This is a genomic window from Scandinavium lactucae, from assembly GCF_033843265.1.
Lineage (GTDB): Bacteria > Pseudomonadota > Gammaproteobacteria > Enterobacterales > Enterobacteriaceae > Scandinavium > Scandinavium lactucae.
Genome location: NZ_JAWXRD010000001.1, coordinates 171,801 through 228,753 on the forward strand (window position 1 = coordinate 171,801; position 56,953 = coordinate 228,753).

The 56,953-nt window shown below is 54.2% G+C and carries 54 protein-coding genes, 3 tRNA genes and 1 other annotated feature (2 of these 58 only partly in view); of the genes, 37 read left to right on the plus strand and 20 right to left on the minus strand.

Annotated elements, in window-relative coordinates:
• Nucleotides 1-589, plus strand: partial view of a helix-turn-helix domain-containing protein gene (locus SIK69_RS00800; protein WP_319628302.1) — the 3' portion only. It extends 146 nt beyond the left edge of the window; 589 of the gene's 735 nt are visible here — the last part of the coding sequence; its start codon lies off the left edge, out of view; its stop codon occupies nucleotides 587-589.
• The gene (bglJ, locus tag SIK69_RS00805; RefSeq protein ID WP_319628301.1) at nucleotides 589-1,206 is read left to right on the plus strand and encodes a DNA-binding transcriptional activator BglJ; all 618 of its coding nucleotides are present in this window, start codon (nucleotides 589-591) and stop codon (nucleotides 1,204-1,206) included. The genes SIK69_RS00800 and bglJ overlap by 1 nt, the downstream gene beginning before the upstream one ends.
• Nucleotides 1,207-1,225: 19 nt before the next feature.
• On the opposite strand, the gene SIK69_RS00810 is transcribed toward bglJ, so the two are convergent.
• Nucleotides 1,226-1,684, minus strand: a complete 459-nt coding sequence (locus tag SIK69_RS00810; RefSeq protein ID WP_319785187.1) for a YbaK/EbsC family protein — start codon at nucleotides 1,682-1,684, stop codon at nucleotides 1,226-1,228.
• 341 nt (nucleotides 1,685-2,025) lie between these two features.
• Here SIK69_RS00810 and SIK69_RS00815 point away from each other — a divergent pair, with 341 nt between their 5' ends.
• Nucleotides 2,026-3,369: a PTS sugar transporter subunit IIC gene (locus tag SIK69_RS00815; RefSeq protein ID WP_319628299.1), complete on the plus strand. Its 1,344-nt coding sequence runs from the start codon at nucleotides 2,026-2,028 to the stop codon at nucleotides 3,367-3,369.
• A gap of 75 nt (nucleotides 3,370-3,444) precedes the next feature.
• Here the strand turns inward: SIK69_RS00815 and fhuF are convergent, their stop codons facing one another.
• Nucleotides 3,445-4,233, minus strand: coding sequence for a siderophore-iron reductase FhuF (gene fhuF, locus SIK69_RS00820; RefSeq protein WP_319785188.1), 789 nt, complete (start codon nucleotides 4,231-4,233; stop codon nucleotides 3,445-3,447).
• Nucleotides 4,234-4,338: 105 nt separating this feature from the next.
• A complete protein-coding gene (locus SIK69_RS00825) occupies nucleotides 4,339-5,403 on the minus strand; it encodes a GGDEF domain-containing protein (RefSeq protein ID WP_319628297.1) in 1,065 nt (354 codons plus the stop codon).
• 253 nt (nucleotides 5,404-5,656) lie between these two features.
• On the opposite strand from SIK69_RS00825, the gene SIK69_RS00830 reads away from it, so the two are divergent.
• Nucleotides 5,657-5,896, plus strand: a complete 240-nt coding sequence (locus SIK69_RS00830) for a DUF1435 domain-containing protein (protein WP_319628296.1) — start codon at nucleotides 5,657-5,659, stop codon at nucleotides 5,894-5,896.
• A 37-nt stretch (nucleotides 5,897-5,933) separates the two neighbouring features.
• Here SIK69_RS00830 and SIK69_RS00835 read toward each other — a convergent pair.
• The 4 genes from SIK69_RS00835 to rsmC all read right to left on the minus strand — a co-directional run bounded on the left by SIK69_RS00835 (nucleotide 5,934) and on the right by rsmC (nucleotide 7,460).
• Nucleotides 5,934-6,020 (minus strand) — tRNA-Leu (locus SIK69_RS00835).
• Between the two features lie 28 nt (nucleotides 6,021-6,048).
• Nucleotides 6,049-6,135 (minus strand) — tRNA-Leu (locus tag SIK69_RS00840).
• A 29-nt stretch (nucleotides 6,136-6,164) separates the two neighbouring features.
• A tRNA-Leu gene (locus tag SIK69_RS00845) sits at nucleotides 6,165-6,251 on the minus strand.
• A gap of 180 nt (nucleotides 6,252-6,431) precedes the next feature.
• Nucleotides 6,432-7,460 carry a 16S rRNA (guanine(1207)-N(2))-methyltransferase RsmC gene (gene rsmC, locus SIK69_RS00850; RefSeq protein ID WP_319628295.1) on the minus strand — a complete coding sequence of 343 codons (1,029 nt, stop codon included), beginning with the start codon at nucleotides 7,458-7,460 and terminating at the stop codon, nucleotides 6,432-6,434.
• A 138-nt stretch (nucleotides 7,461-7,598) separates the two neighbouring features.
• Between rsmC and SIK69_RS00855 the strand changes: the two genes are divergently transcribed.
• The 9 genes from SIK69_RS00855 (at nucleotide 7,599) to SIK69_RS00895 (ending at nucleotide 15,447) form a co-directional block, all read left to right on the plus strand.
• Nucleotides 7,599-8,012 (plus strand): DNA polymerase III subunit psi, encoded by a 414-nt coding sequence (locus SIK69_RS00855; protein ID WP_319628294.1) that lies wholly within the window; start codon nucleotides 7,599-7,601, stop codon nucleotides 8,010-8,012.
• On the plus strand, nucleotides 7,981-8,427 hold the full coding sequence (rimI, locus tag SIK69_RS00860; RefSeq protein WP_319628293.1) for a ribosomal protein S18-alanine N-acetyltransferase: 447 nt from the start codon (nucleotides 7,981-7,983) through the stop codon (nucleotides 8,425-8,427). Before SIK69_RS00855 ends, rimI begins: the two co-directional genes overlap by 32 nt.
• A 20-nt stretch (nucleotides 8,428-8,447) precedes the next feature.
• Nucleotides 8,448-9,122, plus strand: a complete 675-nt coding sequence (gene yjjG / locus SIK69_RS00865) for a pyrimidine 5'-nucleotidase (protein ID WP_374941353.1) — start codon at nucleotides 8,448-8,450, stop codon at nucleotides 9,120-9,122.
• Nucleotides 9,123-9,213: 91 nt separating this feature from the next.
• Nucleotides 9,214-10,803 carry a peptide chain release factor 3 gene (gene prfC / locus SIK69_RS00870; RefSeq protein ID WP_319628291.1) on the plus strand — a complete coding sequence of 530 codons (1,590 nt, stop codon included), beginning with the start codon at nucleotides 9,214-9,216 and terminating at the stop codon, nucleotides 10,801-10,803.
• Nucleotides 10,804-11,138: 335 nt separating this feature from the next.
• The gene (gene osmY / locus SIK69_RS00875; protein ID WP_319628290.1) at nucleotides 11,139-11,750 is read left to right on the plus strand and encodes a molecular chaperone OsmY; all 612 of its coding nucleotides are present in this window, start codon (nucleotides 11,139-11,141) and stop codon (nucleotides 11,748-11,750) included.
• A 109-nt stretch (nucleotides 11,751-11,859) separates the two neighbouring features.
• A complete protein-coding gene (locus SIK69_RS00880) occupies nucleotides 11,860-12,021 on the plus strand; it encodes a DUF1328 domain-containing protein (protein WP_007373037.1) in 162 nt (53 codons plus the stop codon).
• A gap of 128 nt (nucleotides 12,022-12,149) precedes the next feature.
• On the plus strand, nucleotides 12,150-13,223 hold the full coding sequence (locus SIK69_RS00885) for a patatin-like phospholipase family protein (protein WP_319785190.1): 1,074 nt from the start codon (nucleotides 12,150-12,152) through the stop codon (nucleotides 13,221-13,223).
• Nucleotides 13,220-13,999: a TatD family hydrolase gene (locus SIK69_RS00890; protein ID WP_319785191.1), complete on the plus strand. Its 780-nt coding sequence runs from the start codon at nucleotides 13,220-13,222 to the stop codon at nucleotides 13,997-13,999. The genes SIK69_RS00885 and SIK69_RS00890 overlap by 4 nt, the downstream gene beginning before the upstream one ends.
• A 170-nt stretch (nucleotides 14,000-14,169) precedes the next feature.
• Nucleotides 14,170-15,447 carry a NupC/NupG family nucleoside CNT transporter gene (locus SIK69_RS00895; RefSeq protein ID WP_319785192.1) on the plus strand — a complete coding sequence of 426 codons (1,278 nt, stop codon included), beginning with the start codon at nucleotides 14,170-14,172 and terminating at the stop codon, nucleotides 15,445-15,447.
• 1 nt (nucleotide 15,448) lies between these two features.
• On the opposite strand, the gene SIK69_RS00900 is transcribed toward SIK69_RS00895, so the two are convergent.
• A complete protein-coding gene (locus SIK69_RS00900) occupies nucleotides 15,449-16,312 on the minus strand; it encodes a YjjW family glycine radical enzyme activase (protein ID WP_319628286.1) in 864 nt (287 codons plus the stop codon).
• A complete protein-coding gene (locus tag SIK69_RS00905; RefSeq protein WP_319785193.1) occupies nucleotides 16,284-17,822 on the minus strand; it encodes a YjjI family glycine radical enzyme in 1,539 nt (512 codons plus the stop codon). Before SIK69_RS00905 ends, SIK69_RS00900 begins: the two co-directional genes overlap by 29 nt.
• Nucleotides 17,823-18,050: 228 nt before the next feature.
• On the opposite strand from SIK69_RS00905, the gene deoC reads away from it, so the two are divergent.
• The 4 genes from deoC to deoD all read left to right on the plus strand — a co-directional run bounded on the left by deoC (nucleotide 18,051) and on the right by deoD (nucleotide 22,424).
• Entirely contained in the window at nucleotides 18,051-18,830 is a 780-nt protein-coding gene (gene deoC / locus SIK69_RS00910; protein WP_319785194.1) for a deoxyribose-phosphate aldolase, read from the plus strand.
• 182 nt (nucleotides 18,831-19,012) lie between these two features.
• The gene (gene deoA / locus SIK69_RS00915; RefSeq protein WP_319628283.1) at nucleotides 19,013-20,335 is read left to right on the plus strand and encodes a thymidine phosphorylase; all 1,323 of its coding nucleotides are present in this window, start codon (nucleotides 19,013-19,015) and stop codon (nucleotides 20,333-20,335) included.
• A 51-nt stretch (nucleotides 20,336-20,386) separates the two neighbouring features.
• On the plus strand, nucleotides 20,387-21,610 hold the full coding sequence (gene deoB, locus SIK69_RS00920; RefSeq protein WP_319628282.1) for a phosphopentomutase: 1,224 nt from the start codon (nucleotides 20,387-20,389) through the stop codon (nucleotides 21,608-21,610).
• 91 nt (nucleotides 21,611-21,701) lie between these two features.
• Nucleotides 21,702-22,424, plus strand: a complete 723-nt coding sequence (gene deoD, locus SIK69_RS00925; RefSeq protein ID WP_095280675.1) for a purine-nucleoside phosphorylase — start codon at nucleotides 21,702-21,704, stop codon at nucleotides 22,422-22,424.
• Between the two features lie 49 nt (nucleotides 22,425-22,473).
• Here deoD and lplA read toward each other — a convergent pair whose 3' ends face one another.
• A complete protein-coding gene (gene lplA / locus SIK69_RS00930) occupies nucleotides 22,474-23,490 on the minus strand; it encodes a lipoate--protein ligase (RefSeq protein WP_319785195.1) in 1,017 nt (338 codons plus the stop codon).
• 16 nt (nucleotides 23,491-23,506) lie between these two features.
• A complete protein-coding gene (locus SIK69_RS00935) occupies nucleotides 23,507-24,157 on the minus strand; it encodes a YtjB family periplasmic protein (RefSeq protein ID WP_319628280.1) in 651 nt (216 codons plus the stop codon).
• Between the two features lie 104 nt (nucleotides 24,158-24,261).
• Between SIK69_RS00935 and serB the strand changes: the two genes are divergently transcribed.
• Genes serB through nadR form a run of 3 tightly spaced genes read left to right on the plus strand, consistent with a single transcriptional unit; the run spans nucleotide 24,262 to nucleotide 27,890 of the window.
• Complete coding sequence (serB, locus tag SIK69_RS00940) at nucleotides 24,262-25,233, plus strand: phosphoserine phosphatase (protein ID WP_319628279.1); 972 nt, start codon at nucleotides 24,262-24,264, stop codon at nucleotides 25,231-25,233.
• 9 nt (nucleotides 25,234-25,242) lie between these two features.
• Nucleotides 25,243-26,625 carry a DNA repair protein RadA gene (gene radA / locus SIK69_RS00945; RefSeq protein WP_319628278.1) on the plus strand — a complete coding sequence of 461 codons (1,383 nt, stop codon included), beginning with the start codon at nucleotides 25,243-25,245 and terminating at the stop codon, nucleotides 26,623-26,625.
• A gap of 32 nt (nucleotides 26,626-26,657) precedes the next feature.
• Nucleotides 26,658-27,890 (plus strand): multifunctional transcriptional regulator/nicotinamide-nucleotide adenylyltransferase/ribosylnicotinamide kinase NadR, encoded by a 1,233-nt coding sequence (nadR, locus tag SIK69_RS00950; RefSeq protein ID WP_319628277.1) that lies wholly within the window; start codon nucleotides 26,658-26,660, stop codon nucleotides 27,888-27,890.
• Nucleotides 27,891-27,958: 68 nt separating this feature from the next.
• Here nadR and ettA read toward each other — a convergent pair whose 3' ends face one another.
• On the minus strand, nucleotides 27,959-29,626 hold the full coding sequence (gene ettA, locus SIK69_RS00955) for an energy-dependent translational throttle protein EttA (protein WP_319628276.1): 1,668 nt from the start codon (nucleotides 29,624-29,626) through the stop codon (nucleotides 27,959-27,961).
• A gap of 200 nt (nucleotides 29,627-29,826) precedes the next feature.
• Between ettA and sltY the strand changes: the two genes are divergently transcribed.
• Nucleotides 29,827-31,764: a murein transglycosylase gene (gene sltY / locus SIK69_RS00960; protein ID WP_319785196.1), complete on the plus strand. Its 1,938-nt coding sequence runs from the start codon at nucleotides 29,827-29,829 to the stop codon at nucleotides 31,762-31,764.
• An 88-nt stretch (nucleotides 31,765-31,852) separates the two neighbouring features.
• The gene (trpR, locus tag SIK69_RS00965; RefSeq protein WP_319628274.1) at nucleotides 31,853-32,182 is read left to right on the plus strand and encodes a trp operon repressor; all 330 of its coding nucleotides are present in this window, start codon (nucleotides 31,853-31,855) and stop codon (nucleotides 32,180-32,182) included.
• On the opposite strand, the gene yjjX is transcribed toward trpR, so the two are convergent.
• Nucleotides 32,173-32,688, minus strand: coding sequence for an inosine/xanthosine triphosphatase (gene yjjX, locus SIK69_RS00970; protein WP_319785197.1), 516 nt, complete (start codon nucleotides 32,686-32,688; stop codon nucleotides 32,173-32,175). The genes trpR and yjjX overlap by 10 nt on opposite strands.
• Nucleotides 32,689-32,740: 52 nt before the next feature.
• Between yjjX and gpmB the strand changes: the two genes are divergently transcribed.
• Complete coding sequence (gene gpmB, locus SIK69_RS00975) at nucleotides 32,741-33,388, plus strand: 2,3-diphosphoglycerate-dependent phosphoglycerate mutase GpmB (RefSeq protein WP_319785198.1); 648 nt, start codon at nucleotides 32,741-32,743, stop codon at nucleotides 33,386-33,388.
• Here gpmB and robA read toward each other — a convergent pair.
• Nucleotides 33,385-34,254, minus strand: coding sequence for an MDR efflux pump AcrAB transcriptional activator RobA (robA, locus tag SIK69_RS00980; RefSeq protein WP_319628271.1), 870 nt, complete (start codon nucleotides 34,252-34,254; stop codon nucleotides 33,385-33,387). The genes gpmB and robA overlap by 4 nt on opposite strands.
• A 207-nt stretch (nucleotides 34,255-34,461) precedes the next feature.
• Here robA and creA point away from each other — a divergent pair, with 207 nt between their 5' ends.
• Nucleotides 34,462-34,935 (plus strand): protein CreA, encoded by a 474-nt coding sequence (creA, locus tag SIK69_RS00985; RefSeq protein ID WP_319785199.1) that lies wholly within the window; start codon nucleotides 34,462-34,464, stop codon nucleotides 34,933-34,935.
• Nucleotides 34,936-34,988: 53 nt separating this feature from the next.
• Here the strand turns inward: creA and arcA are convergent, their stop codons facing one another.
• On the minus strand, nucleotides 34,989-35,705 hold the full coding sequence (arcA, locus tag SIK69_RS00990) for a two-component system response regulator ArcA (protein WP_097162790.1): 717 nt from the start codon (nucleotides 35,703-35,705) through the stop codon (nucleotides 34,989-34,991).
• A gap of 96 nt (nucleotides 35,706-35,801) precedes the next feature.
• Here arcA and yjjY point away from each other — a divergent pair, with 96 nt between their 5' ends.
• From yjjY to SIK69_RS01020, 6 genes are all read left to right on the plus strand, one after another.
• Entirely contained in the window at nucleotides 35,802-35,942 is a 141-nt protein-coding gene (yjjY, locus tag SIK69_RS00995) for a YjjY family protein (RefSeq protein WP_001541509.1), read from the plus strand.
• 399 nt (nucleotides 35,943-36,341) lie between these two features.
• Nucleotides 36,342-37,028: a tRNA/rRNA methyltransferase gene (locus SIK69_RS01000; RefSeq protein WP_319628269.1), complete on the plus strand. Its 687-nt coding sequence runs from the start codon at nucleotides 36,342-36,344 to the stop codon at nucleotides 37,026-37,028.
• Between the two features lie 216 nt (nucleotides 37,029-37,244).
• Nucleotides 37,245-37,362 (plus strand) — a sequence feature (Thr leader region).
• A gap of 25 nt (nucleotides 37,363-37,387) precedes the next feature.
• Nucleotides 37,388-39,850: a bifunctional aspartate kinase/homoserine dehydrogenase I gene (gene thrA, locus SIK69_RS01005; RefSeq protein WP_319628268.1), complete on the plus strand. Its 2,463-nt coding sequence runs from the start codon at nucleotides 37,388-37,390 to the stop codon at nucleotides 39,848-39,850.
• Between the two features lies 1 nt (nucleotide 39,851).
• Nucleotides 39,852-40,781 carry a homoserine kinase gene (gene thrB / locus SIK69_RS01010; RefSeq protein WP_319628267.1) on the plus strand — a complete coding sequence of 310 codons (930 nt, stop codon included), beginning with the start codon at nucleotides 39,852-39,854 and terminating at the stop codon, nucleotides 40,779-40,781.
• Nucleotides 40,782-40,784: 3 nt separating this feature from the next.
• Entirely contained in the window at nucleotides 40,785-42,071 is a 1,287-nt protein-coding gene (thrC, locus tag SIK69_RS01015) for a threonine synthase (RefSeq protein WP_319628266.1), read from the plus strand.
• Between the two features lie 223 nt (nucleotides 42,072-42,294).
• Nucleotides 42,295-42,591, plus strand: coding sequence for a DUF2502 domain-containing protein (locus SIK69_RS01020; RefSeq protein ID WP_319785200.1), 297 nt, complete (start codon nucleotides 42,295-42,297; stop codon nucleotides 42,589-42,591).
• 32 nt (nucleotides 42,592-42,623) lie between these two features.
• On the opposite strand, the gene yaaA is transcribed toward SIK69_RS01020, so the two are convergent.
• Nucleotides 42,624-43,397, minus strand: a complete 774-nt coding sequence (yaaA, locus tag SIK69_RS01025; RefSeq protein WP_319628264.1) for a peroxide stress protein YaaA — start codon at nucleotides 43,395-43,397, stop codon at nucleotides 42,624-42,626.
• A gap of 66 nt (nucleotides 43,398-43,463) precedes the next feature.
• Entirely contained in the window at nucleotides 43,464-44,894 is a 1,431-nt protein-coding gene (locus SIK69_RS01030) for an alanine/glycine:cation symporter family protein (RefSeq protein ID WP_319628263.1), read from the minus strand.
• Nucleotides 44,895-45,096: 202 nt separating this feature from the next.
• On the opposite strand from SIK69_RS01030, the gene tal reads away from it, so the two are divergent.
• The 3 genes from tal to SIK69_RS01045 all read left to right on the plus strand — a co-directional run bounded on the left by tal (nucleotide 45,097) and on the right by SIK69_RS01045 (nucleotide 48,157).
• The gene (gene tal, locus SIK69_RS01035) at nucleotides 45,097-46,050 is read left to right on the plus strand and encodes a transaldolase (RefSeq protein ID WP_319628262.1); all 954 of its coding nucleotides are present in this window, start codon (nucleotides 45,097-45,099) and stop codon (nucleotides 46,048-46,050) included.
• Between the two features lie 108 nt (nucleotides 46,051-46,158).
• Nucleotides 46,159-46,746 (plus strand): molybdopterin adenylyltransferase, encoded by a 588-nt coding sequence (mog, locus tag SIK69_RS01040; protein WP_319628261.1) that lies wholly within the window; start codon nucleotides 46,159-46,161, stop codon nucleotides 46,744-46,746.
• A 112-nt stretch (nucleotides 46,747-46,858) separates the two neighbouring features.
• A complete protein-coding gene (locus SIK69_RS01045) occupies nucleotides 46,859-48,157 on the plus strand; it encodes an MFS transporter (protein WP_319785201.1) in 1,299 nt (432 codons plus the stop codon).
• Nucleotides 48,158-48,199: 42 nt separating this feature from the next.
• Here SIK69_RS01045 and satP read toward each other — a convergent pair whose 3' ends face one another.
• Nucleotides 48,200-48,766: an acetate uptake transporter gene (satP, locus tag SIK69_RS01050; protein ID WP_319785202.1), complete on the minus strand. Its 567-nt coding sequence runs from the start codon at nucleotides 48,764-48,766 to the stop codon at nucleotides 48,200-48,202.
• Between the two features lie 295 nt (nucleotides 48,767-49,061).
• Between satP and dnaK the strand changes: the two genes are divergently transcribed.
• The 3 genes from dnaK (at nucleotide 49,062) to SIK69_RS01065 (ending at nucleotide 53,399) form a co-directional block, all read left to right on the plus strand.
• Nucleotides 49,062-50,978, plus strand: coding sequence for a molecular chaperone DnaK (gene dnaK, locus SIK69_RS01055; RefSeq protein WP_319628258.1), 1,917 nt, complete (start codon nucleotides 49,062-49,064; stop codon nucleotides 50,976-50,978).
• Between the two features lie 87 nt (nucleotides 50,979-51,065).
• Complete coding sequence (gene dnaJ / locus SIK69_RS01060; RefSeq protein WP_319785203.1) at nucleotides 51,066-52,205, plus strand: molecular chaperone DnaJ; 1,140 nt, start codon at nucleotides 51,066-51,068, stop codon at nucleotides 52,203-52,205.
• A gap of 255 nt (nucleotides 52,206-52,460) precedes the next feature.
• Nucleotides 52,461-53,399, plus strand: coding sequence for a LysR family transcriptional regulator (locus tag SIK69_RS01065; protein WP_319785204.1), 939 nt, complete (start codon nucleotides 52,461-52,463; stop codon nucleotides 53,397-53,399).
• Nucleotides 53,400-53,522: 123 nt separating this feature from the next.
• Here the strand turns inward: SIK69_RS01065 and SIK69_RS01070 are convergent, their stop codons facing one another.
• Both SIK69_RS01070 and SIK69_RS01075 read right to left on the minus strand, forming a co-directional pair.
• Nucleotides 53,523-54,062, minus strand: a complete 540-nt coding sequence (locus SIK69_RS01070) for a glycoside hydrolase family 108 protein (protein ID WP_319785205.1) — start codon at nucleotides 54,060-54,062, stop codon at nucleotides 53,523-53,525.
• 20 nt (nucleotides 54,063-54,082) lie between these two features.
• Nucleotides 54,083-54,538, minus strand: coding sequence for a winged helix-turn-helix domain-containing protein (locus SIK69_RS01075; RefSeq protein WP_319628254.1), 456 nt, complete (start codon nucleotides 54,536-54,538; stop codon nucleotides 54,083-54,085).
• 361 nt (nucleotides 54,539-54,899) lie between these two features.
• On the opposite strand from SIK69_RS01075, the gene SIK69_RS01080 reads away from it, so the two are divergent.
• On the plus strand, nucleotides 54,900-56,953 hold the 5' portion of the coding sequence (locus SIK69_RS01080) for a glycoside hydrolase family 18 protein (protein WP_319785206.1). Its footprint extends 31 nt past the window's final position; 2,054 of the gene's 2,085 nt are visible here — the first part of the coding sequence; it begins with the start codon at nucleotides 54,900-54,902; its stop codon lies beyond the right edge, outside the window.

Below are 56,953 nucleotides of genomic sequence, written 5' to 3' on the forward strand. Positions count from 1 at the left end.
ACGCCGTGCCAATCTGATTGTTAGCGATCTCTTTGGCGATCGTTCACACGGTAAGGCGCTTTGCGAGCAATATTATTCATTAATGACGCAGCATAAAGAGGTGCGTTGGATATTTATGGTCAGCCAGGCGAATTACGCGCTGGCCGTTGAGTATTTATTACGCCCTGAAAGCACATTACTTTCCGATGCGGAACCTATCCCTCAGGTTATTGCCGCTATTCGCGATCAGGGGAAAGAGGCGAATCGCATCAGCGCGTCGCTTACCACGCCCGATACCGATGTATTCCTTTTGCCGCCAGGTATTAAAACGTCCTTATCTCTCTCTGAACGTCAGGTATTGCGATTACTGGCCAAAGGCTGGGGTGTGAACCAAATTGCCATGCTGCTGCGCAAAAGTAATAAAACCATCAGTGCGCAGAAAAATAGTGCTATGCGCCGCCTGATGCTGCGGGGTAATGCGGAGCTGTACGCCTGGCTCAATAGCGCTCAGGGAATGAAAGAGTTGAATCTCCAACCTGTATGGGGAGAGCCGATACAATGGAAAAGTGCACCGCAAATAGACACGTTGCAGTCGTTGAAAACTGTCTAATGACGAAGCTGGGCCTGCGCCAGCTCTTTTCCTGCTGTAGCGGTACGCCGTATCAGCTCGATGCCTTTAAGGACAGTGGGGATTGGTTTGCCCGGCGTGCGCATCGCCGCCCTTACGACATTGTGATTTACTCTGTGGCGGTGACCCGGCAATCACGCCAGCACAGTATTTATTTCCTTACTCATCTCGCGCGAAAACAGCCTGATGCCGTCAGGGTGCTGCTTGCAGATGATGAAGTACAGGGTAAATTAATTCATCATCTGCTGCCGGTTCCCTTACATGCCGTGTTATGTAAGTCTTCTTCGGTTGAGAAACTGCGCCTGCAATTAAACGCGTTAATGCTACAGAAAGAGTCGTTATGCAGACCCTATAAAACACTCAGCTGTCGCTCTGGCTCCGGGGGACTGAGTCCAACCGAGCGTACCATTCTCGATTATATGGGCAAAGGGTTGTCCATTCCTGAGATTGCTATTCGGATGGCACGCAACGCGAAAACAATTCGCACGCATAAGTTTAATGCGATGAATAAGCTGGGCGTGAGAACGGATACAGGTCTGCTCTGTGCAGCAGATATCTTGCGCTATCTGCCGCGAGAGTCCATGCGCGCGGGATGTTGAGGCGAGCGTCTGGCTGAACTCAGAGGCAGACGTCAATCCAGGTGGCGTCTGTCAGTTCGGCTAAACGTTCCGGGGAGATGCGCACCGCGCTGTGGGTCGCTCCGGCTGCCGGTAATACCTCATCAAAGCCCCTCAGCGAAACGTCGCAATATACGGTTAGCGGGTTTTCCAGGCCAAACGGGCAGACGCCACCAACCGGATGTCCCGTCCAGGTCACCACTTCATCACAGCTCAGCATTCTGGCTTTGGCCCCGAAAGCTGATTTCAGCTTTTTGTTATCCAGACGCGCATCGCCTTTCGCCACCACCAGAATGACTTCATCTTTTACCTTCAAGGACAGCGTTTTCGCAATCTGTCCCGGCGCAACATTATGTGCCGCAGCGGCCAATGCAACCGTCGCAGTACTCTGATTTAGTTCTATAATTTCGATATCGGGGGCGCGGTCAGCCAAAAATTGCCGCACGGTTTGCAAACTCATAGTTCTCTCCTGATATAAACGAAATTAATCTGTCACAAGCGATTGATGCTGTAAATAAGAGGATGAGTATTCCCCGCATTTGATGGATTTCTCGATCCCCTTCACATTCACTGCAACCGGTTACAGTAACCGGTTGCAGAAGTCCGTTACCGCGATTAATACTGAATGCGTAACTTCCTCTGTATCGCTAAAAAAATAAGAGCCGTGTATGAAATGTATCTTTATCTGCTGTAGGACGGGCCAACCCCCCGGCGTGGTAGTCAACACACAGTTCGAGATTGCACATCGCGGCACACTAACCGTTGCTGTGCTTACGTCTATCGCCCGTCAGGAGAGCTGCTATGTCTGCTAACCATGCTGCGTTTAATTTGATATTCCGATTCGTAGAAAACTATGTCAGTCCTGTCGCCGGGCGTATTTCGTCCCAGCGTCACGTGATGGCAATTCGTGATGGTTTTATCTCTGCAATGCCATTCATGATTGTTGGCTCGTTCCTGTTGGTATTTGCCTACCCGCCATTCTCTCCGGATACCACCTGGGGTTTTGCCCGCGCGTGGCTGGACATGGCGAAACAATTTGAAGGCCGTATTCTCACGCCGTTCGATATGACCATGGGCGTCATGTCCATTTATATCTGTGCAGCGATTGCCTATAACCTGGGCCGACATTACGAAAAGAGCGTGCAGCTTGACCCGTTCATGGCCGCAATGCTCTCCATTATGGCGTTTCTGCTGGTCGCGGCCCCGAAAACCGACGGTACGCTGCCGGTGCACAGCCTGGGCGGGACCGGTATTTTCACCGCCATTTTGGTCGCCGTGTACTGTGTGGAAATGATGCGTTTCCTGAAGGCCCATAACATCGGTATTCGCCTGCCCGATCAGGTGCCACCGATGATCAAAAACTCTTTTGACCTGCTCATTCCGGTGCTGGTGGTGGTACTGACGCTGTATCCGCTGAGCCTGTTCATCCAGAGTCAGTTCGACATGCTGATCCCGCAGGCGATCATGTCCATCTTCAAACCGTTGGTGTCGGCGGCGGATTCCCTGCCAGCTATTTTACTGGCGGTGTTGATTGGCCACCTGCTGTGGTTCGCGGGCATTCATGGGGCGGCGATTGTCTCCGGGATGCTGCAAATGTTCTGGCTGACCAACCTGGGCCTCAACCAGACGGCGTTGGCGCAGAGTGCTCCCTTGCCGCATATTTTTATGGAAGCATTCTGGACCTTCTTTATCGTCATCGGCGGTTCCGGGGCGACGATGGGGCTGGTGTTCTGCTATCTGCGCAGTAAGTCTGCGCACCTGCGTTCTATCGGACGTCTGGGCGTGGTGCCGAGCATCTTTAACATCAACGAACCGGTTATTTTCGGTACGCCGATTGTGATGAACCCGGTGTTCTTCATTCCATTCCTGCTGGCACCGATGGTTAATGCCACGCTGGCGTGGGGGGCTATGAAGCTGGATCTTATCGGACGCGTTATCTCTGTCGTACCCTGGACCGCGCCGGCACCGGTCGGTGCTGCATGGGCTTTAGGCTGGGATTTCCGGGCAGTTATCCTTGTGGTTCTGCTGGCCTGCGTGTCCGCTATCATCTATTACCCGTTCTTTAAGGTGTACGAGAAGCAACTGCTGGAGCAGGAAGCGGAAGAAGCACAGCGCACTGAACAAGAGGCGCAACAGGTGGCTTAACCTCTGCGTTTAGCCCAACAAAAAAGACCCGGGAGCATGACGTTACCGGGTCTTTTTGTCTTCAGGGGAAAACCATTATTTCAGCGTACAGTCACCGCACTGTTGCACCTCTGGCAGGCGATAGCGCTGACAGCAGGTACGTCGCACCAATACGCCATCACGCATCACCACGGTGCGCCACAACGGGTTATCCCGCCCGTCAGAGAAGCGTTGGGCAAAGAAGAGATGCTGGCGGAGCACGTTCACCTGTTCATCACCCAGCAACGTCCGCATTTCGCCCAGATACCAGTTGATCAGATACCCGGTGTTGCTCCAGATGAGTTTACCGTTAATCTCTCCGGTCGCTTCCAGCGCCTCGACGACGGGCACCAGGTTCTGGATGACCAGCTGTTCCATGCGCTCAAGCGAGGACTGACGCGTCAACTCTGCGTCCTGATGCACATCGATCCAGAATTTCGCGGCACGTCCGGTTTCATGGAACTCAACGTGAAAATGCTGCGGGGAAAGGCTGAGGGCGCGTGTTTCGGTCAGCAGCGCCAGCATCAACGGGGGCACCTGTAGACCGATATACCACTGGGCCCAGAGAGAAAGCAGCGGCTTGTTCTCACGTTCCTGAGCGGGATTGTTGCGGTAGATATGGTCGGAATACTGCGCCAGCAGGGACGTGAATTCGCTGCTGCGGCTCCAGTCAGCGAGCGTCATGGCCTTTTGCGGATGCGGTTCATCGAGACCGATGAAATCCAACAGGTGAGGGCGCTGCTCTGCAATGGTGTGGCGTAACGCGTCCGCCAGCCCGGGCTCGCGCTCATAGAGCGGAGTACGCCAGATAAGATCCTCAGTAATCGGTGCAGAGCGATAGGCCATGAGCGTAGATTGGATACAAATCTAAATGATAATGATTGCCAATCCTAGCTATAGAAAAAAGCATTCGCAACCCTTTTCATACTTTTCACTGCTCAATTATTTTCTTCAGGCCTTTTGCAGCGCCTCGCTGGTCAGAATATTATTGCGGCCCAAATGCTTGGCCTCGTACAGCGCTTTGTCCGCCTGCTCCAGCGCACCTTCCATATCTTCGCCGAGCAAGGGCGCTAACCCGATGCTTACCGTCACGTTGGTGGCGACACTGTGATTAAACATGTGGGAAATTTTTAGGTCGTAAACGCGTTGGCGAATGCGTTCTGCCGTTTCCAGCGCCATCTCCGGCGTGGTGGATGTCAGCACCACCATAAATTCTTCACCGCCATAGCGGGTGACGATATCTCTTGATCGCACGGCATTGCGTATCGCCGCCGAAACCTGAATCAGCGCCTGGTCGCCCATCATATGGCCGTAGTGATCGTTATAAGCTTTGAAGTAGTCGATATCGAGCAGTAATACATAATGGCCGCTGGCGTCCAGCGACAGCAATGTCTCAAGGCGATTTTGCAGGCCGCGGCGGTTATACAGGCCGGTAAGGGGGTCAAGCATGCTCAGATCGTTCAGCGTCTGTCGCTCTTCGAGCAGCTTATACATCAGCCCGTGCGCGAAGTTATCGTAACGTTTTTGGATAACACTCTGAATGGTTATTCCGATAACAGGCAGCGCAAAGCAGTAGAGCATTCGCAGCCATTGATCGCCGTCACTTAATAACAGACAGGTGACCAGCACCGGCAACGAGTGGAGGGTAAAGGCGATGATATTATTCGAAAAAGCAATTGCGCCGACAAACAGCACGCTTAATAAGGCAATCACCAGATAGCTAAAATTCGGCTGATGCATTAACGGTGTTTTGGTGGCGACATGCCAGGCCCAGAGGCAACCAAATAATATGGAGATCGCCGGAATATTAATTTTTCTCTCCGCCCACGCCCAGTGACCAAGCAGCAATCCCGCGCTGATGACGGTTATCATCACCAGCGGGACGGTAATCGCTAAAATGTGATGCATCGGACTCAGCATCGAAAAAAGCGATGAAGCTAAATTAAGGAATAGAAAGAGACGCAGTGAAAATTGATATTTTTTAACGCGCAGGGCACGCCAGGATTGTGATGTCATGTCAGGAAGTCGTTATTAATTATGAGATTATAGAAACACTAACCATCAGGAATGACAAAATTCACGCGGGAACGAGCCGCGCGAAAATATCAGGAACATTAATCATTTCGGTTAATCCGCACAATTTATCACCTTACTGCAACACTGTCATCAGCGTGACCGTAAAGAGCGCGCTGGGGACAGGCACGATCTTGCAAATGATAAAAATTATCATATGATATTGGTTATCATTATCGATTTGAGAGTTATAACCATGTTGCAACGGGCGTTAGGCAGTGGATGGGGCGTGTTAATCCCGGGCGTGCTTTTAGTCGGATTGGGTTTTGTCGGGCTGTCGGTTGACGTTTGGCGAAGTTTAATCGCGCTGGGGCTGTTGCTGACGGGCGTGATGATCTGGCATCGTCAGTTGCGTCACTTTGTGCTGCTGCCATCGGCGTTCGCATTGATAAGCGGGATGATGATGGTGCTAATGAGTTTGAAGCAAATGGGATGAAATAGAACAGGGAGAGAGAAGAGAGAGATAAGAATGCTGGTGCGAGGGGGGGGACTTGAACCCCCACGTCCTTACGAACACTAACACCTGAAGCTAGCGCGTCTACCAATTCCGCCACCTTCGCACAGAAATCTTATCTTGATATTACTCGTTGGTGCGAGGGGGGGGACTTGAACCCCCACGTCCTTACGAACACTAACACCTGAAGCTAGCGCGTCTACCAATTCCGCCACCTTCGCCCAGTGCGAGCAACATCTTACGTGGTATATGGTGCGAGGGGGGGGACTTGAACCCCCACGTCCGTTAGGACACTAACACCTGAAGCTAGCGCGTCTACCAATTCCGCCACCGTCGCATACCATCGACTCTTAAAAAGAATCGTTACCACGGAGGCGCATTCTAGTGGTTTTCGGATTTTCGTCAACAGTTAATTGCAGCAGAATTTTCCGATCGCTGTAAAAGTGGGCGCATTAGCGACCTGGGAGAGCGGGAAGGGAGAACGCCCACAGGTTAAAGCCTGCGGGCGGGAGAGCATTTACTTTTTCGCCTGACGGGTCAGCACCGTACGATAGACTTTAAAGCGGCCGGTCTGGGCAAGCACTTCGTGGAAACCAAAGATTTCATCCAGCACTTTCGGATACGGCAGGAAGGCGTTGGCCACAATACGCAGTTCACCGCCAGTGCCCAGATGGCGCACTGCGCCACGGATAAGCTGTTGCGTGGCTTCGAGGCTGGTTTGCAGCCCGTCATGGAACGGCGGATTGGAGATAATCATGTCGAAGCGACCGGTCACCTCAGAGAAGACGTTGCTGGCAAGGACTTCACCTTCCAGGCCGTTAGCCGCCAGGGTGGCGCGGCTGGCTTCTACCGCCGCGGCGTTGACATCACACAGGGTCAGACGCACTTTCGGTGAGTGGCTTGCCAGGACGGTGGCCAGCACGCCAGCGCCGCAGCCGACATCCAACACTTTACCTTTGGTGTGCGGGGTTAGGGTGGAGAGCAGCAACTTACTGCCAACATCCAGGCCATCGCGGCTGAAGACGCCCGGCAGCGTTTTGATGGTCAGGCCATCCAACTGATACTCGGACCAGTTATCTTCTGCGCTGAACGACGGCTGTTTTTCCAGGCGACCGTGGTACAGGCCACAGCGACGCGCGCTGTCGATTTTGTTCAGCGGCGCGAATTCCGCCAACATCTGTTCGGCGCTGCGCACGCCACTGCGGTTCTCACCGACCACAAAAATATCGGTGCCAATCGGCATCATCGATAAAATATTGGTCAGTTGATACAACGCTTCAGGCTTGTTCTTCGGCCAGTAGTAAATCAACGTATCACAATCAGCCACATCGGCCGCTTCTGCGGTCAGGCTGAAGCGAACGTTCTCACCCATTTGGGCACTCAGAACCTGCCAGTGGTGAAATTGTTGAGTGTGGGCACGGCTAAATGCGGTGTCCAGACGAGCGGGCAGGTCATCCTGCAGATCACCGGCAAACAGAATGCGGCTTTGTTCGAAATCATCACTGTGGCGCAGCAAGACTTCACTTGCCGGGGTCAATGCAGACATAAAAAGGAATCCTCTATAAACGACGGGCGCGATTATACACATTATCTGTATGAACCGCGCGTGCGGCACCTTGCTTTATTGGCGCACGTTCGTCGAATTTGCTATATTTGCGCGCCTGACAGACAGGAGAAACCCGCGATGACATCCCGACGAGACTGGCAACTACAGCAACTGGGCATTACCCAGTGGGCTTTGCGCCGCCCCTCGGTTTTGCAGGGCGAAATCGCCATCTCGCTGCCTGAACATATTCGTCTGGTGATGGTGGCGCAAACGCTGCCGCCGCTGACCGATCCGCTGGTCAATGACATCCTGCGCGCGCTCGCCGTCACGCCGGATCAGGTCTTACAGCTGACGCCGGAGCGCGTTGCGATGCTGCCCGAGGGTGGCCGCTGTAATAGCTGGCGTCTTGGCGACGCTGAACCGGTCGCGCTGGAAGGTGCTCAGCTCGCCAGCCCGACATTCGAACAACTGCAGTCCAGCGCGGCGGACCGGGCTGAACTCTGGCGACAAATTTGCGCTCATGAACACGATTTCTTCCCTAAGCCAGACTGATTTACCGCGCGCTCTACAGATTGAGCAGCGCGCCCACGCCTTCCCGTGGAGCGAGCAGACGCTCGCCAGCAATCAGGGTGAGCGCTATCTCAACCTGCAGCTGACGGTGGACGGCGAGATGGCGGCCTTCGCCATTACGCAAATCGTGCTCGATGAAGCCACGCTGTTTAATATCGCCGTCGATCCGGCGTATCAGCGTCGGGGTCTGGGCCGGGAATTGCTCGAACAGGTTATCGACGAAGTGGAAAAACGCGGCGTCGTCACGCTGTGGCTGGAAGTCCGTGCCTCGAACGCTGCCGCCATCGCACTGTATGAAAGCCTGGGCTTCAACGAGGCGACGATTCGACGCAACTACTATCCGACCGCTGACGGGCGTGAGGACGCAATCATAATGGCACTGCCAATCAGTATGTAAGACAAGGGTTTACGATGAAGATGTGGGACTGGATTTTCTTTGATGCCGACGAAACGCTGTTTACCTTCGATTCGTTCAGTGGCTTACAGCGGATGTTTCTTGATTATAGCGTGACCTTCACCGCTGAAGATTTCCAGGACTATCAGGCGGTTAACAAGCCGCTGTGGGTTGATTACCAGAACGGGGCTATCTCCTCGTTACAGCTTCAGCATCAGCGTTTCGAAAGCTGGGCGGCGCGTCTGAACGTGAACGCCGGTGAACTGAACAATGCCTTTATGAACGCGATGGCGGAGATTTGCGCCCCGCTGCCGGGGGCCGTTTCACTGCTCAATTCGCTGCAGGGAAAAGTGAAGATGGGGATCATCACCAACGGCTTTACCTCCCTGCAACAGATTCGCCTTGAGCGTACGGGTCTGCGTGAACACTTTGATTTAGTGATTATTTCTGAAGAAGTCGGCGTCGCCAAACCGGATCCGCGTATTTTCGATTATGCGCTGGATCAGGCGGGCAATCCGAGTCGCTCGCGGGTACTGATGGTCGGCGATACCGCCGAGTCGGACATTCGCGGTGGCGTCAATGCCGGGCTCTCGACCTGCTGGCTGAATGCGCACCAGCAAACGCTGCCTGCGGATCTTACGCCGACCTGGACTGTGACATCACTTGCCGAGCTGGAGCAACTCCTGTGTAAACATTGATTGTCAGTCCCCGGCTTACGGGTAAAATAGCCGCATTTTTCGTATTCAACATGCGCGGCCTGCGGTCGCGTTTACTTAAGAAGAACTGACTATGACGTTGTCTCCTTATCTGCAAGAGGTGGCGAAACGCCGCACTTTTGCCATCATCTCGCACCCGGATGCCGGTAAAACGACCATCACTGAAAAGGTGTTGTTGTTTGGGCAGGCTATCCAGACTGCCGGTACCGTTAAAGGCCGTGGCTCAAGCCAGCATGCAAAATCTGACTGGATGGAGATGGAAAAACAGCGTGGGATTTCCATTACTACCTCGGTAATGCAGTTCCCGTATCACGACTGCCTGGTAAACCTGCTGGACACCCCGGGTCACGAAGACTTCTCTGAAGATACCTATCGTACCCTGACCGCCGTCGACTGCTGTCTGATGGTTATCGATGCCGCGAAAGGCGTCGAGGATCGGACGCGCAAGCTGATGGAAGTCACCCGTCTGCGCGACACGCCGATCCTGACCTTCATGAACAAACTTGACCGTGACATCCGCGATCCCATGGAAGTGCTGGATGAAGTCGAGAGCGAGCTGAAAATTGCCTGTGCGCCAATCACCTGGCCTATCGGCTGCGGTAAGCTGTTCAAAGGCGTTTATCATCTCTATAAAGATGAAACCTACCTGTATCAGACCGGTAAAGGCCACACCATTCAGGATGTCCGCATTGTGAAGGGGCTGAACAACCCGGAACTGGATACCGCCGTGGGTGAAGATCTCGCGGCCCAGCTGCGTGACGAGCTGGAGCTGGTGCAGGGCGCATCGCACGAGTTCGACCAGGAGCTGTTCCTCGCCGGGGAAATCACCCCGGTCTTCTTCGGGACCGCGCTGGGTAACTTCGGCGTCGACCACATGCTCGACGGTCTGGTGGAATGGGCTCCAGCGCCGATGCCGCGTAAAACCGACACCCGTGAAGTGGAAGCCAAAGAAGAGAAGTTCAGCGGCTTCGTGTTTAAAATTCAGGCCAACATGGACCCGAAACACCGTGACCGCGTGGCATTCATGCGTGTGGTGTCCGGCAAATATGAAAAAGGCATGAAGCTGCGCCAGGTGCGTACCGGTAAAGACGTGGTGATTTCCGACGCGCTGACCTTCATGGCGGGCGATCGTTCGCACGTTGAAGAAGCGTTCCCGGGCGACATCATCGGTCTGCATAACCACGGCACTATCCAGATTGGCGACACCTTCACCCAGGGCGAAATGATGAAGTTCACCGGCATTCCTAACTTTGCCCCTGAGCTGTTCCGTCGTATTCGCCTCAAGGATCCGTTGAAGCAGAAGCAGTTGCTCAAAGGGCTGGTTCAGCTGTCGGAAGAGGGCGCGGTGCAGGTCTTCCGTCCGATTGCCAACAACGACCTGATCGTCGGCGCGGTGGGTGTGCTGCAGTTCGACGTGGTGGTTGCGCGTCTGAAGAGTGAGTACAACGTCGAAGCGATTTATGAATCGGTGAACGTCGCGACCGCCCGCTGGGTTGAAAGCAATGACGTGAAGAAGTTCGAAGAGTTCAAGCGTAAGAACGAAGTTCAGCTGGCGCTGGATGGCGGCGATAACCTGACGTACATCGCCCCAACCATGGTTAACCTCAACCTGACCCAGGAACGTTACCCTGACGTCCAGTTCCGCAAGACCCGCGAACACTAATCCCCTCCAGAGCACGGCCCACGCCGTGCTCTGTCATTTTCCCTCCCTGTTGATTCCCTTGCAGAAAGTTCTTAATTGAAGCCGTTTTCGCTGTAAAAGACTACTTTTTAGCCGTTTGGCCGAGCGCGTTCAAAATTGTTGGCTATATTTAACAAAGTGATGACAAGTTTGCTGGCTTAAACCGCTAATCAATGCGTGTTTATCGGCGCGATAAACCAGCAGATTTGCCATTCGCGATATTAATAACTGTGAGATTGTGGTGATGTTCACCCCTACAGCAATGCGATCATGAAGATCGCCTGAGCTCAAATTCTGAGCAAACTACAGGAATCGAGATGATGACAACCCAAAAGATGTCCAAAACGCTGCTGGCGATGATGCTGGGTACTGCCCTGATGAGTGGTTCTGCTCTGGCAGAAACGACCATGGATAAAACACAATCCGCTGCCGACAGCGCCGGACAGAAAGTCGACAGCTCCATGAACAAAGTCGGCAACTTTATGGATGACAGCAGCATCACGGCAAAAGTGAAAGCGGCTCTGGTCGATCATGATTCAATTAAGAGCACCGATATTTCAGTAAAAACCGATGACAAAGTGGTCACCTTGAGCGGCTTCGTTGAAAGCCAGGACCAGGCTGAAGCCGCGGTTAAAGTCGCGAAAAGCGTAGAAGGTGTGTCCTCGGTTAGCGATAAGCTCCATGTACGCGACAGCAAGTCACAGGACATGAAGGGCTACGCGGGTGATACCGCAACCACCAGCGAGATTAAAGCCAAACTACTGGCTGACGACATCGTCCCGTCACGTAATGTGAAAGTGGAAACCACCGACGGTGTGGTGCAGCTTTCCGGGACAGTTGAGTCCCAGGCGCAGAGCGATCGTGCCGAGAGCATCACCAAAGCGGTTGATGGCGTAAAAAGTGTGAAGAACGACCTTAAAGTTAAATAAAGAAGTTTTAACATTTTTCCCCGGCGTTGCCGGGGAGACCAGTCTGTCGTTTTGAGTGCCTGAGCGTTCATCAAAGCGGTCGACATTCACTATGGTAAAGGAGAATCGTATGTTTCGTTGGGGCATTATATTTCTGGTAATCGCGTTAATTGCCGCCGCTCTGGGCTTCGGTGGTCTGGCCGGTACGGCAGCGGGCGCAGCAAAAATTGTCTTTATCGTCGGTATCATCCTGTTCCTGGTGAGTCTGTTCATGGGACGCAGGCGTCCGTAGCGACGTCGACTGAAGACGTTAAATTTTCGTAACAAAAGCCAGTCTTCGGACTGGCTTTATCAGTTTAAGAGAATCCTTATCTGCGCTATGGTGAACTAACAGAAGAATCATAAAAAACGGGAAGCAGTGTGGGACAGCGAATTCCGGTAACGCTTGGCAATATAGCGCCACTCGCGGCCAACCCCTTTCTACCAGGCAAGCTTGCGCTGGTGTGCGAAGGTGGGGGTCAACGCGGTATTTTCACAGCAGGGGTGCTGGACGAGTTCATGCGCGCACGATTTAACCCCTTTGATCTCTATTTCGGCACCTCTGCCGGGGCGCAAAACCTGTCGGCGTATGTCTGTAATCAGCCGGGCTATGCCCGAAAAGTCATTACCCGCTACACCACTTCCCGCGAATTTTTCGATCCGATGCGCTTCGTGCGCGGTGGAAACCTTATCGATCTGGACTGGCTGGTGGAGTCGACGGCGAGCAAAATGCCGCTGGCGATGGACATTGCGGCCCGTGAATTTGACGTCGGCAAAGCGTTCTATATGTGTGCCTCTCGTGCCGACGACTACTCCCCTGGCTATTTCTCACCGACGCGTGACACCTGGATGGATCAAATCCGTGCCTCCAGCGCGATCCCGGGTTTTTATCGTCCGGGCGTGACGCTCGATGGATTTAACTGGCTGGACGGCGGCGTGAGTGACGCCATTCCGGTTCAGGAAGCGGTCAAACGCGGCGGCAACACTATTGTGGTGATCCGCACTGTGCCGTCGCAGATGTATTACACCCCACAGTGGTTTAAGCGTATGGAGCGCTGGCTGGGGGAAAGCAGTCTGCAACCGTTTGTGAATCTGGTTCAGCATCATGAGAAGACCTACCACGCCATTCAGCAATACATCGAAAAACCGCCGGGGAAAGTGCGGATCCTTGAGATTTATCCACCTAAGCCGTTGAAAAGCATGGCGCTGGGTAGCCGCCTACCTGCGTTACTGGAAGACTACAACGTTGGCCGCCAGTGCGGACGTTACTTCCTGGCGACGATGGGTAAAATGTTGGCAGAGAAGCCGCCGCTGCACCGTTACAAAACCCGGGTGGCGATGCCTGCCCCGTTGGTCGTGCCGCCTGCGGTGGTCGCCAACGATGTGCATAGCGCAACGCTGGTCGATGCGCCTCAGGCCAATGATGCCAACTTTGATAACGAGGGACTGGCGTGAGTTATCACTTCACCGACACCCACTGCCATTTTGATTTTCCGCCGTTTGTGGATGACCTTGAAAACAGTCTGACGCGCGCGGCGCAGGCGGGGGTGACCAGAATAATTATCCCGGCGATCGACGCTTCACGCTTTGAGCTTGTGCTGGCACTGGCTGCCGCGCATTCCCCGCTGTATGCCGCCCTGGGCCTGCATCCGATTGTGATTGAAAAGCATAATGAACACAGCCTGGCACAGCTCGCGGCCCTGCTGGCGCGCAAGCCTAAGAAACTGGTGGCGGTAGGGGAGATAGGGCTCGATCTCTATCGAGAGGATCCGCAGTTCGACCAACAACAGGCGTTGCTTGATGAACAACTCAAACTCGCCAAACGTTACGATCTGCCGGTGATCCTGCATTCACGTCGGACGCATGACATATTGGCGCAGCACCTCAAACGGCATAATCTGCCGCGCACCGGGGTGGTTCATGGTTTTGCCGGGAGCCTGCAACAGGCGGAGCGATTCATTCAGCTCGGTTATAAAATTGGCGTCGGCGGGACCATTACCTATCCACGGGCAAGCAAAACCCGCGATGTCATGGCACGCTTACCGCTCTCAGCCTTACTGCTGGAAACGGATGCGCCTGATATGCCGCTGAACGGTTTTCAGGGACAACCTAACCGTCCTGAACAGGCGGCCCGTGTTTTCGAATCCTTGTGCGAACTGCGTTCCGAATCGCCTGCTGAAATTGCTGATACGTTAGCTTATAACACCCAAAAATTATTCTTAACCTCATAATTAGCCTCCCTGTAAGTGACGTAGATCTCATTCTTTAGCATTCGATTCATATAATTGCCGGAATTGTGTGAGCCAGACGCACAGAATAGTCACGGATCGTTATAATCGGCCCGCTCGAATGGGATTTATCCCCCTTTCACCTTTTGACTTTCAATACACAGGGACTCTGTATGCAAATCCTCATGGGACTGATCGGCATGGTGGTACTGATTGCCATCGCCGTGCTGCTTTCCAGTAACCGCCGTGCCATCAACCTGCGTACCGTGCTTGGCGCATGGATGATTCAGGTCGCCATCGGGGCGCTGATCCTTTATGTTCCTGCTGGCCGCAAAGTGCTGCTGGCGATGTCCGAGGGCGTCGCAAACGTTATCGCCTATGGCAACGAAGGGATCGGCTTTCTGTTCGGTGGCCTGGTTTCCGATAAAATGTTCGAACTCTTTGGCGGCGGTGGCTTTATCTTTGCCCTGCGCGTGCTGCCGGTCATCGTCTTCTTCTCCTCGCTGATTGCGGTGCTCTATTACCTCGGTATCATGCAGTTCGTGATCCGTATTCTGGGCGGCGGTCTGCGGGCCTTGCTGAAAACCTCTCGTACCGAATCGCTGTCGGCTACTGCGAATATTTTCGTCGGTCAAACCGAAGCGCCGCTGGTGGTGCGCCCGTACATTGCGACCATGACCCGCTCTGAGTTGTTTGCGGTGATGTGTGGTGGCCTGGCGTCGGTGGCCGGTTCTGTACTGGCGGGTTATGCGCAGATGGGCGTTCCGCTGGAATACCTGATTGCCGCGTCCTTCATGGCCGCACCGGGTGGTCTGCTGTTCGCGAAAATCATGCTGCCGGAAACCGAAATCCCGAATGATTCACCGGAGCTGGAAGCTCAGATGCCGGATGCTGACCGTCCGTCTAACGTGCTGGATGCTGCCGCATCGGGTGCGGCGTCCGGGATGCAGCTGGCGCTGAACGTCGGGGCAATGTTGCTGGCCTTCGTGGCGCTGATTGCACTGCTGAACGGCATTCTCTCCGGGATTGGCGGCTGGTTTGACTATCCGCAGCTGTCGATGCAGCTGATCCTCGGCTGGGTATTCTCCCCGCTGGCGTGGGTCATTGGCGTGCCGTGGAGTGAGGCAACGGTGGCTGGGTCATTCATCGGCCAGAAGCTGATCATCAACGAGTTCGTGGCCTACATGAACTTCGGCGAATATCTGAAGGACGATGCCGTGGTCGCGGCGGCTGGCTTACAAGTGATTTCTGACCACACCAAAGCCATTATCTCGTTTGCCCTGTGCGGTTTTGCCAACCTGTCGTCGATTGCAATCCTGATTGGTGGTCTGGGCAGCCTGGCACCAACCCGTCGCCAGGACATCGCCCAGCTGGGCCTGAAAGCCGTGGCGGCCGGGACGCTCTCGAACCTGATGAGCGCCACCATTGCCGGGGTATTCCTCGCGCTCTGATCTACAAATAAAGCGCCGGGAGGATAATCTCTGATATTCCCCGGTCGTTCAGCGCCTGTGCCAGTGGCTCCACGTCCTGCGCACCGGCGCTGCGCCAGGTTTGCGCTTCCCCGTATACGCCGTGCGCATGAAAGGCGTTCAGCCTCAGCGGCACATCCCCTAATGAACGAATAAATTCACTCAGCGGCCCAATGGCCTGCAAATAATCCGTTTGCCCTGGAATCACCAGCAGGCGTAACTCCGCCAGCATTCGCTTCTCCGCCAGCCAGCGAATACTCGCTTTGATTCGCGCGTTGCTCCGCCCGGTGAGCGCCAGATGCACCTCGTCATCCCACGCTTTCAAATCCACCATCACCCCATCACAGACGGGCCGTAACTTCTCCCAGCCGTTAATACCCAGCTCGCCGTTGCTGTCGACCAGACAGGTCAGATGCTTCAGGGCAGGCGTGGCGTTAAGCTGGCTGAACAATTCAACGATAAACGGTAGCTGGGTGGTAGCTTCCCCGCCGCTGACGGTAATGCCTTCGATAAACGGCGCGGCGCGCGTTACCTGCTGTAGCACCTCGTCGACCGTCAGCGTCCGCGTCATCGGCGTAGCCTGCTGGGGGCAGAGTTTCAGGCAGGTATCGCACTGCTGACACACCGCTTCCTGCCAGATAACCTGCCCGTTTAGCACTGAAAGCGCGCCGTGCGGACAGGACGAGACGCACTCGCCGCAGTCGTTACAGTGCCCGATAGTCCACGGGTTGTGGCAGTTTTTACAACGCAGATTGCAGCCCTGTAAAAACAGCGTCAGACGGCTGCCAGGGCCGTCGACGCAGGAGAACGGAATGATATTACTGACTAAAGCGCATCTGCTGCTCATGGCTGATGACTCTCGGCTGTCGTTCCAGAATGCGGGTGTTGCGCGCGGCTTCTTCGCCCAGCCACGTGGTATTGGTGCGCGAGCCTTCCGCGCGGAATTTTTCCAGCTCGGATAAGCGCACCATATAGCCGGTGACACGAACCAAATCGTTGCCGCTGACGTTAGCCGAAAACTCACGCATTCCGGCGTTAAACGCACCCAGGCACAGCTGCATAACCGCCTGTGGATTGCGTTTGATGGTTTCGTCCAGGGTCAGAATGTCGCTGATCCCGGCAGGATAAAAGGCGTGATGCGGGGCGACGGTCAGCAGGTGGCTGACCGGATCCGGCTCGCTGCCATAAGGAATGCGTGCCCCCGGCGTGGTGCCGCTATCGGAACTGATACCCGACTGTGCATGCAGCAGTGCGCGCTGCTTCCAGCCATACTTCACTGGCGTATTTTCTACAAACGCTGCCAGCTGCGCACTGATGCGCCAGCCGAGCTCATTGGCTTCATCATGCTGACCATAGCGCGCCGGGCTGCCCGCTTTTTCACACAGCACATTCACCGCCTCGGCAAGGCCGTACATACCAAACATCGGCGTAAATCGCTGCGGATCAATCAACCCTTCGGCTACCAGGAAGCTATTCTCAAAGAAGTGCGATTGTTGATAGAGGAACGCACAGCGAGCATCAATGATGCTGGTCTGCTGCTGGCAATAGTGCGGCAGGACGCGGGAAAGGAAGTCTTCCGTCGATGCGCTACGCAGCGCGATTTCTTTCAGATTGAGGCGAACAAGGGTGCTGCCGCCGCCCGCCAGCGGCAGTGAGTTGTAACAACTGACCACCCCATACTGTCCTTTTGTGAAAATTTTATCATTTACAGGGCCGTTGGCGATGTGCGGTTTACTGCATTCGCAGATGTTTTTGCTGACCTCAAGCAGTAAATCATCCGGCGTAATTTCCGGGTCGTAGATAAAGGTCAGGTTCGGCGCAACCTGCTTTAACTCAGCATCGGCCCGTAAAATGGCGCGCGTCACCGGCGTATCTTCCGGGCCGATATTGACATGGGTAAACGCATCCGGCAGGGTGCGGTCGAGATAGCGCCAGAAACGTTTTATGCGGATATCGATTTCTTCTTGTGTTAGAATTTTAACATAAGGCGAAAGGATCGTATCCAGGTGCCCAAGGTAAACCGGCATCGAGGTCACCGAAGGCACGTGATGATAGAGAATAGTGAGTAACGACAGCGCGTCATCCAGGTCTTTCGCCCCTTCAAGCTCCAGCCATTGCGATCCATTGGCGAGGAAGCGGGCGTAGTCCGGTAGGACGTAACGCGGTTTGAACGGCGCATGGCCTTCAAACATGTCGCAGATAACGCCGTCATTCAGCGCCGCCTGGGCATCCGCTGGCAGGTCGGGATAGGGTAAAGCGTTTTCTGCTTCAAGGGCCAGGAAGTGACGTTTTTGCTCGGGGCTTAGCGTTTTGCTTGTCACAATATTCTGGCAACGTTGCTCAAAAGAGTCAGACATAGAAGTTCCTCAGACGCGTTGACGATGAGGACAGTGTAGAGAAAAGCGCCAGCGGGACTTTTGATCCAACCTCCCACACTGACGCTTTAAAGAGTGATAGAGCTCTCATTACAGTCATGCAAATTTGCATACGCGTTTCATTAACTGTGATGAGGATCGAAGTGTAACCGTGGGTCGGTGTTAAAATAGTCACAGACCCGCAAGGTAAAATTAAACACCGGAGATAACATGACCGATTTAACTGCAAGCAGCCTGCGCGCGTTAAAATTAATGGACCTGACCACCCTGAACGATGATGACACCGATGCGAAAGTCATTGCCCTGTGCCACCAGGCGAAAACCCCGGTGGGCAATACCGCGGCAATCTGCATTTATCCACGTTTCATCCCTATCGCGCGTAAAACCCTGAATGCACAGGGCACGCCGGATGTGCGTATCGCCACCGTTACCAACTTCCCGCACGGCAACGATGACATCGATATCGCGCTGGCGGAAACCCGGGCGGCTATCGCTTACGGTGCAGATGAAGTGGACGTAGTCTTCCCGTATCGCGCGCTGATCGCCGGTAACGAGCAGGTCGGTTTTGATCTGGTGAAAGCGTGTAAAGACGCCTGCGCCGCCGCGAACGTGCTGCTGAAAGTGATCATCGAAACCGGCGAGCTGAAAGAAGAGCGGCTTATTCGTAAAGCATCTGAAATCTCTATCAACGCCGGGGCTGATTTCATCAAAACCTCTACCGGTAAAGTGCCAGTGAATGCCACCCCGGAAAGCGCACGGATCATGATGGAAGTTATTCGTGATATGGGCGTTGAAAAAACCGTCGGCTTTAAGCCAGCGGGCGGCGTACGTACTGCGGAAGATGCACAAACCTTCCTGGCGATTGCCGATGATCTGTTCGGTGCCGACTGGGCTGACGCCCGTCACTACCGTTTCGGCGCATCCAGCCTGCTCGCGAGCCTGCTGAAAGCCCTGGGCCATGGCGACGGCAAGAGCGCCAGCAGCTACTGATTACTCGTCATACTTTGAGCCGCAGGTGCGTTGGCTGCACTCTCTCACCCCAGTCACTTACTCCTGTAAGCTTCTGGGGATTCGATCCCTTGCCGCCTTCCTGCAACTCGAATTATGTAGAGTAATATTTCTTCGCGGTGGGTTAACCGCCGCATTCAACCCGATTCCTCATGGGGGTTACCGTGTTTCTCGCACAAGAAATTATTCGTAAAAAACGCGATGGTCACGCGCTGAGTGACGAAGAGATCCGTTTCTTCATCAATGGTATTCGTGATAACACCGTGTCGGAAGGGCAGATTGCCGCCCTGGCGATGACCATTTTCTTCCACGATATGGCTATTGAGGAGCGTGTCTCGCTGACCATGGCGATGCGGGATTCAGGCACGGTACTCGACTGGAAAAGCCTTAATCTGAATGGCCCGATTGTGGATAAGCACTCCACTGGCGGCGTGGGTGATGTGACCTCGCTGATGCTTGGCCCAATGGTGGCGGCCTGCGGCGGATACATTCCGATGATCTCCGGGCGTGGCCTGGGGCATACCGGCGGGACACTCGACAAACTGGAAGCGATCCCGGGGTTCGATATCTTCCCGGACGACAACCGTTTCCGCGAAATTATTAAAGACGTTGGCGTGGCGATCATCGGGCAGACCAGCTCCCTCGCGCCAGCGGACAAACGTTTTTACGCCACGCGCGACATCACTGCCACCGTCGATTCTATTCCGCTGATCACCGCTTCGATTCTGGCGAAGAAACTGGCTGAAGGGCTGGACGCGCTGGTCATGGACGTAAAAGTGGGCAGCGGCGCATTTATGCCGACCTATGAACTCTCAGCGGCACTGGCCGAGGCCATTGTTGGCGTGTCTAACGGCGCAGGCGTACGAACCACCGCCCTGCTGACCGACATGAACCAGGTGCTGGCGTCCAGCGCCGGGAATGCGGTTGAAGTCCGCGAAGCCGTACAGTTCCTGACCGGTGAATACCGTAACCCGCGTCTGTTCGAGGTGACCATGGCGCTGTGCGTGGAAATGCTCATTTCCGGCCGTCTGGCGAAAGACGAAGCCGATGCCCGCGCCAAACTGCAGGCGGGGCTGGACAGCGGTAAAGCCGCGGAGATCTTCGGTCGTATGGTTGCGGCGCAAAAAGGCCCGACCGATTTCGTTGAGAACTACGCGAAATACCTGCCAACGGCGATGCTCAGCAAAGCGGTCTATGCCGATACCGAAGGCTTTGTCTCCATGATGGACACCCGCGCATTAGGCATGGCGGTGGTGTCGATGGGCGGCGGACGTCGTCAGGCTTCTGATGCGTTGGATTACAGCGTCGGCTTCACCGACATGGCCCGTCTGGGCGACAGCATTGACGGACAGCGTCCGCTGGCCGTCATCCACGCCAAAGACGAAGCGAGCTGGCAAGAAGCCGCGAAAGCGGTGAAAGCGGCAATTAAACTGGACGACGTCGCACCGAAAGAAACACCAACGGTCTATCGTCGAATCACGCAATAGCGGTATACTGATCTGATCGCTTTTTTGCAGCGCAAAACGTACGGAGAAGATATGAAACGTGCATTTATTATGGTGCTGGACTCTTTTGGGATCGGTGCCACCGAAGACGCAGAACGTTTTGGTGATGTTGGTGCCGACACCATGGGCCATATCGCAGAGGCCTGTGCGAAAGGTGAAGCAGATAAAGGCCGTAAGGGCCCGCTGAACCTGCCGAACCTGACCCGTCTGGGTCTGGTGAAAGCCCACGAAGGCTCTACCGGTAAGGTTGCCGCAGGTATGGACGGCAACGCCGAAGTGACTGGCGCATACGCTTGGGCGCATGAGCTTTCTTCGGGGAAAGACACCCCGTCTGGCCACTGGGAAATCGCCGGTGTGCCTGTGCTGTTTGACTGGGGTTACTTCCCTGAACATCACAACAGCTTCCCGCAGGAGCTGCTCGATAAACTGGTGAAACGTGCCAATCTGCCGGGCTACCTCGGTAACTGTCACTCTTCCGGAACCGTGATTCTGGACGAGCTGGGCGAAGAGCATATGAAAACCGGTAAACCGATTTTCTACACCTCCGCGGATTCCGTGTTCCAGATTGCCTGTCACGAAGAAACCTACGGCCTCGATAAGCTGTATGAGCTGTGCGAAATTGCGCGTGAAGAGCTGACCGAAGGCGGCTACAACATTGGTCGCGTAATTGCGCGTCCATTCGTGGGCGATAAAGCGGGTAACTTCGAACGTACCGGCAACCGTCACGATCTGGCCGTTGAACCGCCAGCGCCAACCGTGTTGCAGAAACTGGTTGATGAGAAAGACGGCCACGTCGTGTCCGTCGGTAAAATCGCGGATATCTACGCCAACTGCGGCATCACCAAAAAAGTGAAAGCTACCGGTCTGGACGCGCTGTTTGATGCCACCATCAAAGAGATGAAAGAAGCGGGCGATAAGACCATTGTCTTCACGAACTTCGTTGATTTCGACTCCTCGTGGGGCCACCGTCGCGATGTCGCCGGTTATGCTGCGGGTCTGGAACTGTTTGACCGCCGTCTGCCTGAGCTGCTTGAGCTGGTGGGTGAAGATGACATCATCATCCTCACCGCTGACCACGGCTGCGACCCAACCTGGACCGGGACCGATCACACCCGTGAACACATTCCGGTGCTGGTGTATGGTCCGAAAGTGAAAGCGGGCTCGCTTGGTCATCGCGAAACCTTCGCGGACATCGGTCAGACCCTGGCGACCTATTTCGGGACGTCACCAATGGAATACGGCAAAAACATGCTGTAATGGGATTGCCCGGCGGCGCACAGCTTGCCGGGCCTACGGTTTTGTATACCGGGTTCGCTACCCGGATAATAAACATAAAAAGGATAGAAAGATGGCAACTCCACACATTAACGCCGAGATGGGTGATTTCGCAGACGTCGTACTGATGCCGGGCGATCCCCTGCGTGCGAAGCATATCGCTGAAACGTTCCTCGAAGATGTGCGCGAAGTGAACAACGTGCGCGGCATGCTGGGTTTTACCGGAACCTATAAGGGCCGTAAAATTTCCGTCATGGGCCACGGCATGGGCATCCCGTCCTGCTCCATCTACACCAAAGAGCTGATCACCGATTTCGGCGTGAAGAAAATCATTCGTGTGGGTTCCTGCGGCGCTGTGCGCATGGACGTAAAACTGCGCGACGTAGTTATCGGCATGGGTGCCTGCACCGATTCCAAAGTGAACCGTATGCGTTTCAAAGATCACGACTTTGCGGCGATCGCTGACTTCGGCATGGTGCGTAACGCGGTTGATGCGGCGAAAGCGCTGGGCGTTGATGCGCGCGTCGGCAACATCTTCTCTGCTGACCTGTTCTATTCTCCAGACGGCGGCGAAATGTTCGACGTGATGGAAAAATACGGCATTCTGGGCGTCGAAATGGAAGCCGCCGGTATCTACGGCGTTGCGGCGGAGTTCGGTGCCAAAGCCCTGACCATCTGCACCGTGTCTGACCATATCCGTACTCATGAGCAGACCACTGCTGCTGAGCGCCAGACCACCTTTAACGACATGATTAAAATCGCGCTGGAATCCGTTCTGCTGGGCGATAAAGAGTAATATCGTTTGTGCCGGGTGGCGGCTTCGCCTTGCCCGGCCTATCTTTTCGTTATCTCAACGCCTTTGCAATCCACGCCGACAATTCTCGCAGCTCTTTTTCCTGTTCCGGGAAATCCACTACCAGTGCATCACACGCCTGTTGCAGTACATCGGCGCGATACAGGCAGCCCTGTAAACGTGCGGCTAGCGCTTCAAGCGGCGCGGGATTGAGGCTGTCGGTAAAGACCTGCGTGCGGGTAATTCGCCCTTTTTCAACGTCAAAATGCAGCTCAACGCCGCCCCAGGTAAAGCGCTCATCCAGCAGGTGGGAGAAGGCCGGAGCCTGACCGAAATTCCACTCCCAACTGCTTTGCCGGGCAAAGGTTTCTGCGAAGTTAGGCAGGTCGGGGGCCTTATCCGGAGAGATGATTTCCGCCGCCACCCGCTCGCCATAATGGGCGAAAAAGGCTTCGGTCACCGCGTCGCAAATCTGTTGATGGGTAATACCTGGCAGCAGCTCTGTCAGGTTGGCCACCCGACCCCGCACGGAGGTAATGCCTTTCGCCTGGAGCTTTTTCTTGTCGGGATTCAGGTAGTTGGCCAGGCGGCTGAGGTCGGCATTCAGCAGCAATGTACCGTGGTGAAAGCCGCGATCCATGGTTTCGCGATAGGCTGAGCCGGAGACTTTGCGATCGCCCTCGGGGGTTTTCACCACCAGGTCGTTGCGCCCGGAGGCGTCAGCGTCAATCCCTAGCGCATTCAGCGCATTGAGCACGATAGCGGTAGAAATGGTTTTGTCGTACTCCGGCTTCCCTGCCATAAAGGTAAAACAGGTATTACCAAGGTCATGGAACACCGCGCCGCCGCCGCTGCTGCGACGCGCCAGGCGCACGTTGTCTTCTTCCATACGCCGGGTGTTGCACTCTTTCCACGGGTTTTGCGCCCGGCCAATTACCACCGTATCGGCGTTACGCCACAGGAACAGCACCCGCTGGGTAGCGGGCATTTGGCGGAAAATACACTCTTCAACCGCCAGGTTAAACCATGGATCGTATGAATCAGAGATAAGCAGACGCAGGGTCGACATGGCAGATTTCCTTTCCTTAATTATTATCGTTCTTTTCGCCGTCATCTTCTTCCGGCACGGACTTGCTGGCGGTGAGTAAGAACGGCGACTGCTGCCAACGGGTGCGTTTTCCCTGCAACAGTGTGCGGGTCAGTACCACACCGATCGCCAGCGAAAGCAGGAGCATCAGGCGCAAAATGTTGGTGGTGTTATCGACCTGTTTGGCTTCCGTCGGTAGCGTATGGGTATCGAGCGTCAGGCGCAGGTAGCCGAGCGGTTCATTCTTGCCCTGAATAGGTTCGACGATCTGCTGATTAAAATAGCCCCCGGCTTTTTTACCGTCGAGCGCCAAACGGTCGCGGACGTTAACGCGTTCACCGGCGTGGGTCACCAGGTCGCCCTGTTCGTCATACACGCTGGCATCCAGCAGGCGGCTGTTGGTGGTCAACTGAACCAGCAGCTGATTAATTTTTTTCTCATCAGGTGTCTCTGAGCGCATTAATGGCGCAAGGTTCAGCGTAACCTGATGGGCCAGCGAGCGTGCCAGTTCCTCCATCTGCGGATCCCGCAGGCGCTGGTGGCTTTGACTGAACCACGACGCCCCTTGCATCAGGGCGACCAGCAGGGCGAGACAGATAAGAACGATCACGGCGCGATGCAGCCGAAATTTGATTTTTGCGCGAACCATATTCCACCTTTGAAAATTTGCAGCTTAATGTTGCCAGAAGCGGCGGATACAGGGTAGCCTCATGCGTTATTTTCCCTGGCTGAATCTTAATGAGTGGAGCCGTAATGCCGAACAGTTTGACCTGGTGCGACCTGCCCGATGATGTCTCTTTGTGGCCTGGACTGCCGCTGTCCTTAAGCGGCGATGAGGTCATGCCTCTGGACTATCATGCCGGGCGCAGCGGCTGGCTGCTTTACGGCCGTCGTCTCGACAAGCAGCGTCTGACCGATTACCAGCACAAACTGGGCGCGGCGATGGTGATTGTCGCCGCTTGGTGCGTTGAAGATTACCAGGTTATCCGCCTGGCAGGCTCGCTCACGCCGCGCGCGACGCGTCTGGCACATGATGACGGGCTGGACGTGGCACCGCTGGGGAAAATCCCGCATCTGCGCACCCCGGGATTGCTGGTGATGGATATGGATTCGACCGCGATTCAGATTGAATGCATCGATGAAATCGCCAAGCTGGCGGGCACCGGCGAACAGGTGTCCGAAGTCACCGAACGTGCGATGCGCGGCGAGCTTGATTTCACCGCCAGCCTACGCCAGCGTGTCGGCACCCTGAAAGGAGCGGATGCCGATATTCTTCGTCAGGTACGTGACTCATTGCCGCTGATGCCGGGCCTCGCGTCGCTGGTGCTGAAGCTGGAAACGCTCGGCTGGAAAGTGGCGATTGCCTCCGGTGGCTTCACTTTCTTTGCCGATTATCTGCGGGACAAACTCCGTCTGACGGCGGCGGTTGCCAACGAACTGGAAATCCGCGACGGCGTGCTGACCGGCAATGTGATAGGCGATATCGTCGATGCACAATACAAAGCCAACACCCTGAAAAGCCTGGCGGAAACTTACGAAATCCCGGCGGCACAAACCGTCGCGATTGGCGATGGTGCCAACGACCTGCCGATGATCAAGGCGGCGGGCCTGGGCATCGCCTATCATGCCAAACCGAAAGTTAACGAGCAGACGGAAATCACCATCCGTCACGCTGACCTGATGGGCGTGTTCTGCATACTCTCCGGCAGCCTGAATCAAAAATAAGAGGTCAACGTGGCGAAAGCACCCAAACGCGCATTTGTCTGTAACGAGTGTGGCGCGGATTATCCGCGTTGGCAGGGACAGTGCAGCGCCTGTCATGCCTGGAACACGATTACTGAGATGCGCATTGCCGCTTCGCCCACCGTTGCGCGCAACGAACGTCTGAGCGGTTATGCGGGCAGCTCCGGCGCGTCGAAAGTCCAGAAGCTGTCTGACATCAGCCTGGAAGAGCTGCCGCGTTTCTCCACCGGATTTAAAGAATTTGACCGTGTCCTCGGCGGCGGTGTGGTGCCGGGCAGTGCCATCCTGATTGGTGGCAACCCGGGGGCGGGGAAATCCACGCTGCTGCTGCAAACGCTGTGCAAGCTTAGCGAGCAGATGAAAACCCTGTACGTGACCGGGGAAGAGTCATTACAGCAGGTGGCAATGCGCGCGCATCGCCTCGGTTTGCCCGCTTCGAATCTCAACATGCTGTCAGAAACCAGCATTGAGCAGATTTGCCAGATTGCCGATGAAGAGCAGCCGAAGCTGATGGTGATTGACTCCATCCAGGTGATGCACATGGCGGACGTTCAGTCGTCGCCGGGCAGCGTGGCGCAGGTGCGTGAGAGCGCGGCCTATCTGACGCGCTTCGCCAAAACGCGCGGCGTGGCGATCGTGATGGTCGGTCACGTCACCAAAGATGGCTCGCTGGCAGGCCCGAAAGTGCTCGAGCACTGTATCGACTGTTCGGTACTGCTGGATGGCGATGCCGATTCCCGTTTCCGCACTCTGCGTAGCCATAAAAACCGCTTCGGCGCGGTTAATGAACTCGGCGTTTTCGCCATGACCGAACAGGGCCTGCGTGAAGTCAGCAACCCGTCGGCGATTTTCTTAAGCCGTGGTGATGAAGTGACGTCCGGCAGTTCGGTGATGGTGGTCTGGGAAGGCACGCGCCCGCTGCTGGTCGAGATCCAGGCGCTGGTCGATCAGTCGATGATGGGCAACCCGCGTCGTGTCGCGGTGGGGCTGGAGCAAAACCGTCTGTCAATTCTGCTGGCGGTATTGCATCGCCACGGCGGGTTGCAGATGTTCGACCAGGACGTGTTCGTCAACGTGGTCGGCGGGGTGAAAGTTACCGAAACCAGCGCCGACCTGGCGCTGCTGATGGCGATGGTCTCCAGCCTGCGCGACAGGCCGTTGCCGCAGGATCTGGTGGTGTTTGGTGAGGTTGGCCTGTCCGGGGAAATTCGCCCGGTGCCAAGCGGTCAGGAACGTATCTCCGAAGCGGCGAAACACGGTTTCCGCCGCGCCATCGTGCCTGCGGCCAACGTTCCCAAAAAAATCCCTGAAGGAATGAAAGTCTTTGGCGTTAAGAAGCTTTCTGACGCTCTAAATGTCTTTGACGACTTATAATACAAAGCATTACTCAATTGCAGGAGGCATTCATGTCGTCATTTGACTACATCAAAACCGCAATTCGCCAGAAGGGCTGCACTTTGCAGCAGGTGGCGGATGCCAGCGGAATGACCAAAGGCTACCTTAGCCAGTTGCTGAATGCCAAAATCAAAAGCCCCAGTGCGCAGAAGCTGGAAGCGCTGCACCGCTTTCTGGGGCTAGAGTTTCCGCGCCAACAGAAAAACATCGGCGTGGTGTTTGGTAAGTTCTATCCGCTGCACACCGGGCATATTTATCTGATTCAGCGTGCCGTCAGCCAGGTTGACGAGCTGCACATCATTATGGGCTATGACGAAACGCGCGATCGCGCCCTGTTCGAAGATAGTGCCATGTCGCAACAGCCGACGGTGTCTGACCGTCTGCGCTGGCTGTTGCAAACCTTTAAATACCAAAAAAATATTCGTATTCATGCCTTTAACGAAGAGGGCATGGAGCCGTATCCGCACGGCTGGGACGTGTGGAGCAACGGGGTGAAGGCGTTTATGGAAGAGAAGGGCATTCAGCCCAACACCATTTACACTTCGGAAGAAGCCGACGCCCCGCAGTTCCGCGAGCACTTAGGCACCGAGACGGTGCTTATCGATCCGCAGCGGACGTTTATGAACATCAGCGGCTCGCAAATCCGTGAAAACCCGTCCCGCTACTGGGAATACATCCCGACGGAAGTTAAACCGTTCTTCGTGCGGACGGTGGCGATTTTAGGCGGCGAATCGAGCGGCAAATCAACGCTGGTCAACAAGCTCGCCAACATCTTCAACACCACCAGCGCCTGGGAATATGGCCGCGATTATGTCTTCTCCCATCTCGGCGGGGACGAAATGGCGCTGCAATATTCTGATTATGACAAAATCGCCCTCGGCCACGCGCAGTACATTGATTTTGCAGTCAAGTACGCCAATAAAGTGGCGTTCATCGATACCGATTTTGTCACCACTCAGGCGTTCTGTAAAAAGTACGAAGGCCGCGAGCATCCGTTCGTGCAGGCGCTGATTGACGAATACCGTTTTGATCTGGTTATCCTGCTGGAAAATAATACCCCGTGGGTGGCCGATGGCCTACGCAGTCTCGGCAGTTCGGTGGACAGAAAAGAGTTCCAGACCATGCTGGAAGAGATGCTCCATGAAAACAATATTGAGTACGTTCACGTGGAAGAACCGGATTACGACGCGCGCTTCCTGCGCTGTGTTGAACTGGTGAAGCAGATGATGGGTGAGCAGGGCTAAATAAAAAAGCCGGGCGCGTTGAACGTCGCCCGGCTTTGTCATCTGCCCCGTTTCCGGGGCAATAACTATTACTTCGAAATACGCTTGTACTTGATACGCTTAGGCTCCAGCGCATCTGCGCCGAGGGTGCGTTTCTTGTACTCTTCGTATTCGGTGAAGTTACCTTCGAAGAACTCAACTTTACCTTCATCCTGGTAATCCAGAATGTGGGTGGCGATACGGTCGAGGAACCAACGGTCGTGCGAGATAACCATCGCGCAGCCCGGGAACTCCAGCAGGGCGTTTTCCAGCGCGCGCAGGGTTTCGATATCCAGGTCGTTGGTCGGCTCATCGAGCAGCAGCATGTTACCGCCAACCTGCAGCAGTTTCGCCAGATGCAGACGGCCACGCTCACCACCGGACAGTTCGCCCACGCGTTTGCCCTGATCGGTGCCTTTGAAGTTAAAGCGACCGACGTAAGCACGGCTTGGCATTTCGGTGTTGCCGACTTTCATGATATCCAGCCCGCCGGAAACTTCTTCCCACACGGTTTTGCTGTTATTCATGGAATCACGGAACTGGTCAACGGAGGCCAGCTTGACGGTTTCGCCAAGTTCAATGGTGCCGCCGTCCGCTTGTTCCTGACCGGAAAGCATCCGGAACAGGGTCGATTTACCCGCGCCGTTCGGGCCGATGATGCCGACAATCGCGCCTTTCGGCACCGAGAAGCTCAGATTGTCGATCAGCTGACGGTCGCCGTAGGACTTGCTGAGGTTGGTGACTTCAACGACTTTATCGCCCAGACGTGGTCCAGGTGGAATAAACAGTTCGTTGGTTTCGTTGCGTTTCTGGTATTCGGTGCTGTTGAGCTCTTCAAAGCGTGCCAGACGGGCTTTACCCTTAGACTGACGGCCTTTCGCGCCCTGACGCACCCACTCCAGCTCTTTCTCGATAGATTTACGGCGCGCGGCTTCCTGAGAGGCTTCCTGCGCCAGACGCTGGTCTTTCTGCTCCAGCCACGAGGAGTAGTTGCCTTCCCATGGAATACCTTCGCCGCGGTCCAGTTCGAGGATCCAGCCTGCCACGTTGTCGAGGAAGTAACGGTCGTGGGTAATCGCGACGACGGTGCCTTCGAAGTCGTGCAGGAAACGTTCCAGCCAGGCCACGGACTCGGCGTCCAGGTGGTTGGTCGGTTCGTCGAGCAGCAGCATGTCTGGTTTTTCCAGCAGCAGGCGGCACAGGGCCACACGGCGGCGTTCACCCCCGGAGAGCGTACCAATTTTGGCATCCCAATCCGGCAGACGCAGCGCATCAGCGGCGCGCTCCAGTTGCACGTTCAGGTTGTGACCATCGTGCGCCTGGATGATTTCTTCATATTTGCCCTGCTGGGCCGCCAGTTTGTCGAAGTCGGCGTCTGGCTCAGCGTACAGGGCGTACACTTCTTCCAGGCCTTTCAGGGCGTTAACCACTTCGGACACGGCTTCTTCAACGGATTCGCGAACGGTATGTTCCGGGTTGAGCTGGGGTTCCTGCGGCAGGTAGCCAATTTTGGTGCCTGGCTGCGGGCGCGCTTCACCTTCGATATCGGTGTCGATACCGGCCATGATGCGCAACAGGGTGGATTTACCGGCACCGTTCAGGCCCAGTACACCGATTTTTGCGCCAGGGAAGAAGCTCAGAGAGATGTTTTTAAGAATATGTCGCTTCGGCGGGACCACTTTGCCGACGCGATGCATGGTATAAACGAATTGAGCCACGTTGGACTTCGCCTCTTTTATTTTGATGAAAAGGAGTCAAAGGCGAAGTGTAGCCTTTTTCACACGCTAATCCCAGCCAGGCGCAAGCGATAAGCGCAAAGGTAAAAAAGTGTCCTTAACGTGGCGTAAATCCGGTTGTCTGATTAGCATAAAGAGACGCGGCATGATGCTGCATTGACCCAATTTTCAAAGGAGCGCATGTGCAAAATGCTAAACCCATGACGTGGCGACTTCTGGCCGCGGGCGTTTGTCTGTTGACGGTCAGCAGTGCGGTTCACGCCGATTCACTGAATGAACAACGCAGTCGTTATAGCCAGATTAAACAGGCGTGGGATAACCACCAGATGGACGTTGTTGATCAGCTGATGCCGACGCTGAAAGACTATCCGCTCTATCCTTATCTGCAATACCGTCAGCTCACCGATGACCTGATGAATGCGCCTGCGCTAAGCGTGACGCAGTTTGTGCAGACATACCCGACGCTGCCCGCCGCTCGCACGCTGAAGAACCGCTTTGTGAATGAACTGGCACGTCGTGAAGACTGGCGCGGTCTGCTGGCATTCAGCCCAGACAAGCCCGGTACCACGGAAGCGCAATGTAATTACTACTACGCGAAATACAACGTCGGACAGACCCAGGCAGCCTGGGATGGCGCGAAGGATTTATGGCTGACGGGTAAAAGTCAGCCCAACGCCTGTGACCCGTTGTTTAGCGCCTGGCGTGCTTCCGGCACACAAGATCCGCTGGCGTATCTGGAACGTATTCGCCTGGCGATGCAGGCGGGTAACACCCGTCTGGTTACCACTCTGGCCAACCAGATGCCGGGAGATTATCAAACCATCGCCTCGGCGGTGGTCAGTTTGGCGAACAATCCCAACAGCGTCCTGACTTTCGCGCAAAGCACGGGGGCGACCGATTTCACACGCCAGATGGCGGCGCTGGCATTTAGTAGCGTCGCACGTCAGGACGTGGAAAATGCGCGTCTGCTGATCCCGCAACTGGTTCAGGCGCAGAAACTCAATGAGAGCCAGACCCAGGATCTGCGCGATATCGTTGCCTGGCGTCTGATGGGCAACGATGTCACCGCTGAACAGGCGCAGTGGCGCGATGACGCCATCATGCGTTCCGGATCGACCTCACTGGTGGAGCGTCGTGTGCGCATGGCGATTGGCAACGGTGACCGCCGTGGGCTCAACACCTGGCTGGCACGCCTGCCGATGGAAGCCAAAGACAAAGACGAGTGGCGCTACTGGCAGGCCGATTTGCTGATGGAGCGCGGGCGCGAACAGGAAGCGAAAGATATCCTGCATTCGCTGATGCAGCAGCGCGGGTTCTACCCGATGGTGGCCGCGCAGCGTTTGGGGGAAGATTATTCCATCCGCGTTGAGAAACCAGAAGGCACGGTGGCTCCGTTGCTGGTCAATGGCCCGGAGATGTCTCGCGTGCGCGAGCTGATGTACTGGAACCAGGACAACACCGCGCGCGGCGAGTGGGCTAATCTGGTCAGCAGCCGTAGCCGCAATGAGCAGGGCCAGCTGGCGAAGTATGCCTTTGACCAGGACTGGTGGGATCTCAGCGTGCAGGCGACGATTGCGGGCAAGCTGTGGGATAACCTCGAGGAGCGTTTCCCGCTGGCCTACAAAGACCTGTTTGTGCGCTACACCAGCGACAAAGACATCAGCAAAAGCTATGCAATGGCGATTGCCCGTCAGGAAAGCGCCTGGAACCCGAAAGTGCGCTCCCCAGTTGGCGCGACCGGGCTGATGCAAATCATGCCAGGCACCGCCACGCATACGGTGAAGATGTTCTCTATTCCGGGCTACAGCGGCCCGAATCAGCTGCTCGATCCTGAGACCAACATCAATATCGGCACCCGTTACCTGCAATACGTTTATCAGCAGTTTGGTAACAACCGTATCTACGCCTCAGCGGCGTATAACGCCGGGCCGGGCAGGGTCCGGACCTGGCAGGGCAACAGCGCCGGGCGCATCGACGCGGCGGCCTTTGTTGAGAGCATTCCATTCTCGGAAACGCGCGGTTATGTGAAGAACGTGCTGGCTTATGATGCGTACTATCGCTACTTCATGGGCGATAAGACGCAACTCCTGACCGACGACGAGTGGAAGCAACGTTACTGATCCGCTGAGAGTATGTTATGCTTGTACTCGCTAAAGAGTACATTCGGCGGATGGCTCTGTGCCATCCGCCCCAACCAGGTGGCGTAACATGACTCAACAATCCCCTTATTCAGCCGCAAATGCGGAACAGCGCCACCAGGAGTGGCTTCGCTTCGTGGAGCTGATGCGTCAGGCCTTTGCTGCCGATTTGCATCTGCCGCTTCTGAATCTGATGATGACGCCCGATGAGCGTGAGGCGTTGGGTACGCGGGTGCGGATTATCGAAGAGTTGCTGCGCGGTGAAATGAGCCAGCGTGAGCTGAAAAGCGAGCTTGGCGCGGGCATTGCCACCATTACCCGCGGATCAAACAGTCTGAAATCAGCCCCGCCCGAACTGCGTCAGTGGCTGGAGCAGACGCTGCCAGACACTCACCGATAAATGGCGTTGTGGAACGGACTGAGCGCCAGAATCACTGCCTGATGATAGACGCTGCTGCGGGTCAGTTTGCCCGCCGTGAACACGCCAATCGCCCCTTCTTTACGACCAATCTCATCAATGCCGGTGTAGTGCGACATTACCGGGCCGAGAGCGTCACCCGCCTGAACGCGTTCAAGGATAACCTTCGGCAGCGGCAAGGTGGCTGAACGGGCTTCCCCGCGCTGTTCACGTGTTTCGATGACCACCCAACTGAACGTGCTGCCATCATCAATGCCTGCTTCAATAGCGACCCAAAAATCGGCATCCGGTCTGGCAAGACGGGCATTGTTCACGCGATTGCGTGCGCCAGCGCGCGTTTCTTCACTTCCGAAGGGCTGTTCCGGTACGCCGCTCTCGACGGAAACGGCGTCAATATGGCAGGATCCTTCGCCGAAGATCTCGTTAAAAGCCTGCAGAATAGCCTGAATTTTGGCGGGATTGGTGGTGGCTGAGACAACCTTATGCATAATCAGTACACTTACGAAAAAAATTATCATCGCAGTATAACGGAAAAATCGCATGTTACAGGTATACCTTGTTCGCCACGGTGAGACGCAGTGGAACGCCGAGCGACGTATTCAGGGCCAGTCCGACAGTCCGCTGACCGAAAAAGGTGAACAGCAGGCCTGGCAAGTCGGGGAGCGTGTTAAAGCCCTCGGTATCACGCACATTATCGCCAGCGATTTGGGCCGTACGCGTCGTACTGCTGAAATCATTGCTGAAGCCTGTGGGTGCAGCGTGACCTACGATCCGCGGCTTCGGGAGCTCGATATGGGCGTGCTTGAGCGTCGTCTGATCGATACCCTGACCGACGAGGAAGAGGGCTGGCGTCGCACGCTGGTGAATGGCACCGCCAACGGACGCATTCCGGAAGGAGAGTCGATGCAGGAGCTGGCCGATCGCATGAATGCCGCGCTGCAAGATTGCCTGGAACTGCCGCAGGGCAGTCGCCCGCTGCTGGTCAGTCACGGGATGGCGCTGGGTTGTCTGGTGAGTACTATTCTGGGCTTGCCGGCTTACGCAGAACGCCGTCTGCGCTTGCGTAACTGCTCAATTTCGCGGGTGGATTATCAGCAAAGCCCGTGGCTGGCACCGGGCTGGATTGTCGAGACCGCAGGCGACGTCACGCATCTGGACGCCCCTGCGTTGGACGAACTCCAGCGCTAACGACGAATAGGAATCAGGTACTCGCAGCGCAACTGGATAGGCGGTTCCTGATTCATCGCTTCTTTCTGCGGGAAGAAGCGCTCGATGTCCTGACCCTTACGACGGGTCAGGCCGAGCATCGGCATACAGGTGCCATACAGGGTGAGGACAAATTCCTGCAACCCCGTACCCAGCCCTTCGTAGGTAAACATCACGTATTCACCGCCCTCCAGTTTCACCGGATGCGCGTCCTGAAGATGTCCATTGACCATCTCCGGCGTCAGCGCGGTGGTGTAGAGCACTTCCTGCTCATCGTCTCGCTCAAGACTTGGACGTGGCTCATGCAGGCCATACAGCATCGGTGGGAGCGACGGCGAATTGCCGAGGAATTCACGCCAGAACTGACCGCGCATTTGCTGACGGAACTCAGAAATTTCTTCCAGTTTACAGGTATAGCTCTGGGTCACACCCACCAGCTGTGTGTCTGGCATGGTGATGAATTCGTACTTCGGCATCGTGAATTCACCCAGGCGCAGCGGTGGGCGCATACCGAATGAACTCCAGTCCGGCGAGCGGCGATAAAGCGCGGGGGTTAGGCTAAACTGCTTCTTGAACGCACGGGTGAAAGTCTGCTGAGAGTCAAAACGGTACTGCAGAGCAATATCCAGAATCGGGCGCGCGGTCAGACGCAGGGCCACAGCAGATTTTGACAGGCGACGAGCACGAATGTAGGCACCAATAGCGTGGCCGGTGACGTCCTTGAACATCCTTTGCAGATGCCACTTGGAATAGCCCGCTTTTGCCGCCACGTTATCCAGTGATAAAGGTTGATCGAGATGCCCTTCAAGCCAGCTAAGAAGATCGCGAATTATCCCAGCTTGATCCATATAATGTCCTCATCCTTTCGCAGGTGCCTGTAACTAGGGTAGCGGATCATAGCATTTTTTGATGTTTTAGCATTCAGTGTTTTTTTTGCGCTAAAGTGCGATTTTAAACCATAAGCCTGTATTATTTTTGTAAAGCTGTGATCTTTAAACATTTTCTTCTACGTTATTGAATAATCGCGTAGTGTCATTTTCAAGAATGGTAACAATATGAAATACAAGAAGTTAATTGCGGGTCTTTTGCTGACACTGGCCGGCAGCGCGGCGCATGCAGAACAAATCGGCTCCGTAGACACCGTGTTCAAAATGATTGGCCCGGACCATAAAATCGTGGTTGAAGCCTTTGATGACCCGGATGTGAAGAATGTCACCTGCTATATCAGCCGTGCCAAAACAGGCGGGATCAAAGGCGGTTTGGGGCTGGCAGAAGATACCTCTGATGCCGCTATTTCCTGTCAGCAGGTTGGACCGATCGAGGTAAGCGATAAGATCAAAAAGGGTAAATCGGAAGGCGAAGTGGTGTTCCAGAAACGAACCTCACTGGTGTTCAAAAAGCTGCAGGTGGTGCGCTTTTACGATGCGAAACGCAATGCCCTGGTCTACCTGACCTATTCCGATAAAGTGGTCGACGGCTCGCCTAAGAATGCGATCAGCGCGGTGCCTATCATGCCGTGGAAGGAGTAACAGGCGAAAAAAAACGGCGCTAAGCGCCGTTTTTTATGACTGATGCAGAAGAATTATTCCTGCAGTTCGCCGCAGAAACGGTAACCTTCGCCGTGAATGGTGGCGATGATTTCCGGAGTATCCGGCGTAGATTCAAAGTGCTTACGGATCCGACGGATAGTCACGTCAACCGTGCGGTCGTGCGGCTTAAGCTCACGGCCCGTCATTTTCTTCAGCAGTTCTGCACGGGATTGAATCTTGCCCGGGTTTTCGCAGAAGTGCAGCATCGCGCGGAATTCACTGCGCGGCAGCTTGTACTGTTCGCCGTTCGGGCTAACCAGTGAGCGGCTGTTGATGTCCAGCTCCCAACCGTTGAACTTGTAGCTTTCCACGCTGCGACGCTCTTCGCTCACGGTACCCAGATTCATGGTACGGGAGAGCAGGTTACGCGCACGGATAGTCAGTTCACGAGGGTTGAATGGCTTAGTGATATAATCATCAGCGCCGATTTCCAGGCCAAGGATTTTATCCACTTCGTTATCACGACCGGTCAGGAACATCAGAGCGACGTTGGCTTGCTCACGCAGTTCACGCGCCAGCAGCAGGCCATTTTTGCCCGGAAGGTTGATGTCCATGATGACCAGATTGACATCATTTTCAGAAAGGATCTGATGCATTTCCGCGCCATCGGTGGCTTCGAACACATCATAACCTTCTGCTTCAAAAATACTTTTTAACGTGTTGCGTGTTACCAACTCGTCTTCAACGATAAGAATGTGCGGGGTCTGCATGTTTGCTACCTAAATTGCCAACTAAAATCGAAACAGGAAGTACAAAAGTCCCTGACCCGCCTGCTGCATATCGTAAATTAACATGACAGGCATAACATGACTAAAGTACGTAATTGCGTTCTTGATGCACTTTCCATCAACGTCAACAACATCATTAGCTTGGTCGTGGGTACTTTCCCTCTGGACCCGACAGTGTCAAAAACGGCTGTCATCCTAACCATTTTAACAGCAACATAACAGGCTCAGAGAGGGATGACACCCAATAAAACTACGCTTCGTTGACATATATCAAGTTCAATTGTAGCACGTTAACAGTCTTGTGAAATCCTTGCATCTAAATGGTTGCTTTTGTCACAAATTTTCAACAACTCAAATGATTGCAAGAGTGAACTGATTAGCAAAACGAATCCAAAAGATGAGCGTTAATCTTATTTTAAATATCCCACTAGAACATAGGGATATACATGTTCTGTTAACATACTTACCAGGAGGATTCCTGGATAATAGTTTAGTCTTATTGATGTGTTAATAAACATCCTTTCTGCGTTTTTTGTTGCAATAAAGTAAATTCGCGCCGCGCAATATGATGATGAGCATCACATTGTGACGGGTGTAAAGTAAAAAAGAGAAGATGACATGCGCTTATCAATAGTGCTGGTTTCACCAGCAAGAGCCGAAAATATCGGCGCTGCGGCCCGGGCGATGAAGACCATGGGATTCACGGAAATGCGAATTGTCGACAGTCAGGCGCATCTTGAACCTGCCGCACAGTGGGTGGCACACGGATCCGGCGATATTCTTGAAAATATCAAAACGTTTCCTACTCTGGCTGACGCATTGCAGGATGTCGATTTCACCGTCGCCACCACCGCCCGCAGCCGTGCCCGCTTTCACTATTACGCCACGCCTCAGGAACTGGTGCCCATTCTGCAGGAGAAATCACAGTGGATGGGCCACGCCGCGCTGGTCTTCGGGCGCGAGGATTCCGGGCTTACCAACGATGAGCTGGCACTGGCCGATATCCTCACCGGTGTGCCGATGGTGGCCGATTATCCTTCGTTGAATTTGGGTCAGGCGGTGATGGTATTTTGCTATCAGCTCTCTGCGCTGACGCAGACCGCGACGGCCGTTTTCGCTGAGAATAATGAAAATCAGCTTCAGGCATTGCGATCCCGGGCGATGGCGCTGCTGGCAAAATTACAGGTCGCGGATGACGTAAAACTGGCCGATTGGCTACAACAGCGATTGGGCCTCCTCGGGCAACGTGACACCGCAATGCTGCACCGATTACTGCATGATATCGAAAAAAATATCGCCGACTAATCTGCTGCCATAATGTTTTGTTATGGATGAATACTCTGGTATAGGCATTAACCGCAGGGGATGCGGGACGGATACGCTGGCTTCACTGGCGCAGCTGCACGGTGTTCCAAACCGGGGCAAAAAGAGAAATTCGTTGACTTAGCCAGGCAGATACTTTAACCAATATAGGCAGACGACAGACAATTAAAATGACAGAGCACACAACATCCATGATTCGCATCAGCCGCATGACAACAATTATTACCACCACCATTACCACAGGTATCGGTGCGGGCTGACGCGTACAGGAAAAACTGAAAAAAGCCCGCACCTGAACAGTGCGGGCTTTTTTTTCGACCAAAGATCACGAGGTAACAACCATGCGAGTCTTGAAGTTCGGCGGTACATCAGTGGCAAATGCAGAACGTTTTCTGCGTGTTGCCGATATTCTGGAAAGCAATGCCAGGCAGGGGCAGGTAGCAACTGTGCTCTCTGCCCCGGCCAAAATCACCAACCATCTGGTCGCGATGATTGAAAAAACCATTGGCGGTCAGGATGCTCTTCCTAATATCGCTGATGCCGAACGTATTTTTGCCGAACTCCTTCAGGGGCTGGCGGCTCTTCAGCCCGGTTTCCCGCTCGCGCAGCTCAATGCTTTTGTTGCTCAGGAATTTGCCCAGATTAAACATGTCCTGCACGGTGTAAGCCTGTTGGGCCAGTGTCCGGATGGCGTTAACGCGGCGCTGATCTGCCGGGGTGAAAAGCTGTCGATTGCCATCATGGCGGGACTGCTCGAAGCGCGTGGTCACAAGGTGACCGTGATCAACCCGGTCGAAAAACTGCTGGCCGTTGGCCACTATCTTGAATCTACCGTCGATATCGCTGAATCCACCCGTCGCATTGCCGCCAGCCAAATCCCCGCCGATCACATGGTGCTGATGGCGGGCTTTACCGCCGGGAATGACAAAGGTGAATTGGTGGTGCTGGGGCGTAACGGCTCCGATTACTCCGCGGCGGTGCTGGCGGCGTGCTTGCGCGCCGACTGCTGTGAAATCTGGACTGACGTCGATGGGGTCTATACCTGTGACCCACGTCAGGTGCCCGATGCGCGTCTGCTGAAATCGATGTCCTATCAGGAAGCGATGGAGCTGTCCTATTTTGGTGCCAAAGTACTGCATCCGCGCACCATCGCACCGATTGCCCAGTTTCAGATCCCGTGCCTGATTAAAAATACCGGTAATCCACAGGCTCCGGGGACCTTAATCGGTGCCAGCCACAACGAAGATGGCCTGGCGGTGAAGGGCATTTCTAACCTGAATAATATGGCGATGTTCAACGTCTCCGGTCCGGGGATGAAGGGCATGGTCGGCATGGCGGCCCGCGTCTTCGCCACCATGTCTCGCGCCGGAATTTCGGTGGTGCTGATAACCCAATCCTCTTCCGAATACAGCATCAGCTTCTGTGTGCCGCAGAGCGACTGCGTCCGGGCGAAACGAGCGATGGAAGATGAGTTTTACCTTGAGCTGAAAGAAGGGCTGCTGGAGCCGCTGGCAATCATGGATCGCCTGGCGATCATCTCCGTCGTCGGCGACGGAATGCGCACCCAGCGTGGAACCTCAGCGAAGTTCTTTGCCGCACTGGCCCGCGCCAACATCAACATCGTGGCGATTGCTCAGGGGTCGTCCGAGCGTTCTATTTCCGTCGTGGTGAACAATGACGACGCGACCACGGGCGTGCGTGTTACCCATCAGATGCTGTTCAATACCGACCAGGTGATTGAAGTGTTTCTGATTGGTGTTGGCGGCGTTGGTGGGGCGCTGCTGGAGCAACTTAAGCGCCAGCAGACCTGGCTTAAAAGCAAACATATCGATCTGCGCGTGTGCGGCGTGGCGAACTCGCGTGCGCTGCTGACCAACGTGCATGGTCTCAATCTGGAAGACTGGCAGGGCGAGCTGGCGGAAGCCAAAGAACCGTTCAATCTTGGCCGTCTGATCCGTCTGGTGAAAGAGTATCATCTGCTGAACCCGGTGATTGTCGACTGTACTTCCAACCAGGCGGTGGCGGATCAATACGCCGATTTCCTGCGCGAAGGCTTCCACGTGGTGACGCCAAATAAAAAGGCCAACACCTCGTCGATGAACTACTATCACGAGCTGCGTCAGGCGGCGGCGGGTTCGCGGCGTAAATTCCTGTACGACACTAACGTTGGTGCGGGTTTGCCGGTTATCGAGAACCTGCAAAATCTGCTGAACGCGGGCGATGAGCTGCAAAAGTTCTCAGGCATTCTTTCGGGTTCACTGTCGTTTATTTTCGGTAAGCTGGACGAGGGCATGAGCCTGTCGCAGGCCACGTCTATCGCGCGTGAAATGGGCTACACCGAGCCGGATCCTCGCGACGATCTTTCCGGGATGGACGTGGCGCGTAAGCTGCTGATCCTCGCTCGTGAAACCGGTCGTCATCTGGAGCTGAGCGATATCGTGGTGGAGTCTGTGCTGCCGGGTCACTTTGACGATAGCGGCGATGTGGACAGCTTTATGGCACGTCTGCCGCAGCTCGATGACGAGTTTGCGGCCCGCATTGCGAAAGCGCGTGATGAAGGCAAAGTGCTGCGCTACGTTGGCAACATTGAAGACGATGGCGTATGCCGAGTAAAAATTGCCGAAGTCGATGGCAACGATCCGCTGTTCAAAGTGAAAAACGGCGAGAATGCGCTGGCTTTCTACAGCCACTATTATCAGCCGCTGCCGCTGGTGTTACGCGGCTACGGCGCGGGTAACGACGTGACGGCGGCCGGGGTATTTGCCGACCTGCTGCGTACCCTGTCCTGGAAGTTAGGAGTTTAAGATGGTTAAAGTCTATGCCCCGGCCTCCAGCGCCAATATGAGCGTTGGGTTTGATGTGCTGGGCGCGGCGGTGACGCCGGTTAACGGCACGCTGCTGGGCGATAACGTGGAAGTGGTCGCGGCGGAATCCTTCAGTCTGAAGAACATCGGCCATTTTGCCAGTAAGCTGCCGGTGGAACCGCGTGAAAATATCGTTTATCAGTGCTGGGAACGTTTCTGCCAGGAAATTGGCAAAACCGTACCCGTCGCAATGACGCTTGAAAAGAACATGCCGATCGGTTCGGGCCTCGGTTCCAGCGCCTGTTCGGTGGTCGCCGCGCTGGTGGCGATGAACGAATACTGCGGCAAGCCGTTGAACGACAGCAAAATGCTGGCGCTGATGGGCGAGCTGGAAGGGCGCATCTCCGGGAGTGTACATTACGATAACGTCGCCCCGTGCTTCCTCGGCGGGATTCAGCTGATGCTGGAAGAGAATGGCATTATCAGCCAGCAAATTCCGGCCTTCGACGAATGGCTGTGGGTACTGGCCTATCCGGGCATTAAGGTGTCGACCGCAGAAGCGCGTGCCATTTTACCGGCGCAGTATCGCCGTCAGGATTGTATCGCTCACGGTCGTCATCTCGCGGGCTTTATTCATGCCTGCTACAGCCGCCAGCCAGAGCTTGCGGCCAAACTGATGAAGGACGTGATTGCCGAGCCGTATCGCACCAAACTGCTACCGGGCTTTGGCGAAGCACGCCAGGCGGTGGCGGAAATTGGCGCGCTGGCTAGCGGTATTTCGGGCTCCGGCCCGACGATGTTCGCCCTGTGCGACAACCCGGAAACCGCACAACGAGTCGCAGACTGGCTCAGTAAACACTATCTGCAAAATCAGGAAGGCTTCGTTCATATTTGCCGGCTGGACAAGGCGGGCGCTCGCGTAGTGGGATAACCGATGAAACTGTATAACTTAAAAGATCATAATGAGCAGGTCAGCTTCGCGCAGGCCGTGACCCAAGGCCTGGGCAAAAATCAGGGGCTATTCTTCCCGCATGACCTGCCGGAATTCAGCCTGAGCGACATCGACCAACTGCTGAAGCTGGACTTCGTCACCCGCAGCGCCAAAATTCTGTCGGCGTTTATTGGCGATGAAATCGCCCCACAGGAATTGGAGTCCCGCATTCGTGCGGCGTTCGCGTTCCCGGCCCCGGTGAAAGAGGTGCAGGCCGACGTCGGTTGTCTGGAGCTGTTCCACGGCCCGACCCTGGCGTTTAAAGATTTCGGCGGTCGCTTTATGGCTCAGATGCTGACCCATATCAGCGGTGACAAACCGGTGACCATTCTGACCGCGACCTCCGGTGACACCGGCGCGGCGGTAGCACATGCGTTTTACGGCCTGAAGAATGTGCGCGTGGTTATTCTCTATCCGAACGGTAAAATCAGTCCGCTGCAGGAAAAGCTGTTCTGTACCCTCGGGGGCAACATTGAGACCGTGGCGATTGACGGTGATTTCGATGCCTGCCAGGCCCTGGTGAAACAGGCGTTCGATGACGAAGAGCTGAAAGTGGCGCTGGGTCTGAACTCTGCCAACTCCATCAATATCAGCCGTCTGCTGGCGCAGATTTGCTACTACTTCGAAGCGGTGGCGCAACTGCCACAAGAGGCGCGGAATCAGCTGGTGGTTTCCGTGCCGAGCGGCAACTTTGGTGATTTGACCGCTGGTCTGCTGGCGAAATCACTCGGCCTGCCGGTGAAGCGCTTTATCGCCGCCACCAACGTCAACGACACCGTGCCCCGTTTCTTGCAGGAAGGCAGCTGGAAACCGAAGTCGACTCAGGCCACGCTCTCTAACGCCATGGACGTCAGCCAGCCGAATAACTGGCCGCGTGTGGAAGAACTGTTCCGTCGTAAAGAGTGGCGTCTGAATGATCTCGGCTATGCGGCGGTGGACGATGAGACCACGAAAGCCACCCTGCGCGAGTTGCAGGACATGGGTTATACCTCAGAGCCTCATGCCGCGGTGGCGTACCGGGCGCTGCGTGACCAGCTGAATCCAGGCGAGTACGGCCTGTTCCTCGGCACGGCGCATCCGGCAAAATTCAAAGAGAGCGTTGAGGCTATCCTTGAGACCACGCTGCCGCTGCCGAAAGAGCTGGCGGATCGCGCGGATCTGCCGCTGCTGTCTCATCACCTGCCCGCCGACTTTGCGGCACTGCGTAAGCTGATGATGGAAAAGGCGTAACCTCTCTTTTCCCCACAAAAAGCCGGGACAGCATAGCTGAGCCCGGCTTTTTTATGCCTGAAATGTGGAGAAAAAAGGGAGGAAATCAGCAGGAATTAAGGACAAATTCCCAATAAATGCGGGTGCTTAGAGATTAGGATTGCGGAGAATAACAACGCTGTCTTCCAAAGCGTAACCTTCTTCCATCGACCCAAATTGGGCAAAGATGAGAATGGAGTAACCTATGTCAAACTTGAAACCTGTCCTTCTTGCGCTTTCTATGATGCTGGTGGCTCCGGCGGCGGTTCACGCCTCAGAAATTACGCTGGTTCCGGCGGTCAAACTACAGATTGGCGACCAGGATAACCGCGGTCACTACTGGGATGGTGGCAACTGGCGCGACCACGACTGGTGGGACCATCACTACGAACGCTACAACAACCACTGGCGCGCACGTGATAATCATCATGACCATCACGATGATCGCCACGATAATCATCACGATAACGGCAATCACTATGGTCAATACAAACACCACTAAGCAAAACGCCAGCATTGCGCTGGCGTTTTCTTTTACTGCTCGTGACGTTTAAACACTAACTCGCCGTCAACCGAACTCGCTTCATCAAAGAAATACCCCTCGCTATCAAACCCTTTCAGCTGCTCAGGTGTCGTCAGACGATTTTCAATAATGTAGCGGCTCATCAGGCCCCGCGCTTTCTTGGCGTAGAAGCTGATGACTTTGAATTTGCCGTTCTTCTCATCGAGGAACACCGGCTTAATAATCTGCCCTTTCAATGCTTTTGGCTTCACCGCCCGGAAGTATTCGTCGGACGCGAGGTTGATGACGATGTCATCGCCTTGGGCGTTGAGCGCTTCATTGAGCTTATTGGTGATGATGTCGCCCCAGAAGTGGTACAGGTCTTTGCCTTTGGCGTTCTCCAGGCGGATCCCCATTTCAAGGCGATACGGCTGCATTAAATCCAGCGGACGCAGCACGCCGTACAAACCTGAAAGCATACGCAGATGCTGCTGGGCAAAATCAAAATCGGCTTCGCTAAATTCTTCAGCCTGCAGGCCCGTGTAAACATCGCCTTTAAACGCGAGGATCGCCGGGCGGGCGTTTTGCGGGGTGAAATCCGGGTGCCAGTCGTGAAAACGCGTGGCGTTGAGATCGGCGAGCTTGTCGCTGATGCTCATCAGTTTGCCAATCTGCGGGGCAGACAGCTTGCGAGCGACGCTAATCAGCTGCTGGGAATAGTCCAGCAACTCAGGTTGGGTGTAGCGTGCCGTCGGCAGGTCGCTTTGGTAATCCAGCGTTTTAGCAGGTGAAATCAGAATCAGCATAATCAGTCCTTGCGGCCATTTTTCCGTGACTTTAGCAAAAAATGGCCGTGAAAGGATCGATAGCTGTTATTGGCGCGGCACATCATCCCAGGTTCCTGGGGCAAGCTGCTGTTCAATTTCCGGATAGCGTGCCGGATCGAACACCGGTTTAACCCCGAGCTTTCTTTGGCGGAGGTAATCGCTGGCGATAATACGCACTACCGGCGACAGCAGCAGGATCGCCGTCAGGTTGGTGATTGCCATCAGCGCCATGATGATATCTGCCAGTTGCCACACTACGGGCAGGCTCAGCATCGTGCCCAGCATGACCATCACCAGAGTGGTTATTCGCAGCAGCCAGACGTTGCGCGGGCTGTTCAGCTTCAGGTAAATCAGATTATTTTCGGCATAAATATAGTTGGCGACAATCGAGCTGAAGGCGAACAGCAGGACAATTGCCGCGACAAATTCTGCCCCCCAGCGTCCGGCAAAATAGGCCATTGCTTTTTGCACCAGCTGAATGCCGTCCACAGACGTTTGGGCGGTGTCGTACCCGGCCAGCAGCAGTACCATTGCGGTAGCGGTACAAATGATCAACGTATCGACCAGCACGCCAATCATTTGCACGATGCCCTGCGCGGCAGGGTGCGGCGGCCATGATGCCGCAGCGGCGGCAGCGTTGGGTGTGGAACCCATGCCCGCTTCGTTGGAGAACATCCCGCGTTGAAAGCCGCTGGTCAGCGCCTGGCTGATGGTATAACCGACGGCCCCTGCCGCCGCTTCCTGCCAGCCGAAGGCGCTGCGAATAATGGTTTCGATAACCATGGGTATTTGATTCAGGTGCCACAGGCTGATGATCACGCTGGCGCTCATCCACAGAGCGGCCATGATCGGCACTAACCATTGCATCAGTTTGGCGACGCTGCGCAGCCCACGCACGATGACCAGCAGAGTAAAAATCATGAGTCCCACGCCGCATACGACTTTCGGCAAGTCAAAGGCGAAGTGCATGGCATTAGAGACCGAGTTGGCTTGCACGGTATTGAAGATGAGCCCGTAAGCCAGCAGCAGGAAGACCGAGAACAGCACGCCCATCCAGCGCATCCCGAGACCGCGGGACATATACCACGCCGGGCCGCCGCGAAACTGGCCGCTGGCATCGCGCTCTTTGTAGAGCTGTGCCAGAGAGCATTCGGCGAAGCTGCTCGCCATGCCGATGATTGCCGAAACCCACATCCAGAATACGGCACCCGGGCCACCGGCGGTGATCGCAATGGCGACCCCGGCCAGATTACCGCTGCCAACGCGTGCGGCGAGACTGGTGCACAGCGCCTGGAATGCGGTCAGACCGCCCGACTGTGGGCTGAGGCTGCGTTTGAGGCTCTTGGGGAAATGACGAAGATAGCGAAACTGGATATAGCCCGTTCGCCAGGTAAACCACGCTCCGGCACCCAGCAACAGGTAAATCATTACCGAGCCCCAGAGGATTTCGTTCATAAAAGAGAGAAATTCAGGCATTTAACGTCCTTTCATCGATGCCGGAGACCATTGTAAGCGCTACCATTTTGTGACAATCCGTTATCTGGCAGGCGAGGAATAATCTCAGTTTATCATACTCTGCGCTCTTGAACCGTCTGCGGTTGCGCTGACACCGGGGCGTGATATTATCGGAGCAGACCGGTTACATCCCCCTAACAGCTGTTTAAAGAGAAAGACTATCATGACGGATAAATTGACCTCCCTGCGTCAGTACACAACCGTAGTGGCTGACACTGGAGACATCGCGGCAATGAAGCTGTATCAGCCTCAGGATGCGACAACCAACCCTTCTCTGATCCTCGGCGCAGCCCAGATCCCTGAATACCGTAAGCTGATTGATGAAGCGATTGCCTGGGCGAAAAGCCAGAGCAGCAACCGTGAGCAGCAGATTGTCGACGCAACTGACAAACTGGCGGTAAACATCGGTCTGGAGATCCTGAAACTGATCCCGGGTCGCATCTCTACCGAAGTTGACGCACGTCTGTCCTACGACACCGAAGGCTCTATCGCCAAAGCAAAACACCTGATCAAGCTTTACAACGATGCGGGCATCAGCAACGACCGTATCCTGATCAAACTGGCTTCCACCTGGCAGGGCATCCGTGCCGCTGAGCAGCTGGAAAAAGAAGGCATCAACTGTAACCTGACTCTGCTGTTCTCCTTTGCCCAGGCGCGTGCCTGTGCCGAAGCGGGCGTGTTCCTGATTTCTCCATTCGTGGGCCGTATCCTCGACTGGTACAAATCCAACACGGATAAGAAAGAGTATGCTCCAGCAGAAGATCCAGGCGTGGTATCGGTGTCTGAAATCTACAGCTACTACAAACAGCACGGCTACGAAACTGTCGTGATGGGTGCAAGCTTCCGTAACGTGGGTGAAATCCTGGAACTGGCTGGCTGTGACCGCCTGACCATTGCACCTGCGCTGCTGAAAGAGTTGGCTGAGTCTGAAGGCGCTATCGAACGTAAACTGGTTTACACCGGTGAAGTGAAAGCCCGTCCAGAGCGCATCACTGAATCCCAGTTCCTGTGGCAGCACAACCAGGATCCGATGGCAGTAGACAAACTGGCGGACGGTATCCGTAAGTTTGCTATCGACCAGGAAAAACTGGAAAAAATGATCGGCGACCTGCTGTAATCATTCGGGTGTGACCGGCTCTCCGGTCACACCTTCCTCGCGTAATTTGTCTCTGTTTCCCCTCAGCGTGTATCATTCCGCCTAACCGCATTTTTGAACGGAATAGATATGAACACACTTCGCATTGGCCTTGTTTCCATCTCCGATCGTGCCTCCAGTGGTGTATACCAGGACAAAGGTATTCCCGCGCTCGAAGCCTGGCTGGCCCGCGCATTAACCACGCCTTTTGAACTGCAAACTCGCCTGATCCCTGACGAACAGCCGATCATCGAACAAACCCTGTGCGAGCTGGTAGATGAAATGAGCTGCCATTTGGTATTAACCACCGGCGGAACCGGCCCGGCGCGTCGGGATGTGACCCCGGATGCCACTCTTGCGATCGCCGACCGTGAAATGCCGGGCTTCGGGGAGCAAATGCGCCAGATAAGCCTGCACTTTGTGCCGACGGCCATTCTGTCGCGTCAGGTGGGCGTCATCCGCAAGCAGGCGCTGATCCTCAATCTACCAGGGCAACCGAAATCGATTCAGGAGACGCTGGAAGGCGTGAAAGACGAGGCCGGGAAGGTGTTGGTTCATGGTATTTTTGCAAGTGTACCGTATTGTGTACAGTTGCTGGAGGGGCCGTATGTTGAAACTGACCCGCAGGTTGTCGCCGCTTTTCGCCCGAAAAGTGCCCGTCGTGAAACTCAACCCTGAATAGAGCGTTGTTGTAAAATATGCGTTGCGGGCCAAAGATTGACCGTTGGTTTACAGTGTAGTAATTTTTTCTTTACGACACCTGTAAATCAATCAAAACAAATGGCCCGCTATGTCACACTCTGCACGACCTCTGAACCGACAGGATTATAAAACCCTGACGCTGGCCGCCCTCGGCGGTGCGCTGGAGTTTTATGATTTCATCATCTTCGTCTTCTTTGCCGCGGTAATTGGCGAGCTCTTCTTCCCGCCGGATATTCCTGAATGGCTGCGCCAGGTGCAGACCTTCGGCATTTTTGCCGCAGGCTACCTGGCACGTCCGCTTGGCGGCATCATCATGGCGCACTTTGGCGATTTGGTCGGGCGTAAAAAGATGTTCACACTCAGCATTTTGCTGATGGCGGTGCCGACGCTGTTGATTGGCCTGCTGCCGACCTACGCGTCGGTGGGGATTATCGCGCCGTTACTTCTGCTGCTGATGCGCGTCCTGCAAGGTGCGGCGATTGGCGGGGAAGTACCAGGGGCGTGGGTGTTTGTGGCCGAGCACGTGCCCGCCCAGCGCATCGGCATTGCCTGCGGAACGCTCACGGCGGGGCTGACTGTCGGGATTTTGCTTGGCTCGGTGGTGGCGACGCTTATCAATACCAGCCTGACGCAGCAGGCGATTCACGACGGTGGTTGGCGGATCCCCTTCCTGCTCGGCGGGGCGTTTGGCCTGGTGGCGATGTATCTGCGTCGCTGGCTACAGGAGACGCCAGTGTTCCTCGAAATGCAAAAGCGTAAGCAGTTGGCGCAGGAGCTGCCGGTGAAATCAGTGGTGATGAAGCATCAGAAAGCGGTGGTTATCTCGATGCTGCTGACCTGGCTGCTGTCGGCGGGGATCGTGGTGGTTATCCTGATGTCCCCGGTATGGTTGCAAAAGCATTACGGTTTTGCCCCTGCACTGACCTTACAGGCCAACAGCATTGCCACCATTATGCTCTGCATCGGCTGTCTGCTGGCAGGCCTGGCGGCCGATAAATTCGGTGCCAGCCGCACCTTTATTATTGGCAGCCTAATGTTAGCGGCATCGAGCTGGGCGTTTTATCACCTGGCGGGCACGTCGGCGTCACATCTGTTTATGCTCTACGAGCTGGTAGGATTGTGCGTCGGGGTGGTTGGTGCGGTGCCGTATGTGATGGTCCGGGCGTTTCCGGCGGAAGTGCGTTTCACCGGCATCTCATTCTCTTACAACGTCTCCTACGCTATTTTCGGCGGGCTGACGCCGATTGCGGTTACGCTGTTGATGGGGGTCTCGCCAATGGCCCCGGCCTGGTATGTGCTGGCGCTGTCGCTGGTGGGATTGGGATTAGGACTCTGGCTGCGGCAAACGTATATTGCGCCAGAAAAGGCGTCGTTGGCGACGCACTAAAAAGAAGCCGGGCAGTGCCCGGCTTTTTAATCTCGATGAAAATTAACGCTTTTCACCGATTGGCAGCACGGTGCGGCCGAACTGTTCGTTCAGCACTTCACCCATTGCCAACCAGATAGCGCTCGCGCCGCACACCAGACCAATCCAGCCTGCGATACGTACGATGCCTTCGTGGTCCGCCAGATGACCGATAGCCAACAGGGCAAACAGCACGGTCAGGCTCAGGAACACGAATTGCAGCATACGTGGACCGGTCAGAGTACCGAAGAACATGAACAGGGTGAATACACCCCACAGGCCCAGGTACATCCCCATGAAGTGCGCGTTAGCCGGTTCGGCCAGGCCCATTTTCGGCATAATCAGAATGGCGACCAGGGTCAGCCAGAAAGAACCATAAGAGGTGAATGCAGTCAGACCGAAAGTATTCCCTTTTTTAAACTCCAGCAGGCCCGCAAAAATTTGCGCCAGTCCGCCGTAAAAAATACCCATCGCCAAAATGGCAGTATCAAACTGGAAAAGACCGCTGTTTGCCAGGTTCAACAGGATGGTAGTCATGCCGAAGCCCATCAGGCCCAGCGGTGCTGGGTTAGCCAACTTAGTGTTAACCATATTTCCTCAAAAACTTATTAATAAAGGGGGAAAAGTTGTAAACCCCTGCCAATCCTCTGGCAGCGGGGCGCGGCATAATAATCAGAGCCATGCCCGCCGTCTATGATCTGAGCAGGGTGAAATTAAAAAATTTTTTATGCTTCCCCCTTGATGCCCGATGTTACGACCCCATCTTGTATGCAACCGCAGTGGTGAGCCTGGAAAAAAAAGCATTAGGGCGCTTGAAACAACACGTTTCGCCCTTATTACAGGTTCACAACCACATGTTGATCGAATTTTTAGTGGAGACGTTTAGATGGGTAAAATTATTGGTATCGACCTGGGTACTACCAACTCTTGTGTAGCGATTATGGATGGCAACACTCCGCGTGTGCTGGAAAACGCTGAGGGCGATCGCACCACGCCTTCTATCATTGCTTATACCCAGGACGGTGAAACTCTGGTTGGTCAGCCGGCTAAACGTCAGGCAGTGACAAACCCGCAAAACACCCTGTTTGCGATCAAGCGCCTGATTGGTCGTCGTTTCCAGGACGAAGAAGTGCAGCGTGATGAAGCCATCATGCCGTACAAAATCGTTGCTGCTGATAACGGCGATGCGTGGCTGGACGTAAAAGGCACCAAAACTGCACCACCGCAGATTTCTGCTGAAGTGCTGAAAAAAATGAAGAAAACTGCTGAAGATTACCTGGGCGAACCGGTAACTGAAGCGGTTATCACCGTACCGGCTTACTTCAACGATGCTCAGCGTCAGGCAACGAAAGATGCTGGCCGTATCGCCGGTCTGGAAGTGAAACGTATCATCAACGAACCAACCGCAGCCGCACTGGCATATGGTCTGGATAAAGAAGTCGGCAACCGCACCATCGCGGTCTACGACCTGGGCGGTGGTACTTTCGATATCTCTATCATCGAAATCGACGAAGTTGATGGCGAAAAAACCTTCGAAGTTCTGGCAACCAACGGTGACACTCACCTCGGTGGTGAAGACTTTGACAGCCGTCTGATCAACTACCTCGTTGAAGAGTTCAAGAAAGATCAGGGCATTGACCTGCGTAACGACCCGCTGGCCATGCAGCGTCTGAAAGAAGCGGCAGAAAAAGCGAAAATCGAGCTGTCTTCTGCTCAGCAGACCGACGTCAACCTGCCGTACATCACAGCAGATGCGACCGGCCCGAAACACATGAACATCAAAGTGACTCGCGCGAAACTGGAAAGCCTGGTCGAAGACCTGGTGAACCGTTCTATCGAGCCGCTGAAAGTCGCTCTGCAGGATGCTGGCCTGTCCGTTTCCGATATCCAGGACGTTATCCTGGTCGGCGGTCAGACTCGTATGCCAATGGTTCAGAAGAAAGTTGCTGAATTCTTCGGTAAAGAACCACGTAAAGACGTTAACCCGGATGAAGCTGTGGCGATCGGTGCAGCGGTTCAGGGCGGCGTTCTGACCGGTGAAGTGAAAGACGTTCTGCTGCTGGACGTTACCCCGCTGTCGTTGGGTATCGAAACCATGGGCGGTGTGATGACTGCGCTCATCAACAAAAATACCACCATCCCGACTAAGCACAGCCAGGTGTTCTCTACTGCGGAAGATAACCAGTCTGCGGTAACCATCCATGTGCTGCAGGGTGAGCGTAAACGTTCCAGCGATAACAAATCTCTGGGTCAGTTCAACCTGGATGGTATCAGCCCAGCACCGCGCGGTATGCCGCAGATCGAAGTCACCTTCGATATCGATGCTGACGGTATCCTGCACGTTTCCGCGAAAGACAAAAATAGCGGTAAAGAGCAGAAGATCACCATCAAAGCGTCTTCCGGTCTGAATGAAGAAGAAATTCAGAAAATGGTGCGTGAAGCTGAAGCTAACGCCGAGTCTGACCGTAAGTTCGAAGAACTGGTTCAGACCCGTAACCAGGGCGACCATCTGCTGCACAGCACGCGTAAGCAGGTTGAAGAAGCTGGCGAACAGCTGCCAGCAGAAGACAAAACCGCTATCGAGTCTGCACTGACCGCGCTGGAATCTTCTCTGAAAGGCGAAGACAAAGCGGATATCGAAGCGAAAATGCAGGCGCTGGCTCAGGCTTCTCAGAAGCTGATGGAAATCGCTCAGCAGCAGCACGCTCAGCAGCAGGCAGGTTCTGCTGATGCTTCCCAGAACAACGCGAAAGATGACGACGTTGTCGACGCTGAGTTCGAAGAAGTGAAAGATAAAAAATAATCGCCCTTATGCAGGGTAATTAACTGGCACGGGCGTAGGAGTTTACTCTTACGCCCGTGCTCGCATGTTAAGGGTAGAAAAACAGAAATGGCGAAGAGAGACTATTACGAGGTTTTAGGCGTTTCCAAATCAGCGGAAGAGCGTGAAATCAAAAAGGCTTACAAACGCCTGGCGATGAAGTTTCACCCGGACCGTAATCAGGGTGACAAAGACGCCGAAGCCAAATTTAAAGAGATCAAGGAAGCCTACGAGATCCTGACCGACGCGCAGAAGCGTGCGGCCTACGATCAATACGGTCATGCCGCCTTTGAACAGGGCGGCGGTGGATTCGGTGGCGGCGGCTTTGGCGGCGGCGGTGCTGATTTCGGCGACATCTTTGGCGACGTGTTTGGCGATATCTTCGGCGGTGGTCGTGGCCGTCAACGCGCTTCCCGCGGTTCAGATTTACGTTACAACCTGGATCTGACCCTGGAAGAAGCCGTTCGTGGCGTCACCAAAGAGATCCGTATCCCGACGCTTGAAGAGTGTGAAGTGTGCCACGGCAGCGGCGCGAAAGCCGGCAGCAAACCGCAGACCTGTCCGACCTGTCATGGTCAGGGCCAGGTGCAAATGCGCCAGGGTTTCTTTGCGGTCCAGCAGACCTGTCCACACTGTCAGGGTCGCGGCACGCTGATTAAAGATCCGTGCAACAGCTGTCACGGTCATGGTCGCGTTGAGAAAACCAAAACCTTGTCGGTCAAAATTCCGGCTGGCGTCGACACCGGCGACCGTATTCGTTTGGCTGGCGAAGGTGAAGCGGGCGAGCACGGGGCACCGGCAGGCGATCTGTACGTTCAGGTGCAGGTCAAACAGCACCCGATCTTCGAACGTGAAGGCAACAACCTGTACTGCGAAGTGCCGATCAACTTTGCAATGGCAGCGCTCGGCGGCGAGATCGAAGTCCCGACCCTCGACGGTCGCGTGAATCTGAAAGTCCCTGGTGAAACTCAGACTGGCAAGCTGTTCCGTATGCGTGGGAAAGGGGTTAAATCCGTTCGCGGCGGCGCACAGGGCGACCTGTTGTGTCGCGTGGTGGTGGAAACCCCGGTTAGCCTGAATGACAAACAGAAGCAGCTACTGAAAGATCTGCAGGAGAGCTTTGGTGGCCCGACGGGTGAAAAAAACAGTCCGCGTTCCAAAAGCTTCTTCGACGGCGTGAAAAAATTCTTCGATGATTTAACGCGTTAATTATTTTCATTCTAATTAAAAACCGAAATGTTAATTCATTTCGGTTTTTTTTTGCACCCACCATGAAAATGAGGTGTTGTGATGAATATTATTGTTTATAAGATGTATTTTTGGGCCTCAGCTGACAAATAATGTTATTTATAATCTTTTAACCTATTGATTTGTTTGTCTTAAATGATTTTTTTTGATGTCTGAATACATTCATTGCATGTATAGTTCCCGGTCAATGAATTGATTTAAAAGGGGCTAACTTGTATGGAGACGTCGTCTGCAGCCAGGGAGTTTGATTTAAATTTGATCAGAGTACTGGATGCTGTGGTAAATGCAGGAAATGCTACTAAAGCATCAAAGCGCCTTAACCTGACACCCGCAGCCGTTTCATTGGCATTGCGACGTCTTCAACATACGTACAATGAAGTCCTTTTTATTCGTACTAAAGAGGGGTTAGTGCCGACCATGCGGGCGAGAGAGATTCATCATACCTATAATCAGATCCTTGAACTGGTCGATACTACCTTTGATTCGATGGCGTGGAGAAAGCTCAATAAGGAAATTGTGATATGTGGAAGCGACATCATTGAGCAATGTTTTTTGTCAGAATTGATAGAGTTTGATGCTTTTGAACAGTACTTAATTAATCATCGCACCAACTGGAGTCGGGATGCTAAAACCTGTCGAGAATTACTCCTGTCGGGAGAGGCCGATTTGGCTATTACTTTCGATCCGCCGTCGGGTAATGAATTTACCCAGGTATCGATTGAAAACTTTAGCCAATATTCCGTGGTGTGCAGTCAACATAATCCATTATCATCGCTAGATAAACTCTCTCTGCACCATTTTTATTCATTCCCTCATGCCGTTATTCATAACGGAGCATCTTCGTCCGCACTGATTGAAGAGGAAAATCGACAACTCTTTACCGGCCCTTATTCAGGACGACGACTGATCGGCTATCGCGGAGAATCAATCAATGGATTGCTGAGCATCGTCGAGCGTTCATCAATGATTGCGGTTATTCCTCAGCGACTGGCCCACTTTTTTCAACTACAAAGGAATTATGCCATTACGCTCATCCCGCTTCCGGATGAGATCAGTATTAAACCATTGGCATTATACGCGGTCTGGTCGCAACAAAATAAATTTAAAAATGATATCGCCTCAATTATTGCAATGCTACAAAGCGTGGCGCATTAAATGAAATGATTTGATCATCAAGCCATGCCGTCATTTATCACCCTTATTTTCCAATGAAATGATGTGTCTCATAACCTATTGTGGTGGAGTTAAATGCACGGCATGGGCGAGATGTAGAAATTTTTACTCGATGATGACTCTGTTTTTCATCCAGCCATAAATAAACTCTTCATTCCTTTCTCTATTCTCGGTTATCACCAGGTAGTATTCTCCCTGGGAACAGTTAAGCGCGTTAATGAGTACCTGCTCGCCTTCTTTACCTCGCCAGGACAGAAAAGTATTCAGCGCTTCGATGGTCTTTATGCCGATATTGCCATCGACCTTAAGTTCAGTATATTTATTACCGTGTAGATTAAAGATGTTAAGCCAGCGCTGTAGCCAGCGGGAGGGCCAGCTGGGACCCACGTTGACCCCGGCGTCGCACAGTTCAAAGGCAAGATGTAAGGAAAGCTGCGCTACTTTATCGAAGCCGGGAGCGCTCCAGTAGCTTTTCTCAAGAATGGTATAGGCTTCGTCTCGGGTCATTTCCCGCATATCTCCCTGATAGCCATGGGCGCGAGCGGTCAGTTCCGTTATTCCCCAATTTGTGGCACCACCTTTATCTGCCGGATTATTTGTATATCCACCTTCTTTTTCAAGAATACCATCTAATACAGGGTTCATCGTATCATCCTCTGTGCTCATCAATTGTGGGAGAGTAACTTAATCATATCCAGTACCGCATACAGCGAAATGATTGAGATAATAAAAGCCATTACGATTGCTGTCTTCCATATTTTATATCTGCGCTTCAATCTTTCTTCCGGCAGTTTTTCTATCGTAATGTTATTGTTAATTCTGATCCCAACGCGTGGGATAGTCATGAAAAAATCGTTGATGCCGAGCGTGCGCAAGTCTTTTCGAATTAAATATAAGAGTTGTGTGAGGTTAGCGTCACTGATGAATTGTCCACGCTCTCCCCATAGTCCATAGGTCAGCTGTTGTTTATCAATGACTCCCGACTCTGAGTTCTCAATGATAAAGCTTAGGCAGCGGGCTCGCATCGCCGTCATTTTTATAATAACGGCATTGTCGGTGTTTCTTATTTCATTCTTCTCCTCATTGTAAATACAGTTATGGTTAAGAAGATAGCGCTTCATAGTACACCTGTTAGTCGTGGTGAGTTGATTTGTGTTAATTGATAGTAGAAGGCAATTCTCCTTTTACCATTCGTTTGACCAGGAAACTTCTTAGCTAATAACGGGAGTGTGGGCCGGTTAGCAAATAATGGCCTGAATTAAATTTTATTTATAAGTGATGTAAGTCTGGTTTACATTGCCAAATCTCATAGGTGATTTCTGATATTGATGGGCTGTGTTTCTGATAAACAGCGGGGTGGTATTTTGTGGTGTATCAATAAAGCTCACGTGATGCTTTGTGTTTTGAGAATTCAGTAGCGGACGTATGAAATAGATGGTGTAGCGCATGGCTACCTTTTCAAATCACTCTAAGGAACTCACAATGGCAACAAGTAAATTAATTCAGGGCGATAGTCTGACCGAGACCAGTAATGCGGCAGATGGTTTTAAACCTGAAAGCGAAGTACAGAGCTATAGCTATACCTCTGCGCGGGTGGCGAAGTCTGTGTATAACAAATACAAAGCGGCAGCCAGTAAACCTAAAGTGTTTGGTTATTATACCGACTGGTCACAATACGATGGTCGTCTTCAGGGACAAGATTCCCAGGCCTCCCGTGGTCGTGGTTATGACCTGGCAAATATTGATCCGACAGCCTACGACAAAATCATCTTTGGTTTTGTGGGTATCGTCGGTGATAAAGGGGAAAAACAGTACACCATTGAAAATGCCGCCGGCCTCACCGGTAAAAAAACCAATGAGCCCACTTTCCTTGATCCATGGGGCGATTTTCAGTCCTATGTAAACTGCAATCAAACCACCAGCGGCTGGGATGTCGACCCTGCAACTGTCACACAATCCAACACCCACGGCCTGTTGGGCGGCCTACGTGATTTGCAGGCCAAAGCCAAACAGCAGGGGCATACCCTGGCCCTGTCGATGAGTATCGGCGGCTGGACAATGAGTAATGCCTTCCATGAAGTCGCTAAAACCGACTCGGCGCGCAAAACATTTGCCGCTGGCGTGGTGAAATTGTTCAAGCAATTCCCGATGTTCAGCGAAGTGGATATTGACTGGGAATACCCGAACGCCGAAGGCAACGGCAACCCACATGGCCCTGAAGATGGTGCTAACTATGCGCTGTTGATTAAAGAGCTGAAAACCCAGCTGTCCGCAGCTGGTCGTAGCGACGTGAAGATTTCGATCGCCAGTTCTGCGGTGGTCGACGTACTGGGCTATTCCAATGTGAAAGCGCTGCTCGATGCGGGCCTGTATGGCATCAACGTGATGACCTATGACTTCTTCGGGACACCATGGGCAGAAACGCTGACCCATCACACCAATCTGTCGCCGTTAACGGCGGGTGGTTGGAGCATTGAGGCCGTCGTGGAGTACCTGGTTGCTGAAGGCTTCCCTTCCGATCGCATCAATATCGGTTATGCCGGGTATACCCGTAATGGCCGCAATGCTGTGATTGAAAGTTTCTCCCCGCTGAAAGGCTCATATGATCCAGGCCAGGGAACCACCACCGGTTCATTCGAATCGGGTTGCACCGAGTGGTATGACACTATTTACAACTATCTGGATCTGGAAAACCAGCAGGGTCGTAACGGCTTTAACGTCTATACCGATAAAATTGCCAATGCGGATTACCTGTACAACCCGCAGAGCAAGCTGTTTATGTCCCTGGACACGCCGCGTTCGGTGAAAGCCAAAGGTGAGTATGCCGCGAAACATAGCCTGGGTGGCCTGTTTACCTGGACTATCGATCAGGATAACGGCGTACTGCTGAACGCGGCCCGTGAAGGCTTGGGTTATGAACTGCAGACGCAGAAAGTGGATATGAAGCCGTTCTACTTCGAAGGTATCAATGTCAGCGATGCGGATAAGGAAGATGGGGGCGAAGAACCTGTTCAGCCAGTCGTTAACCACGCACCAAAAGCCGCAGTTGAGTTGCTGGTTGTCAGCGGCTCGCGTGTACAGCTTTCTGGCGAGGCTTCGACTGACGAAGATGGCGATGTGCTGAGCTTTAGCTGGGGTGTGCCTGCTTCAGTGTCAGTGGCAGACAAGAGCGCGTCGGTGATTGAGTTCTCTGCGCCAACCGTAACCCAAAAAACGGAACTTCAGTTCACGTTATTTGTTCGCGACAGCCACAATGAGCCGTCATCGCAGCAGCGCTTTGTGGTGAATGTGGTGCCTGCGCAATCCGGTCAGAATGATAATCCAGTACCAACTCCTGATCCGGTTCCGAATCCAGAACCTACTCCAGAACCCACTCCGGATGTTCCGGCTGGCGACACCCCATACCCAGTATGGAACGTGAGCACCGTTTACGGCGGGAACTGGGGCACTTTCGAAACCGTGAGCTGGAAGGGCCATAACTATAAGGTCAACTGGTACTCCGTTGGTGAACAACCGGATAAAAACAGCGGTCCATA

Coding starts and splice junctions, on each gene's coding strand:
- bglJ (WP_319628301.1), top strand. CDS start 589: ATGACGAAGCTGGGCCTGCGCCAGCTCTTTTCCTGCTGTAGCGGTACG.
- SIK69_RS00810 (WP_319785187.1), bottom strand. CDS start 1,684: ATGAGTTTGCAAACCGTGCGGCAATTTTTGGCTGACCGCGCCCCCGAT.
- SIK69_RS00815 (WP_319628299.1), top strand. CDS start 2,026: ATGTCTGCTAACCATGCTGCGTTTAATTTGATATTCCGATTCGTAGAA.
- fhuF (WP_319785188.1), bottom strand. CDS start 4,233: ATGGCCTATCGCTCTGCACCGATTACTGAGGATCTTATCTGGCGTACT.
- SIK69_RS00825 (WP_319628297.1), bottom strand. CDS start 5,403: ATGACATCACAATCCTGGCGTGCCCTGCGCGTTAAAAAATATCAATTT.
- SIK69_RS00830 (WP_319628296.1), top strand. CDS start 5,657: ATGTTGCAACGGGCGTTAGGCAGTGGATGGGGCGTGTTAATCCCGGGC.
- rsmC (WP_319628295.1), bottom strand. CDS start 7,460: ATGTCTGCATTGACCCCGGCAAGTGAAGTCTTGCTGCGCCACAGTGAT.
- SIK69_RS00855 (WP_319628294.1), top strand. CDS start 7,599: ATGACATCCCGACGAGACTGGCAACTACAGCAACTGGGCATTACCCAG.
- rimI (WP_319628293.1), top strand. CDS start 7,981: ATGAACACGATTTCTTCCCTAAGCCAGACTGATTTACCGCGCGCTCTA.
- yjjG (WP_374941353.1), top strand. CDS start 8,448: ATGTGGGACTGGATTTTCTTTGATGCCGACGAAACGCTGTTTACCTTC.
- prfC (WP_319628291.1), top strand. CDS start 9,214: ATGACGTTGTCTCCTTATCTGCAAGAGGTGGCGAAACGCCGCACTTTT.
- osmY (WP_319628290.1), top strand. CDS start 11,139: ATGATGACAACCCAAAAGATGTCCAAAACGCTGCTGGCGATGATGCTG.
- SIK69_RS00880 (WP_007373037.1), top strand. CDS start 11,860: ATGTTTCGTTGGGGCATTATATTTCTGGTAATCGCGTTAATTGCCGCC.
- SIK69_RS00895 (WP_319785192.1), top strand. CDS start 14,170: ATGCAAATCCTCATGGGACTGATCGGCATGGTGGTACTGATTGCCATC.
- SIK69_RS00900 (WP_319628286.1), bottom strand. CDS start 16,312: ATGAGCAGCAGATGCGCTTTAGTCAGTAATATCATTCCGTTCTCCTGC.
- SIK69_RS00905 (WP_319785193.1), bottom strand. CDS start 17,822: ATGTCTGACTCTTTTGAGCAACGTTGCCAGAATATTGTGACAAGCAAA.
- deoC (WP_319785194.1), top strand. CDS start 18,051: ATGACCGATTTAACTGCAAGCAGCCTGCGCGCGTTAAAATTAATGGAC.
- deoB (WP_319628282.1), top strand. CDS start 20,387: ATGAAACGTGCATTTATTATGGTGCTGGACTCTTTTGGGATCGGTGCC.
- deoD (WP_095280675.1), top strand. CDS start 21,702: ATGGCAACTCCACACATTAACGCCGAGATGGGTGATTTCGCAGACGTC.
- lplA (WP_319785195.1), bottom strand. CDS start 23,490: ATGTCGACCCTGCGTCTGCTTATCTCTGATTCATACGATCCATGGTTT.
- SIK69_RS00935 (WP_319628280.1), bottom strand. CDS start 24,157: ATGGTTCGCGCAAAAATCAAATTTCGGCTGCATCGCGCCGTGATCGTT.
- serB (WP_319628279.1), top strand. CDS start 24,262: ATGCCGAACAGTTTGACCTGGTGCGACCTGCCCGATGATGTCTCTTTG.
- nadR (WP_319628277.1), top strand. CDS start 26,658: ATGTCGTCATTTGACTACATCAAAACCGCAATTCGCCAGAAGGGCTGC.
- trpR (WP_319628274.1), top strand. CDS start 31,853: ATGACTCAACAATCCCCTTATTCAGCCGCAAATGCGGAACAGCGCCAC.
- yjjX (WP_319785197.1), bottom strand. CDS start 32,688: ATGCATAAGGTTGTCTCAGCCACCACCAATCCCGCCAAAATTCAGGCT.
- gpmB (WP_319785198.1), top strand. CDS start 32,741: ATGTTACAGGTATACCTTGTTCGCCACGGTGAGACGCAGTGGAACGCC.
- robA (WP_319628271.1), bottom strand. CDS start 34,254: ATGGATCAAGCTGGGATAATTCGCGATCTTCTTAGCTGGCTTGAAGGG.
- creA (WP_319785199.1), top strand. CDS start 34,462: ATGAAATACAAGAAGTTAATTGCGGGTCTTTTGCTGACACTGGCCGGC.
- arcA (WP_097162790.1), bottom strand. CDS start 35,705: ATGCAGACCCCGCACATTCTTATCGTTGAAGACGAGTTGGTAACACGC.
- yjjY (WP_001541509.1), top strand. CDS start 35,802: ATGACTAAAGTACGTAATTGCGTTCTTGATGCACTTTCCATCAACGTC.
- SIK69_RS01000 (WP_319628269.1), top strand. CDS start 36,342: ATGCGCTTATCAATAGTGCTGGTTTCACCAGCAAGAGCCGAAAATATC.
- thrA (WP_319628268.1), top strand. CDS start 37,388: ATGCGAGTCTTGAAGTTCGGCGGTACATCAGTGGCAAATGCAGAACGT.
- thrB (WP_319628267.1), top strand. CDS start 39,852: ATGGTTAAAGTCTATGCCCCGGCCTCCAGCGCCAATATGAGCGTTGGG.
- thrC (WP_319628266.1), top strand. CDS start 40,785: ATGAAACTGTATAACTTAAAAGATCATAATGAGCAGGTCAGCTTCGCG.
- SIK69_RS01020 (WP_319785200.1), top strand. CDS start 42,295: ATGTCAAACTTGAAACCTGTCCTTCTTGCGCTTTCTATGATGCTGGTG.
- yaaA (WP_319628264.1), bottom strand. CDS start 43,397: ATGCTGATTCTGATTTCACCTGCTAAAACGCTGGATTACCAAAGCGAC.
- SIK69_RS01030 (WP_319628263.1), bottom strand. CDS start 44,894: ATGCCTGAATTTCTCTCTTTTATGAACGAAATCCTCTGGGGCTCGGTA.
- tal (WP_319628262.1), top strand. CDS start 45,097: ATGACGGATAAATTGACCTCCCTGCGTCAGTACACAACCGTAGTGGCT.
- mog (WP_319628261.1), top strand. CDS start 46,159: ATGAACACACTTCGCATTGGCCTTGTTTCCATCTCCGATCGTGCCTCC.
- SIK69_RS01045 (WP_319785201.1), top strand. CDS start 46,859: ATGTCACACTCTGCACGACCTCTGAACCGACAGGATTATAAAACCCTG.
- satP (WP_319785202.1), bottom strand. CDS start 48,766: ATGGTTAACACTAAGTTGGCTAACCCAGCACCGCTGGGCCTGATGGGC.
- dnaK (WP_319628258.1), top strand. CDS start 49,062: ATGGGTAAAATTATTGGTATCGACCTGGGTACTACCAACTCTTGTGTA.
- dnaJ (WP_319785203.1), top strand. CDS start 51,066: ATGGCGAAGAGAGACTATTACGAGGTTTTAGGCGTTTCCAAATCAGCG.
- SIK69_RS01065 (WP_319785204.1), top strand. CDS start 52,461: ATGGAGACGTCGTCTGCAGCCAGGGAGTTTGATTTAAATTTGATCAGA.
- SIK69_RS01070 (WP_319785205.1), bottom strand. CDS start 54,062: ATGAACCCTGTATTAGATGGTATTCTTGAAAAAGAAGGTGGATATACA.
- SIK69_RS01075 (WP_319628254.1), bottom strand. CDS start 54,538: ATGAAGCGCTATCTTCTTAACCATAACTGTATTTACAATGAGGAGAAG.